This is a genomic window from Enterococcus viikkiensis (assembly GCF_005405345.1).
Lineage (GTDB): Bacteria > Bacillota > Bacilli > Lactobacillales > Enterococcaceae > Enterococcus_A > Enterococcus_A viikkiensis.
The window spans coordinates 57,672-115,342 of sequence record NZ_BJDW01000002.1 but is presented as its reverse complement, the minus strand read 5'-3'; the positions used below and the strand labels follow the sequence as shown (position 1 = coordinate 115,342).

Here is a 57,671-nt window from a genome sequence, read left to right as displayed (position 1 = left end):
TCGCGGAACGCAAAAAGCGTTGGCAATGACTACCGATTGTAACGCACGTTACTTATATTTAAATCCAGAAATTGGCGGACAAATTGCGGTAGCAGAAGCCGCTCGAAATATTGTCGCCTCTGGTGGTCAGCCATTAGCGATTACTGACTGCTTGAACTATGGCTCACCAGAAAAGCCAGAGGGATTCTGGGAATTATGGACATCAGCGGACGGCATTTCTGAAGCCTGTCGAACATTGAATACACCAGTTATCTCTGGCAATGTTTCGATGTATAACGAAACCAATGGCAAAGCAATTTATCCGACACCGATGATTGGAATGGTTGGCTTGATCGAAGACTTGAGTCATATTACGACGCAAGAATTTAAACAAGCTGGTGATTTGATTTATGTTGTTGGTGAAACTAGCAATGATTTCAACGGCAGTGAGTTACAAAAAATGCAAAAAGGATTGATTGAAGGTCAATTAATGGACTTTGACTTAACGATGGAAAAAGCCAATCAAGATTATGTTCTTTCTGCAATCAAAGCAGGCTTGATTGCCAGTGCCCATGATTGTGCGGAAGGTGGACTAGCGGTAGCCATCGCTGAATCGGCTTTTACGAATCAATTAGGGGTGGAAGCAACCGTTGCGATGCCCGTTGAAAATCTTTTTGCTGAGACGCAATCACGCTTTGTTTTAACCGTTAAACCAGAAAATCAAGCAGAATTTGAAGCGCTAGCGGGAAACAAAGCAGTCATAATCGGGACGGTTACTGATTCTGGCGAGATTCATTTAACTGCAGAAGGCGGCTCAATCAACGTAGCAACCAAACAGGCACAAGAATTATGGGAGGAAGCCATTCCATGTCTAATGAAGTAAGAAGTTTAAATGAAGAATGTGGCGTTTTTGGTATCTGGGGTCACCCAGATGCCTCTCGCGTCACTTATTTTGGCCTGCATAGTTTACAGCATCGCGGGCAAGAAGGTGCTGGGATCGTCTGTAATGATGCGGGCAAATTAACCGGACATCGTGGTCTAGGTTTATTATCTGAAGTTTTTAAAGATGAACAGCAGTTGGATCAATTGACCGGTCAAGCAGCGATCGGTCACGTTCGTTATGCAACAGCTGGCAACAGCAGCGTGGATAACATTCAGCCTTTCTTATTTAATTTTTACGATGGTGCTTTTGCCTTGGCCCATAATGGTAATTTGACGAATGCCAAAAGTTTACGAAAAGAATTGGAACAAAACGGCGCGATCTTCCATTCCAATTCAGATACGGAGATCTTAATGCACCTGATTCGCCGTAGCCATAAAGCAACGCTTTGTGAGCGAATGAAAGAAGCTTTGAATACCGTCAAAGGTGGTTTTGCCTATTTGATGTTAACGGAAGATTCAATGGTTGCAGCTCTCGATCCTAATGGTTTTCGCCCATTGTCAATCGGACAAATGGTCAATGGCGCTTATGTCGTCGCTTCAGAAACTTGTGCGCTGGAAGTCGTGGGGGCAAGCTTTATCCAAGATGTTAATCCCGGAGAAATCATTACGATCGACGACGATGGACTAAGAGTGGAACAATTCACGCAAGCTACGCAGCACGCGATTTGCTCAATGGAATATATCTATTTTGCTCGTCCGGATTCTAATATTGCCGGCGTCAATGTCCATAGCGCCCGCAAAAATATGGGACGTATTTTAGCGAAAGAATCGGCGATCGAAGCTGACATGGTAGTCGGCGTGCCAAATTCTTCATTATCAGCAGCCAGCGGTTATGCCGAAGAATCAGGAATTCCTTATGAGATGGGCTTGGTAAAAAACCAATATGTTGCTCGAACCTTTATCCAACCTACACAAGAATTACGTGAACAAGGGGTGCGAATGAAACTGTCCGCCGTTCGTGGCGTAGTTGAAGGCAAACGGGTGATCATGGTAGACGATTCTATTGTTCGGGGAACCACTAGCCGTCGCATTGTCAAACTTTTGAAAGAAGCAGGTGCAAAGGAAGTTCATGTTCGAATCGCTTCACCGCCATTACGCTATCCTTGTTTCTACGGAATTGATATTCAAACACGGAAGGAATTGATTGCCGCGAATCACTCCATTGAAGAAATAAGAGAAATGATTGGGGCCGATTCTTTGTCCTTTTTAAGCGAAGTCGGCCTGATCAATGCAATCGGATTAAAATTTGACGCACCTTATTCAGGGCTATGTATGGCGTACTTTAATGGTGATTATCCAACACCGTTATACGATTACGAAGCACATTATCAAGCAACTTTGAAAGAAAAAACCTCGTTTTATTAAAATAAAAATGACTGCACAAAAATGAATAAGGATGCCAGTTTGCCAGTTCCACTTATTAATTAGCAAAGTTAGTGGAATGGTATACGGCATGAAGATCAAACTCATTTTTCGCTTTTAAGAAAAATGAATACTTTAATATGAATAAGGATGCCAGTTCCACTTATTAATTAGCAAAGCTAGTGGAATGGTATACGGCATGAAGATCAAACTCATTTTTCGCTTTGGAGAAAAATGAATACTTTAATATGAATAAGGAGCGAATCGTGTGGGAAATGCATATTCTAAGGCTGGCGTGGATGTTGAGGCTGGTTATGAAGTGGTTGAACGTATCAAAAAGCATGTAAAAAGAACGGAACGCTTAGGCGTGATGGGGGCAATCGGCGGATTTGGCGGCTGCTTTGATTTAAGTTCGTTTCAATTAAAAGAGCCGGTGTTAGTTTCTGGAACTGATGGCGTAGGCACGAAATTAATGGTGGCGATCCAAGCGGACAAACATGACACGATTGGAATCGACTGTGTGGCGATGTGCGTCAATGACATTGTCGCCCAAGGTGCAGAGCCCCTTTACTTCTTAGATTATATCGCCACAGGCAAAAATATTCCGGCTCGCTTGGAACAAGTGGTGGCTGGTGTGGCAGAAGGTTGCGTCCAAGCGGGGGCAGCCTTGATTGGTGGCGAGACGGCTGAAATGCCGGGTATGTATGGTAAAAATGATTATGATTTAGCCGGCTTCACTGTTGGAATCGCAGAAAAAAGTCAAATGATCACTGGTGAAAAAATCAACACCGGCGATCTCTTGGTAGGGTTGCCTTCGTCAGGCATTCATTCTAACGGCTATTCGCTCGTTCGTAAAATATTCTTTGAAACAAATAGCTTCTCAATCAAAGAAAAATTACCGGAATTGAGTCAAGAACTGGGTGAGGAATTGTTGATGCCGACACGAATCTATGTGGATGCGGTCTTGCCACTGATCAAAAAGAAATTAGTTAATGGGATCGCTCATGTAACTGGTGGCGGTTTTGTAGAAAATTTGCCACGGATGTTGCCGGATAACCTAGCTTGTGAAATCGAATTAGGAACATGGCCAATCTTGCCGATTTTTGACGCGTTAGCAAAATACGGGGAACTCCCAGAAAAAGAAATGTACGAAATTTTCAATATGGGGATCGGTATGGTTTTAGCGGTTGCCTCAGAAAAATTAGAGGAATTACAAGCTGATTTGACTGCTCGTGATGAAGAGGCCTTTGTGATTGGTAAAGTCATTGAAAAGAAAGCCGAACCGATCATTTTTAAAGGAGCAAAGGCATGAAGGTCGCTGTCTTAGCATCAGGGAACGGCTCGAATTTTGAAGTGATTGCTCAAGCATTCAAAGATCAAAAAATCGATGGGGACCTGGTTTTACTATTTTCGGATCATCGCGATGCGTATGTTTTAGAGCGGGGGAAAAAATTTAATATTCCTTGTGAGAGTTTTGAACTTAAAGAATTCGCTGACAAGCAGAGCTATGAGGCAGCGTTGTTGAAATTACTGAAGGATTACGACGTCGGATTGGTAGTTTTGGCAGGGTATATGCGGATCGTAGAAAAAGAATTGCTCGCTGCGTTTCCGCAAGCGATTATTAACATCCATCCGGCTCTGCTGCCTAATTTTCCTGGATTGCATGGAATCAAAGACGCTTATGAAGCGGGTGTATCTGAAACAGGAGTAACGATTCATTACGTCGATGATGGTGTCGATACCGGACCAATCATCGCACAAAGTAAAGTAGCCGTGGCTGCAAGTGATACTTTGAAGAGCTTGGAAGAAAAAATTCATCAAGCGGAACATCATCTTTATCCGCAAGTCTTAGCGGAAATTGTAAAGGAGAATCATGATGAAAAGAGCATTAATTAGTGTTTCAGATAAAACAGGGGTTATTGAGTTTACTAAAGGATTGGTTCAAGCTGGAATCGAGATCGTTTCCACCGGCGGAACGAAAAAAGCTTTAGACGAGGCGGGAATTCCAACCTTGAGTATTGATGAAGTGACAGGATTTCCTGAAATGATGGATGGCCGTGTAAAGACACTGCACCCAAAAATTCACGGCGGGTTATTAGGCCGACGCGACGTAGCTAGCCATCTGGATGCTATGAAGACTCATGATATCCAACCGATTGATTTTGTTTGTGTGAACTTGTATCCTTTCAAGGAAACAATTTTAAAACCTGAAGTCACAGAAGCCGATGCGATTGAAAATATTGATATCGGCGGACCAAGTATGCTGCGTTCAGCGGCGAAAAACTTCAACGCTGTAACGGTGGTTGTTGATCCAAAAGATTATCCTCGTATATTAGACGAGTTAAAGGAGCAAGGGGAAACAAGTTTAGCGACACGGAAAAGGTTAGCTGGGAAAGTTTTTCGCCACACGGCAGCCTATGACGCGCTCATTGCAGAATATTTGACCCAGCAAGCGGAAGAAACAGAACCAGAAAAATTAACGCTGACCTATGAACTGAAACAAACGTTGCGTTATGGTGAAAATAGTCACCAGCAAGCGGCTTTTTATCAAAACGCTTTGCCTGTTCCTTATTCTATTGCAAATGCGCATCAGCTTCACGGCAAAGAACTTTCTTATAATAACATCAAGGATGCCGATGCGGCGATTCGCATCGCCCGCGAATTCAGTGAACCAACGGTAGTCGCCTTGAAGCATATGAACCCTTGCGGCATCGGCAGCGGTAAAACGATTCTTGAAGCGTATCAATTTGCTTATGAAGCAGATCCGACTTCAATTTTTGGCGGGATTTTAGTGGCAAATCGTGAAGTTGATTTGGCGACAGCGGAAGAAATGCATAAATTGTTCTTAGAAATCATTATTGCTCCAAGTTTTAGTCAACAAGCCTTCGCTGTTTTGTCTGGTAAGAAAAATCTTCGTTTGATGACTCTCGATTTTTCTGATCAAACAGCAGGGCAGCAGGAGATTGTTTCTGTTTTAGGCGGATTACTGATTCAAGATCAGGATGTAATCGAAGAAGACCCAGAAAACTGGGAAGTCGTGACCGATCGTAAACCAACTGCCGAAGAATTAGCAGCGCTAGCTTTTGCTTGGAAAGCGGTGAAACACGTGAAATCAAATGCGATCGTGATAGCCAATGCACACCAAACCGTCGGTGTCGGTGCGGGTCAAATGAATCGTGTCGGTTCAGTCAAAATCGCCTTGGAAGAAGCGAAAGGTCGAATGGCTGGCGCTGTGCTAGCTGGTGATGCCTACTTCCCAATGAATGATAGTGTTGAGTATGCGGCGCAGCATGGAATCAAGGCCATCGTTCAGCCAGGCGGCAGCATTCGTGATAAAGACTCTATCGAAATGGCGAACAAATACGGTGTTGCGATGGTTTTCACTGCCGTGCGTCATTTCAGACACTAGGAGGAGTTTATGAAGATATTAATAATCGGCAGCGGTGGAAGAGAGCATGCGATCGCCAAAAAAATAATGGACAGTCCGAAAGTAACAGAGGTTTTTTGTGCGAAAGGTAACCCGGGAATGTCACGTGATGGAATTCAAGTCGTTGATATTGCGGAGGATAATCATGCAGCGTTGATTGACTTTGCAAAAGAGAATACAATTGACTGGACGTTTGTCGGACCGGAAATTCCATTGTTAAATGGGATCGTCGATGATTTTCAGCAGGCCGGGTTAGCAATTTTTGGACCGAATCAAGCGGCTGCGATGATCGAAGGCTCGAAGGAATTCGCGAAGAGACTAATGGTGGACAATCAAATTCCTACTGCTGATTACGCCGCTTTCACAGATTATCAAGCGGCATGTGATTATGTCACAGAAAAAGGTGCGCCGATTGTCATCAAAGCAGATGGCTTAGCCGCTGGCAAAGGTGTGACAGTGGCGATGACATTGAAAGAAGCACTGCAAGCGTTGAAGGAAATGATGACCGATCATCGTTTTGGTGAGAGCGGCGACAAAGTTGTGGTAGAGGAATTTTTAGCAGGCGAAGAATTTTCGTTAATGGCCTTTGTCAAAAATGAAAAAGTCTATCCAATGGTGATTGCTCAGGACCATAAACGTGCTTACGACAATGATGAAGGGCCAAATACTGGTGGCATGGGTGCTTATTCGCCTGTACCACAAATTTCGGAGGCAATGGTTGAAAAAGCTATATCAGAAATTCTGCAACCGGCAGCTAACGGAATGATGAAAAATGGCACGCCTTTTACTGGGATTCTTTATGCTGGTCTGATTGCGACGGCAATAGGTCCGAAAGTCATTGAATTTAATGCACGCTTTGGTGATCCTGAAACACAAGTCGTTTTACCTCGTTTGACGAGCGATTTGGCTCAAATTATCAACGATTTGTTAAAAAATCAAGAACCGGAATTAACTTGGAGCGATCAAGCTTCGGTCGGTGTGGTCTTAGCAGCGGAAGGCTATCCTAATGACTATCAAAAAGGGATGACGCTGCCAGATTTTAACGATCAGGTTACTGTCTACTACGCAGGTGTCACACAAGGAACAGAACAAATGGAATCTTCCGGTGGGCGTGTTCTAGTCGTGGAAGCTGAAGCTGGTACGATTCAAGAAGCTCAAGCGCAAGTGTATCAAGCACTATCAAAAGCGGAAGCAGCTGGTTACTTTTACCGCAGTGATATTGGCTCTAAAGCGAATTAAGAATTTTTTAGACGGTCAACTGACCGTCTTTTTTTGTGAGTTAGCCTCAGTAAATGGAAGGAAAAGGACAGGCAATTAGAATTGAGATTAAAAAAATGACACCCCATATTAAAAGTGGTAGACTTAAGGTGAAAAAAAGATTAAAAATATGTGTAATTTTAAAGAGAAAAATAATCTAACAGGACAGTTGTTAAGATTAAGTCCATTTTTAGTATCGAAAGAGGCGAGAACCATGGAAAGTAAACAGTCTGATCCAGAGCACGAGAAAAAAGAATTGCAAACGATTTTATCTGGGCTCCCAAATTCTCAGTATTTGAAAATTTTATTAGCGCAAGTCATGCGGCATTATGATCCCAAGATCACTTATATTTTTCAAAAAAAATCTGGTTGGCAATTAATGATCGAGCAATATGACGGTCTGCTTTGTCGAATCATCATCCATAAAGACTATTTTTCTGTAATTACTCCGTTTCCAGATTTTGGGATCACTTATTTGACCCCCATGGTGAAAGTGATGTCCTCGGAATTCAGAGAAAAGTTTGAAGAGGTATCGAAAAAAACAAAACAGATCGAAATGAAAGTGACTAATGAAGAGGAGATGGAAGATGTTATCTTTTTAATTAGTCTTCAAGCGAAAAAATTAAGGAAATCCGAAAGTTAAAAAGTTAATGTTCGTGTTTTTTGAATTATTTTAAAAATAATCTTGCTTTTTAGTTGAAAATGTTGTAAATTACATAGGACGATAGAGCCCTATGTTTTTTTATCTCAAACACTGGAGGCCAGTATGAAAGTATTTGATTATGAAGATATTCAGTTGATTCCGAATAAATGTGTGGTAAACAGCCGCTCAGAATGTGATACAACGGTCCAATTAGGAAAATTTAGTTTTAGGATGCCGGTTGTCCCAGCCAATATGCAAACAATCGTTGATGAAAACATCGCGGAGTTTTTAGCTGAGAATGGTTATTTCTATATTATGCACCGTTTTTACGAAGAAGAGCGCATTCCTTTTATTAAAAAAATGCAAGCTCGCGGTTTATTCACATCGATCAGTGTAGGTGTGAAGGGCTATGAATATGATTTTGTTAAGCAGTTAGCAGAAGAGAAATTGAATCCTGATTTTATTACGATCGATATTGCTCACGGACATTCAGATCCGGTCATCAATATGATTAAGCATATAAAAAAATATTTACCGGAAACATTTGTGATTGCTGGTAACGTTGGAACGCCTGAAGCTGTTCGGGAATTAGAAAATGCTGGTGCTGATGCAACGAAAGTTGGGATTGGACCAGGTAAAGTTTGCATCACGAAGATCAAAACCGGTTTTGGAACAGGCGGCTGGCAGTTAGCGGCTTTGAGTTGGTGTGCAAAAGCGGCTCGCAAACCGATTATTGCGGACGGCGGAATCCGTACCCATGGTGATATCGCGAAATCTGTTCGGTTCGGTGCAACGATGGTGATGATTGGTTCATTATTTGCCGGACATGAAGAATCACCTGGTGAAACGAAAGTTGAAGATGGCGTAGTTTACAAAGAATATTTCGGAAGTGCTTCAGAATTCCAAAAAGGCGAAAAGAAAAACGTTGAGGGAAAGAAAATTTGGATTCCTTATAAAGGTTCTTTGGAAGATACCTTGGTAGAAATGCAGCAGGATTTACAATCAGCCATTTCTTACGCTGGCGGAAAAGACTTGGAAGCTATTCAAAAAGTGGATTACGTTGTCGTTAAAAATTCAATTTTTAATGGTGATACCATCTAAATAGGACATGTTTAAGAACCTAAGACCTTCAGGGGTTTAGGTTCTTTTTTTGTAACCGACCTTTTCTGAAAAAAATCAAATGAGTAGATTGACAGTTGTGAATGATTGGGTTAGCGTTAGATCATCCAATAGTAAATGAGGGTTTAAAGATGTGGCAGTTAACAAAAAAAAGTACATTACCGCTTTACCAGCAGATTATGGAGCAAATCATTGATTATATTCAAAACGGGACACTGTTGCCGGGAGATAAGCTACCACCCGAAAGAAAACTAGCAGAACTTTATCAAATCAATCGTTCTACAGTGGTGCACGCTTTGGATGAATTGGTTAGTTTAGGCTGGGTGATTCGAAGGCAAGGCAGTGGTACATTGGTGAATGAAGGGAATTGGGGGCGTAGTACGACACCAAGGGTAGATTGGCGTCGTTTGTTTACGCAAGAGGCTTATCCAACCGAGCCTTATGTAGAAGAAGTTCATCGATTATTGAAGGATTCAGCGGCCTTGGATCTTTATTCAGGCGAACTGCCTTTGAATCTGATACCAGATTTTCGTTTTCCTTCTTATACATGGGAAGATTTATTGTTAGAAGAACGAAAGCAAAGTCCCTTGGGTTATGGACCGTTACAGCAAGTTATTTGTCAGCGAATAAAAATGGAACAGAAAATTGACGTTTCTACCGATCAAGTGTTGATTACTTCCGGTGCACAACAAGCGATGTTTCTTTTGCTACAAGTGATGTTGCAAAATGGGGATAGTGTCGCGATTGAAGATCCCTCATTCTTATATTCGTTGCCGATTTTTGCTAGCGCTGGTGTGCGTCTTTATGGCGTGGAAATGGATCTGGAAGGAATGCGAATCGATAAATTGGAGCAGTTGATTTTGACCAAAAAAATCAAAATGATTATTGTCAATCCCACCTTCCAAAATCCCACAGGTTCAACTATGTCCGCCAAAAGAAGACAAGAATTGATTCTCTTAAGCCAAAAATATCAGCTACCAATCATTGAAGATGAAGTCTTTAGTGAATTGAACTTCGGACCGATTCCTCCGTCTTTGAAGGAAATGTCTCCTCATCAAGTGATTCATCTCGGTTCGTTGTCGAAGATTTTTGGTTCTTCGATTAAAATCGGCTGGATTGTGGCGGATAAGGATTTAATTCAACGTTTATCCGAGGCAAAACAGATGATGGACTTTTCAATCAGTGTCTTCCCCCAAGTCATCGCTCATACTGCGTTGAATGATTCTAAGTTCAAAGCAAATCAAGAACTATTAGTAGCAGAATTAAAAGAACGAGGAACAGCTTTTACATTCGATGCCCAGCAGATTGTGGAAGATTGGTCCATCTCGACTATTGATGGAGGCTTGTATGTTTATTTAACATGGCAGCATCAAAAGCTCAGCCGAAAAGACTGGAGTATTTTTTTACGAGAAAAACTTTTAGTCGCACCCTCATTTCTATTTAGTAATGATACAATGGCTATGCGGGTTAATTACACACGCTTGACGAAGCAGAATCGGAAACAGTTTTTTAAAAAACTCCAAGTCATCTCAAAGCAATTAAGGAGGAACTAAATGAAGGCATTAGACGTGTTAAACAATCATCGGACGTATCGGAATTTTGATGAAGAGTATCCATTGTCAGACGAAGAATTGCAACAGATTTTACAGGCTAGTTGCCAGGCTTCAAGCTGGATGAATGGTCAAATGTACAGCATCATTGTAGTGAAGGATAAAGAGATCCGGAAGCAATTGGTTGAACTGAATCCAGGTAATCCCCATATGTTGAAAAGCTCAGTCTTTTTAGTTTTTGTTGCTGATTTGAAGCGAACAAAAAAAGTCGCCGAACATTATCAAGTGGAGTATCCAATTGATCAAGGCATTGATCCATTGATCACCGCTATTACAGATACGGCTTTAGCGTTGGAAAACGCAGTGGTTGCAACTGAAGCTCTGGGGTTAGGCAGTGTCATTGTTGGATCGATTCGAAAAGACATCGCTGAGGTAAGTAAATTATTAAATTTGCCGGATTATACTTTTCCGGTTGCAGGTTTGAGTATCGGAAGGCCCAGTGTCGAGATGCGGGTCAAGCCTCGATTACCCAAAGAAGCGGTTGTTCATTATGACACGTATAAAGATTATGACTATCAATTGATTGAAGACTATGATGAAACGATGGAAAACTTTGCTGAAGCACGTGAAACTAAGCTTTGGAGTAAAAAATTTGCTGATTATTTTGGTCAAACTCCCAATCAAAAAATGGATGAGTTTCTGAAAATAAACAAATTTTTTCAAGATTGAGTTTGACACAAATAAATAACTGATTTATAGTGGATATGAAATTAAAATAATTGTTAGGTGAGGCTCCTATACGGACACAGGCTACTGCCCAAAAATGTCGAGAGACGCCAATGGGTAGAACAGGAATCATCGTGAAGGTGATTCATAACGTAGCTGACAGATTCTGTCTACGCCCTATAGTGCTAAAGCTCGACGATGAACATGAATGAACTTTTCGCGCGTGCTCATTTTCGAGTACGCGCTTTTTTTTGCGGGTTCCACCATCTTGCAAAGCGTGCTTAGCGGAATCGCCAGGAAACGGCAAGGCAAAGTTTCACCGAAATAACTGAAAGGATGTGAGGAAGATGGAACATGATCATGAGGATAGTCGACCGAAATATACGCCCAGTAGTAGGACGACAGTATTCGTCCTGAAATTTAGGAGGAACCATTATGATGAACAAAAAAAACCTTCTTGCTCGCAAGAACAACAAAGACCAAGAATTAAAAAAATTAGCGATTCTTTCTGATCGTGACCTTTTCTTAAACTTGCGTACATCATTGCAAGGATTATCTGAAGAAGATGCCCAAAGCCGATTGGAAGAATACGGCCCTAATGAAGTCTCGGCCCAAAAACCGACGCCAGCTATTTTATTATTTTTACAAGCCTTTAATGATCCTTTCGTTTACGTTTTGGCCTCGTTAGCGATCGTTTCGGTGCTGACTCGCGATTTTGAAGCAGCGGTGGTCATGACGACAATGATCCTTGCTAGCGTACTGATTACTTTTATTCAAGAATATCGTTCACAAAAAGCGAGCATTGAATTAAAAGAAATGATTGAAAATACAGCGGCGATTACCCGGAATGGTGAAACCAAAGAAATTCCAATGGATGAAGTGGTACCGGGAGATATTTTGACATTAGCGACTGGGGATATGATCCCGGCAGACGCAGTCTTAATTTGGACGAAAGACTTATTCGTGAATCAATCTTCATTAACCGGTGAATCCATGCCGGTGGAAAAATTTGTTCCCAAAGAAGCGGCGATTGCTGATGAAATGACCGCGTTAGATTTGACGAATCTTGTTTTTATGGGGACCGATGTGTTAAGCGGTCAAGGAAAAGCAATTATTTTAAAAACGGGACAGCAAACTTTCTTTGGCGATATTGCCAAAAATGCGACTTCTAAACGGGGCAAGACTTCCTTTGATATTGGCTTGAACCGTGTGAGTAAATTATTACTTCGGATGGTCATGGTACTCTTTCCATTAGTCTTCTTGATTAATGGTTTAACTAAGGGAGATTGGAGCAGCGCTTTCTTCTTTGCCATTGCAGTTGCTGTTGGTTTGACACCAGAAATGCTGCCAATGATCGTCAGCTCCAATTTAGCAAAAGGAGCATTAACCTTGTCTAAACATAAAGTAATCGTAAAAGAGCTGGCTTCGATTCAAAATTTAGGCAGCATGGATGTTTTATGTACCGACAAAACCGGAACGATCACGGAAGATCGAGTGGTGTTAGTACAGCATCTGGATCCGCTAGGTAATGAGAATGAACAAGTGTTAGATTATGCCTTTATGAATTCGACGTATCAAACAGGCTGGAAAAATTTGATGGATATTGCCGTCATCAATTATTTTGAAGAGCAAGACCGCCAACTGCCTTTCCAAAGTATTCAAAAAATCGATGAAATCCCTTTTGATTTTTCTCGTCGTCGGTTGACCGTAGTGATGAAAACCGATCAACATCAATTGATGATTACTAAAGGGGCCGTTGAAGAAATGGCGGCTATTTGCAAATATGTCGAGATTAATGGCGAGACGTTAACATTAACATCAGAGATTCGTCAGCAATTACAAGCAGTCAATGAGAAAATGAACCGTCAAGGAATGCGAGTCATTACGGTAGCGGTTCGTCGGGATGCCCATGAAGAAGCCATCTATTCTACCGATGATGAAAAAGAGATGACGTTAATCGGCTTTATGGGCTTCCTAGATCCTGCTAAAGCTTCTGCTAAGCCAGCGATCAACTCTTTGCAACAACATGGTGTAGCTGTAAAAGTTCTGACTGGTGATAATGCCATCGTGGCACAAAAAGTTTGTCAAGATGTGGGGATTCCAGCTAAAAATTATGTATTAGGCAATCAAGTCGATGAGATGTCAGAAGAAGAACTGTATCAAGCAGCTGAAACAACGAATTTATTTGCCAAATTAAATCCAATGCAAAAATCGCGAATCATCGAAGCGTTGCAAAGCAAAGGCCATACGGTTGGTTTTATGGGTGATGGGATTAATGATGCGCCAGCGCTTCGCAAAGCCGATGTGGGAATTTCCGTTGATACTGCCGCTGATATTACCAAAGATGCCAGTTCGATTATCTTGTTAGAAAAAAGCTTGAGTGTCTTGGAATACGGTGTAATCGAAGGTCGTCGTGTATTCAGTAATATGATGAAATACATCAAGATTACTATCAGCTCCAATTTTGGGAATGTTTTCTCCATTTTAGTAGCCAGCGCCTTCTTACCATTTTTACCAATGCTGTCCCTACAATTGCTATTGCAAAACTTGATCTACGATATCGCACAATTGACGATCCCTTGGGATAACGTAGATGAAGAAGAACTTCACGCACCAACGAAATGGGAAACTAAAGGCCTGCTAAAATTTACCTTATGCATTGGCCCCATCAGTTCCATTTTTGATATTGTAACCTTTTTTGTCATGTGGTTTGTTTTTGGTGCGACAACAGTTGCTCAGCAAAATCTCTTTCAAACTGGCTGGTTCATGGTTGGTTTGACTACGCAAGCATTAGTTGTTTTGATGGTACGCACAAGAAAAATTCCTTTCCTACAAAGTCGTCCAGCGCCACAAGTTTTTATCAGCCTTTTATTGGCGGTTGTTGTAGGGATCTTAGTAGTAGTCACCCCTATAGCGGAACAATTTGACTTTGTTCATTTACCTACAACTTATTGGTTCTGGTATATCGGGATCGTGGTTGCTTACATGCTAGCGACCCAATTCGGTAAAGTTTTATATATCAAGGTCGCGAAAGAATGGATCTGAAATGTAACAGAGTGGCGAACGTCGTCACTCTGTTTCTTTTTTTGTGAAAAAAGGGAATAATCTTTTTTGAGCGTTTTTTTATTCACAAAGTTTTGAAAAGACAAAGAGCCCATTTTTCCACAACAGACCATAGTCATGGGGGAATTCGTTTAGTTAGTCATTCTCACTAAAAAAGCGTAGGAAACCCGATGATAAAAGCAACTGCAGGCAGTTTCACAAGGATAAAAAGTGAAACGCTTCAAAAAGTTCAGATTATCAGAGCAAGTTTGTTGTCAATTGAATATAAAAATGCTACTTTAAAGAAGGAAGGGCAATGGCAATAATACAGATTAGCTTGCTGTTGCACAACGAAATAGATTTAATTTATGAAGAGAGGAAAGTGTGACACCATGGCAGAAAAAGAGTTAACGATTGATTTTGAAGCCTTACTTAAAGATGTAAACGCGGATTTCCCCGTGTACCAAACACTAGATGAAGAGGGGAAGGTTATAAACGAAAACCTCGTTCCTGATTTGTCTGATGATGAACTTGTTGAATTAATGACTTCAATGGTTTGGTCTCGGGTCTTGGACCAACGTTCAACTGCATTGAACCGTCAAGGGCGTTTAGGATTCTTCGCGCCGACTGCTGGACAAGAAGCCAGCCAATTGGCTAGTCATTTTGCTTTTGAAAAGGAAGATGTCTTATTACCAGGATATCGGGATGTTCCCCAATTAATCAAACACGGGTTACCATTAGCGGAGGCCTTCTTATGGTCGCGAGGCCATGTTGCTGGAAATAATTATCCAGCCGACTTAAAAGCGTTACCACCACAAATTATCATCGGTGCGCAATATGTCCAAGCTGCAGGTGTTGCTTTAGGGTTAAAAAAACGCGACAGTAAAAATGTTGTCTTCACCTATACTGGTGACGGGGGTTCATCACAAGGAGACTTCTATGAAGCAATCAACTTTGCAGGTGCTTATCATGCAAACGCTGTATTTTATATTCAAAACAATGGCTTTGCCATTTCAACGCCACGGGAAAAACAATCAGCGGCTAAAACGTTAGCACAAAAAGCTGTAGCAGCCGGAATTCCCGGAATTCAAGTTGACGGAATGGACCCATTAGCGGTTTATTATGTTTCGAAAAAGGCTCGTGAATGGGCGGCTAGCGGAAATGGTCCTGTGTTGATTGAAACTTTGACTTACCGTTATGGACCACATACGTTATCTGGTGATGATCCAACGCGTTACCGCACAAAAGAAATGGATGACGAATGGACGAAGAAAGATCCATTGGTTCGTTTCCGTAAGTATTTAACAGAAAAGGGCTTATGGTCTGAAGAAAAAGAAGAACAAGTAATTGAAGCTACGAAAGAAGAAATCAAACAGGCAATCACAGATGCTGACCGTGTACCAAAACAAAAGGTTTCTGATTTCTTGAAAAATATGTATGAAGTACAACCACAAAACATCAAAGAACAAATTGAATTCTATGAAGCGAAGGAGTCGAAATAATCATGGCACAAAAAACAATGATCCAAGCAATCACAGATGCCTTAGCTCTGATGCTTGAAAAAGACAAAGAAGTTTTAGTTTTCGGTGAAGATGTCGGTAAAAACGGTGGGGTTTTCCGTGCGACTGAAGGTCTTCAAGAAAAATTTGGCGAAGATCAAGTGTTCGATACTCCATTGGCAGAATCAGGAATTGCCGGACTTGGATTTGGTTTAGCTTTACAAGGCTTCCGTCCGGTACCAGAAATCCAGTTCTTTGGTTTTGTTTTCGAAGCGATGGATGAAATCGTTGGACAAATGGCGCGTACTCGTTATCGTATGGGTGGCACACGTAATTTGCCAATCACGATTCGTGCCCCATTTGGTGGCGGTGTTCATACACCAGAACTTCACTCAGACAATTTAGAAGGCTTAATGGCTCAATCACCCGGGTTGCGAGTAGTGATTCCTTCAAACCCTTATGATGCTAAAGGATTATTGATTGCATCAATTCGTAATAACGACCCAGTGGTCTTCTTAGAACACATGAAGCTTTATCGTTCGTTCCGTGAAGAAGTGCCAGAAGGAATCTACGAAGTGCCATTGGATAAGGCAGCCGTTACTAGAGAAGGTACAGATGTTTCAATCATTACTTATGGTGCGATGGTTCGTGAAGCAGTGAAAGCTGCGGACAATTTAGCAAAAGAAAATATTAACGTAGAAATTATCGATTTACGCACGGTGGCTCCATTAGATGTAGAGACGATTATCAAATCGGTTGAAAAAACAGGTCGTGTCGTAGTTGTTCAAGAAGCTCAAAAACAAGCAGGCGTCGGAGCACAAGTTGTTTCAGAAATCTCTGAACGTGCGGTTCTTTCATTAGAAGCGCCGGTTGGTCGTGTTTCAGCTCCAGATACTGTCTTCCCATTCGGACAAGCAGAAGGCATCTGGCTGCCAAACGCGGCAGATATTGAAGCCAAAGTAAAAGAAATCGTTGAATTTTAATTCCTACTCTACTTCTGTGCTTTTGCAGGGTTAAGTAGGTGGGTGTGTGTAAAAAAATTTCATTCGATAGTTACGAGCTAGTCTACTAAAAATAAATTAAAAACTAGCCGAATAATATACGTGACGAAAAAAATAGATCCGAAATATGAGATAGGAGCGAAAAGAACATGGCTTACCAATTTAAATTACCGGACATTGGTGAAGGAATCGCTGAAGGCGAGATCGTTAAATGGTTCGTCAAAGCCGGCGACACGATTAATGAAGACGATACTTTACTAGAAGTTCAAAATGACAAATCAGTGGAAGAAATTCCCTCTCCCGTAACCGGAACAATCAAAAAAATCATCGTAGACGAAGGAACGGTCGCAAATGTGGGTGACGTCTTAGTTGAAATCGACGCTCCCGGGCATGAAGATAATGAAGGCGATGAAGGAGTCGCTGCGGAATCACAAACACCGGAAGCCCCAGCAGCTGAACCAACTATTGAAAGTGGGAACAGTGGTAGTGGCGGCGGTGTCTTCCAATTTAAATTACCGGATATTGGTGAAGGAATTGCTGAAGGCGAGATCGTTAAATGGTTCGTCAAAGCTGGCGACACGATTGAAGAAGACGATACTTTATTAGAAGTCCAAAATGATAAATCAGTAGAAGAAATTCCCTCTCCTGTAACCGGAACAATCAAAAAAATCATCGTGGATGAAGGTACAGTCGCAAACGTTGGCGATGTTCTAGTTGAAATTGACGCACCAGGACACAATGACTCAGCGGCTTCAACTGACTCAGCGGCACCTGTGGAAGCACCTAAAACAGAGACCAAATCGGCTAGTTCAGTTGTTGAATCAAGTAATCCAGACAAACGAGTTTTGGCAATGCCTTCTGTGCGTCAATATGCCCGTGAAAAAGACGTGGATATTTCTCAAGTCACAGCAACTGGTAAAGGCGGACGCATTGTAAAAGAAGACATCGATGCATTTATTTCCGGTGGTGGACAAACGGCTCCAGCTAAAACAGCAGATTCTGTAGCCGAAACAGCAGCTCCAACTTCTGGGGCAGCACCTGCCAAAGCAGAAAAACCTGCGCAACCATTTACTTCAAACATGGGTGAAATGGAAACTCGTGAGAAGCTGACACCAACCCGTAAAGCAATTGCTAAAGCAATGGTTAATAGCAAACATACCGCTCCACATGTTACGTTACATGATGAAGTGGAAGTTTCTAAACTTTGGGATCATCGTAAGAAATTTAAACAAGTTGCATTGGATAACGGGACAAAATTAACTTTCTTGCCTTACGTGGTAAAAGCCTTGACTGCAACAGTTAAGAAATACCCAGTCTTGAATGCATCAATTGATGATGCAGCCCAAGAAATTGTATATAAAAATTATTACAATATCGGTATTGCAACCGATACGGATCATGGTTTGTATGTACCAAACGTGAAAAATGCTGACACTAAAGGCATGTTTAAAATCGCTGACGAAATCAATGAAAAAGCAGCGTTGGCTCATGACGGTAAATTAACCGGCGATGACATGCGTAATGGCACGATTACGATTTCAAATATTGGTTCTGTTGGTGGCGGCTGGTTTACACCAGTCATCAACTACCCTGAGGTTGCCATCTTGGGTGTTGGAACCATCGCGCAACAACCTATTGTCAATGATGAAGGCGAACTAGCGGTTGGCCGTGTAATGAAACTTTCATTAAGCTTCGACCATCGCATTGTTGATGGCGCGACAGCGCAAAAAGCTATGAACAATATCAAACGTTTATTAGCTGATCCAGAATTATTATTAATGGAAGGATGATAAGATCATGGTAGTAGGAGATTTTGCCATTGAATTAGATACAGTTGTAATCGGAGCGGGACCTGGCGGCTATGTGGCTGCCATCCGCGCCGCAGAAATGGGACAAAAGGTAGCAATCATCGAACGAGAATACATTGGCGGCGTTTGTTTAAATGTCGGCTGTGTTCCTTCTAAAGCCTTGATTTCTGCTGGACACCATTATCATGACGCGTTGGACTCTGAAATGTTCGGTGTCAGCAGCGAAAAGGTTACGCTTGATTTTGCCAAGACTCAGGACTGGAAAGAAAATGGCGTCGTGAATAAATTAACTTCAGGCGTTAAATTTTTATTGAAAAAACACAAAGTAGAGATCATCGAAGGAGAAGCTTTCTTTGTTGATGATAAAAATTTACGTGTGATTCATCCGGACTCTGCACAAACGTATTCGTTTAATAATGCAATTGTAGCCACGGGTTCGCGCCCCATCGAAATCCCTGGTTTTAAATTTGGTGGACGTATCTTGGATTCGACTGGAGGTTTAGCGTTAGAACAAGTCCCTGAAAAATTTGTCATTATTGGCGGCGGCGTCATTGGTGCTGAATTAGGTAGTGCGTATGCTAACTTAGGCGCTGAAGTGACAATTGTTGAAGGAACGCCACAAATTTTACCAACGTATGAAAAAGACATGGTTCAATTAGTCGAAAAAGATTTCAAGAATAAAGGAATCAAAGTGATTACTTCAGCAATGGCCCGTGAAGCAGTTGACAACGGCGACAGCGTAACGGTTCGTTACGAAGTGGATGGTAAAGAAGAAACAATCGACGCTGACTATGTAATGGTAACGGTTGGCCGTCGTCCAAACACAAACGACATGGGCTTAGAACAAGCAGGTGTTGAACTGACTGATCGTGGTTTGATTAAAGTAGACAAACAAGGTCGGACGAATGTATCAAGTATTTATGCAATCGGTGATATCGTACCAGGCGCAGCTTTGGCCCACAAAGCTAGCTACGAAGCAAAAATTGCTGCTGAAGCAATCTCAGGCAAAAAAGTTGCTGTAGATTATAAAGCGATGCCAGCCGTTGCCTTCACTGATCCAGAATTAGCTTCTGTTGGTATGACAATCAAAGAGGCTAAAGAAGCTGGGTTAGAAGCGAAAGCCTTTAAGTTCCCATTCTCTGGTAACGGTCGTGCGTTATCTCTAGGTAAGACAGAGGGCTTCATCCGCTTAGTGACGACGGTAGAGGATAATGTTATTATCGGTGCTCAAATTGCTGGTGTTGGTGCCAGTGATATGGTCTCTGAATTGGCCTTAGCGATTGAATCAGGTATGAATGCTGAAGATATCGCCTTGACGATTCATCCACATCCATCATTAGGTGAAATCGTAATGGATACTTCTGAATTGGCCTTAGGGTTACCAATCCATATTTAACCAAAGCATGAAAAAGACTGCAGGCGAAGTCCAGTTATTGGATGAGGCTTGTGGTCTTTTCTTTTATAATCCATTTTAAAAAGATTAATGTAGCTTAGACGTGTACTTATGGCCGAACTACTAGAGGATATGAAGTGTCGGAGTCGTGCAACCTGCACGACGATTTAGCCGCTTTTTTTGAACCGAATTCTTGTTACGAGTGTCACGATCAAACAAGGCATGACAGTCGGCAAAAATTTAATCGTTGGATCCAGCATTCTCGTTACGAAAAGCTTACTGAAAAGTGTGATCGTTGTCAGAAATCCTTGACGCGTGTTAAGTGAGATGACGCAACAAGATAAAATGGATGGCCTTTTACGCAAGAAATAATTTCTTAGATGGTTTTGAACAAACGCTAGTCCCATTCTATGGTAAACTAATTTTTGAAATGGAGTGGGAATCAATGGCAAATTACAGTTACCCAATTGACGAAGATTGGACACATGAAGAGATTACAGCAGTGATTCATTTTTTAAATCTAGTGGAAGAAGCAAATGAAAGCGGCACAGATAAAGAAAACTTTTTAAATGGCTATAAAAACTTTAAAACGGTCGTCAAAAGTATCGGTGAAGAAAAACGTATCGGCCGCGAGTTTGAAGCAGCCAGCGGTTATTCTATCTACCGAACGCTGCAACAGGCGAAAGCAGCCACAGCCAAGCGTTTTAAACTATAAAACGGACGTCAGGAGGATAATTACGGTGGAAAAAGAAATTATTAGTTGGATCTACGAGGCAGCGGAGCGAATCAAAGCTGGCTTGGGAGATGCTTTGAAGGTCGATCAAAAAAGTGGGCGGACGGATCTTGTGACGAACGTTGATAAAGAGACCCAAGCGTTTATCGTTCGTAAAATCACTGCCTTTGATCCGACTGCCAAAATTTTAGGTGAAGAAAATGGTCAGGATCAAACGTCAATCGATCAAGGGCGTGTCTTTGTGATTGATCCAATCGATGGGACGTTGAATTTTGTTATGCAACGAGAAAATTTCTGTATTATGATCGCGGTTTATGAAAATGGCGTGGGTCAATTAGGCTTTATCTATGACGTGATGCGAGATGAATTATTTTGGGGCGGACCAAAAGTCGGTAACGTTTTCTATAATAATGAAGAACTTTCTCCGCCGGAAAATCGCGCCTTAGACCAAGGCTTGATTGGGATGAATTTAGCACTTTATCGTAACAATAGTAATCATGCACAAGAGATCGGCAATCAAACCATGGGGGTACGTGTACTAGGCTGCGCCGGACTAGATCTGATTGCGATCTTAAAAGGGACTCAGATTGGTTATATTAGCATGCTAAGCCCTTGGGATTACGCGGCAGGAAGCATTATGATGAAACAGTTAGGCTTGCCATTTTCTGGCGCTGAAGGGCAGCCATTAAGCTTTCAAGGACGAGAGTTTTTTATTGGCGCAACATCAGCCGCAATGGAACAAATTCAAGCCTTTGATAAAGAAAAACATTAAGAAATCAATTTTTCTGAAAAAATGAAAATGTTTTACTAACACTCTCTCGGATTTTCTGCTATAATTGTCAATCGAGTGAGTCTCGCGTTACAAGAAAAGGAGCAATTAAATTGAACTACAGAGAAGATATTCGCAACGTGGCAATTATCGCCCACGTCGACCATGGTAAAACAACATTAGTTGATGAGATGTTAAAGCAATCTGATACCCTTGATAGCCATGTTCAGTTACAAGAACGGGCAATGGATTCAAATGCATTAGAAAAAGAACGTGGAATCACGATCTTAGCCAAAAATACGGCTGTAAACTATAAAGATTACAAAATCAATATCATGGACACTCCAGGGCATGCCGATTTCGGTGGTGAAGTGGAACGGATCATGAAAATGGTTGATGGTGTGTTATTAGTTGTCGATGCTTATGAAGGTACGATGCCGCAAACGCGTTTCGTATTGAAAAAAGCGTTGGAACAACATTTGACACCGATCGTAGTTGTAAATAAAATCGACAAACCTTCTGCTCGTCCAGAAGAAGTGGTTGATGAAGTCTTAGAATTATTTATCGAATTAGGTGCTGACGATGATCAATTAGATTTCCCAGTGATCTACGCTTCAGCAATCAACGGAACATCTAGTTTATCTGATGATCCAGCGGAACAAGAAGCAACAATGGCACCAATTTTTGACACAATCGTTGAAAAAATTCCTGCACCAGTTGATAACAGTGACGAACCATTACAATTCCAAGTATCATTGTTAGATTACAATGACTATGTTGGACGTATCGGGATCGGCCGTGTCTTCCGTGGAAAAATGAAAGTCGGCGACCAAGTCTCAGTTATGAAGCTTGACGGGTCAATTAAAAACTTCCGTGTAACAAAAATCTTTGGTTTCTTTGGCTTGCAACGTTTGGAAGTCCAAGAAGCAAAAGCCGGCGATTTGATCGCTGTTTCAGGGATGGAAGATATCTTTGTTGGTGAAACAGTTACACCAGTGGATCATCAAGACGCGTTGCCAATTCTGCACATTGATGAACCAACTTTACAAATGACTTTCTTGGTTAATAATTCACCATTTGCTGGTCGTGAAGGTAAATATGTCACTTCACGTAAGATCGAAGAACGTTTGATGTCAGAACTACACACCGACGTTTCTCTTCGTGTTGAAAATACAGATTCACCTGATGCTTGGACTGTTTCTGGTCGTGGCGAATTGCATTTGTCGATCTTGATCGAAAACATGCGTCGTGAAGGGTACGAATTACAAGTGTCTCGTCCAGAAGTAATTGAACGATTGGTTGACGGTGTGAGATGTGAACCGTTTGAACGTGTTCAAATCGATACACCAGAAGAATACATGGGTAGCGTGATCGAAGCGTTGGGTCAACGTAAAGCTGAAATGCAAGACATGATCCATTCTGGTAATGGTCAAATTCGTTTGGTCTTCTTAGCTCCAGCTCGTGGCTTGATCGGATTCACTACTGAATTCTTATCAATGACTCGTGGGTACGGTATTATGAATCATACTTTTGATCAATACTTGCCAAGAATTCAAGGTGTGATCGGCGGACGTCGTAACGGTGCGTTGGTTTCAGTTGATAATGGTAAAGCAACGATGTACTCAATCATGAGCGTTGAAGAACGTGGAACAGTCTTCGTTGAACCAGGTACAGAGATCTATGAAGGAATGATCGTTGGTGAAAATAGCCGTGATAAAGACTTAGGTGTCAATATTACAAAGGCTAAACAAATGACTAACGTTCGTTCAGCCAACAAAGACCAAACATCTGTCATCAAAAAACCACGGATCCTAACGTTGGAAGAATCATTAGAATTCTTGAATGACGATGAATTCTGTGAAATTACACCAGAAAGCATTCGTCTTCGTAAACAAATTCTAAATAAATCAGAACGTGAAAAAGCTGCTAAAAAAAGCAAAGTAGCCGCTGAATAATATTTTTTTAAGACTGCACTTAATTGTGCGGTCTTTTTTTGTGGATTCATGACCTAGGCGATCAAGAGGGAAAAATGTTATGTTTCATATTTTAAATTTGTTTCACAGCGGCAACTTCAAAAAAAACCGTTTTTCCGCGTTTTCAGCGGCAAATTTTCGTTTGTAACCTTAGCGTAATATTTTCTGAGCTGTGTAAAAGTCTAAAGCCGAACGAAGAGTTTAGAAAAAGCTAAGGCTCGCTGATTTTTCTCCTTTTTGAATTTTTTCTATGTTATAATGTGGAAATCAATGGATGCTAACAGAATGATTTTTTAAGTGCTTGTTTAAAAAAATATCCGCGGCACGAAAAAGGATTATTTAAGTCATCATGTTCATTTTTACTTAAAAAAAGTGAATGGATTAATAGAAACTAGGAGGAAAGCAAAATGGAAAATATTTCTTCTGATTTTGCCATTAAAATATTGCAAGAGGATGCCGATCGAATCAAATTATTGATTCGAAATCAAACAAACAGCCTTTGTATCTCTCAATGTAAAGCATTTGAGGAAGTTGTAGATACACAAATGTATGGCTTCTCACGACAAGTGTTCTTCGCCGAAAAGGTTGGTATCTTAGAGCGAGGAGAAGGTCAACGGATGCTTAGTGAATTAGAAGCAGAGTTGAATCGTTTATATACGGATTTGTACGAAACTCGTCAGGATATGACGGATGCCGGCTGGGAGGCTTAACTCTTGCCAACGAAGATAAAGAAGCGTCATTTTTTAGATTATAGTATTTTGATTCCTTATTTGATCCTGACTGTTATTGGTCTGATCTTTGTTTATAGTTCCACCTCTTATTTATTGATTACGAACGACGTCAATCCTACTAGCTTGGTGATGAACCAAGGAATTTTCTGGGTGTTGAGTTTGATCGCGATTAGCTTGATGTACAAGATGAAAACAGATGTGTTAAAAAGTCAGCAGTTAATCATCTTTGCGACGTATTTAATTTTTGCACTGTTGATTGTTGTCTTTTTTGTGGGTAAAGAAGTCAATGGAGCCAAAGGTTGGATTCGTATTGGTGCTTTCAGTATGCAACCTGCGGAATATTTAAAAATCATGGTCGTCTGGTATTTGTCCTATATCTTGTCGAAGCGACAAGAAACGATCCAAGACAATTTCATGACTGATATGAAGCGTCCGCTGATTTTAGTTTTCATCATGATCTTTTTAGTGGCTGTCCAACCGGATATGGGGAATGCGGCCATCATCACGTTGCTGGCATTGATTTTACTTTTAGCTAGTGGAGTTAACTGGTTCTATAGCTTAATTGTCGGCGGCGTGGGAATCGCGGGTAGTTTCTTAGTGATCGAGTTTCTGACGCATTTTGGCGGTAGTATCTTTCCGCAAAGACTGCAATATATTTATAGCCGTTTTGAGAGCTTTAAAGATCCTTTTAAGTACGAATTGGATCAAGGACATCAAATGGTCAATGGCTATTACGCCATGTTTAACGGCGGCTGGTTTGGTCGTGGCTTAGGAAATAGTATTGAGAAAAAAGGGTTTTTAAGTGAAGCTCATACCGACTTTATCTTTTCGATTGTAATGGAGGAAGTTGGCTTGATCGGCGCTTTAGTTATATTAGCAATTTTGATTTTTATGATCGCACGCATCTTTTTGGTTGGGATTCGTTCGAAGAAACCTTTCAATTCGTTGATTTGTATTGGAATTGGAAGTTTGTTGTTATTACAAGTTTTTATTAATCTTGGTGGTATTTTAGGAATTATTCCTTTGACTGGGATCACGTTCCCATTTTTAAGTCAGGGGGGAAATAGCTTACTTGTATTGTCAGTCGGCGTAGCTTTTGCATTGAATATCAGTGCGGATGAAAAACGGACGAAATTGGCGATTGAGTATGAATACTTGAAAAGTCAGGAGTGAAGTGAATGAAAAAGGTATTGGTAGCAAATAGAGGAGAAATCGCGACGCGGGTGTTTCGTGCCTGTAGCGAATTAAAGCTTAAAACGGTAGCGATTTTTGCGGAAGAGGATGCCTATTCCGTTCACCGTTTCAAATCAGATGAGGCCTATTTAGTCGGCAAAGGGAAAAAACCGATCGATGCTTATCTTGATATTGAAGATATTATTCGGGTAGCGAAAGAGGCAAAGGTAGACGCGATTCACCCCGGCTATGGTTTTTTATCAGAAAATCTAGAATTTGCGAAACGTTGTCGTGAAGAGGGTCTTATTTTTGTTGGGCCTGAGCTGCATCACTTAGATATTTTTGGCGATAAGATTAAAGCGAAAATGGCCGCATTAGAAGCAGGAATTCCGTCAATTCCTGGTTCTGACGGTCCAGTGGATACAATTGAAGGCGTCTTAGACTTCGCCGAATCACACGGCTATCCAATTATGATTAAAGCGGCATTAGGCGGCGGTGGACGCGGGATGCGGGTCGCTCATGATGAAAAGGAAGCTCGTGAAGGCTATGAGCGGGCGAAAAGTGAAGCGAAAGCGGCATTTGGTAATGATGAGATTTACGTTGAAAAATATGTTGCCAATCCGAAACATATAGAAGTTCAAATCTTAGGCGATACACATGGCAATGTCTTACATTTATTTGAACGGGATTGTTCTGTGCAACGCCGTCATCAAAAAGTCGTCGAAGTGGCGCCGTGTGTTTCGTTAAACGAGGAGCAACGTGAAAAAATTTGTCAAGCAGCAGTGCAATTGATGAAGCATGTGGGTTATGTCAATGCTGGGACGGTGGAATTCTTAGTTGAAGGGGATCATTTCTACTTTATCGAAGTCAATCCGCGAGTTCAGGTGGAACATACCATTACAGAGCTGATTACGGGTGTCGATATTGTGACGTCACAATTATTAATCGCACAAGGCAAAGATCTACACAAAGAGATCGGATTGCCTGAACAAGATAAGATTCAAATGTCGGGTGCTGCGATCCAATGCCGTGTAACGACAGAAGATCCGTTGAATGGCTTTATGCCAGATACCGGTAAAATCGATACGTATCGCTCACCGGGTGGTTTTGGCGTTCGTTTAGACGTAGGAAATGCCTATGCCGGAGCAACGGTAACGCCCTATTTTGATTCTTTATTGGTAAAAGTGTGTACCCATGCGCTGACTTTCGATCAAGCGATTGAAAAGATGCAACGTTGCCTGATTGAATTCCGTATTCGTGGAGTCAAGACGAATATTCCATTCATGCACAATGTAATCAGTCATCCCGTTTTCCAAAGTGGCGATGCCAAAACAACGTTTATTGATAACACGCCTGAATTATTTGACTTTCCTCGTGTTCGTGACCGTGGGAATAAAACGATGCGTTATATTTCAGAAATCACAGTCAATGGCTTCCCAGGGATCGAAAAACAAAATAAACGTTATTTTGAAACACCTCGAAAACCAAAAATTGAGAAGCGCGAACTTGTGACTGCTAAAAATATTTTAGATCAAAACGGCCCTGAAGCGGTTGCTAAATGGGTTAAAGAGCAAGAAAATGTATTGCTGACAGATACAACGTTCCGTGATGCGCATCAAAGCTTGTTAGCTACTCGGGTACGGACTCACGATCTATTGAACGTTGCCGAAGCTACTGGCGATGGCCTGCCAGAATTATTCTCTAGTGAAATGTGGGGCGGCGCTACTTTTGATGTGGCGTATCGTTTCTTAACCGAAGATCCTTGGAAACGTCTGAAACTTTTGAGAAAAGCCATGCCAAATACTTTATTACAAATGCTATTCCGTGGATCGAATGCTGTTGGCTATTCGAATTACCCAGATAATGTGTTGGAAGAATTCATTAAAGAGGCTGCACACAATGGGATCGATGTTTTCCGGATCTTTGATAGCTTGAACTGGATTCCTCAAATGGAAAAGAGTATCCAATACGTCCGAGATGCTGGAAAGCTTGCTGAAGGAACTATTTGTTACACAGGAGACATCCTAGATTCGAATCGGACAAAATACAATGTTCAATATTACAAAGATATGGCCCGAGAGCTGGAAGCTCTTGGAGCGCATATGATTGCGATTAAAGACATGGCCGGTTTATTGAAACCGCAAGCCGCTTTCCGTCTAATTAGTGAATTAAAAGAGACGACAGACTTACCGATCCACCTGCATACCCATGATACTGCCGGTAATGGTATTCTGACGCTCTCAGCAGCGGTTAAAGCCGGTGTAGATGTTGTCGATGTAGCGACCAGCGCAATGAGTGGGGCAACAAGTCAGCCAAGTATGAGCAGCTTGTATTATGCTTTACAATACGGTGATCGTACGCCTGACTTGAATTTGAAAAATGTTCGTCAGTTAAACCATTATTGGGAAGACGTTCGTCCTTACTACTCTAGTTTTGAAAATGGGATCATGGCAGCACAAACGGAAGTCTATGACCACGAGATGCCCGGCGGACAATACTCAAATCTCCAACAACAAGCTAAAGCAGTTGGCCTAGGTGAGAAATGGGATGAAATCAAGGAAATGTATCATACTGTCAACATGATGTTTGGCGATATCGTTAAAGTAACGCCTTCTTCCAAAGTTGTAGGAGATATGGCACTGTTCATGGTGCAAAATGATCTGACTGAACAAGCGATTTATGATCGGGGCGATGAATTAAGCTACCCTGAATCAGTTATCAGCTTCTTCCAAGGTGAACTAGGACAACCGGTTGGGGGCTTCCCTGAAAAACTGCAACAAATTATTTTGCAAGGTCGTCCAGCGATGCAGGAACGTCCTGGGAAATTTGCAGAACCGGTGAATTTTGAAAAAGTAAAACAAGAATTACAAGAATTGATCGGCTTTGAACCAAGTAAAACGGATGTCTTAAGCTACTTGATGTATCCACAAGTTTTCTTGGATTATCAAAAAACATATGCGCAATTTGCAGATGTTACACTGTTGGATACACCAACTTTCTTCAGCGGAATGCGCTTAGGTGAAACGATCAATGTTCAAATTGAAAAAGGTAAAGTCTTGATTATTCGCTTAGACGAAATTGGTGAAGCAGACATCGAAGGCAATCGGACACTATTCTTCAACTTAAATGGTCAACGTCGTGAGATTTCGGTTAAGGATGCCTCAATTAAGAGTGCTGTTCAAACCAAACGCAAGGTCGAACCAACGAACCGCGAACAAATTGGAGCGACCATGACGGGTTCTGTCTTGAAGGTTTTAGTTGCTAAGGGAGATCATGTCGAAAAAGGCCAACCACTTTTAATTACCGAAGCGATGAAGATGGAAACCTCCATCGATGCTCGTTTTGCGGGGCAAGTGTCACATCTATATGTCGAAGAAGGCGAAAGTATTAGCTCTGGCGATTTGTTGATTGAGGTAAAAGAAAAATAGGAGTGTTGCTGTGTGAAGAGAGTGATTGGTTTTCTAAGTATTTTGATAATTGTGTTGATTGGTTATTACTTACAGCCAGTACTCTTCCCTCCAGCGCCGGAAACAAAAAAAGTCGAGCATGATCAACGAATGGTTCGTCATAAAGCATTGAAGCATCAGACGATCGAAACAGAGGGCTATGCGGAATATGTGAAACAGCCAGTTGAAAAATTTGAAGCAAAATTTGGTCAGCCGACTAAAATAGAAGACAGCGGCTTCTTCTTTCAAACGCGTTATTATTCTTTGGATCAAGGAGTACTTGAGGTCAATGTCGAAGCTGGGAATGTCAGTGTGATTAAGGTAATGTCTCAAAATGGCGAACTGGAACCCTTTAAATTTGGCATGACCAATCGTCAATTATCGGAGCAAATCAATCTTTCGGCTGATTTTGCTTTGGATTACGATGAAGAACCCGTAGTAATCGAGCTAAGTGAAAATGATATGCGTTATCGACCGTTAATCGCATTTAAAAATGATACCTTCGCGATCCTTTTTTTTAATGGAGATAGCGACAAACTAATCGGTGCAGCTTATTTAGACATTGAAAACCTGTTACGCTTAATGCCCTATCAGATCAACAGTGGCAATCCATTGGCGAATCGGATCCAAGAGAGCAATTTAGATTGGAACGTGTTGAATCAGCAAAAGCAGACACGCTTGATCGAATCGATCAATCAATACCGCATGTTGCGTAAGTTGCCGGCATTTCAGACAAACAGCACTGCAATGACTGCTAGTAAAGACATGTTAAAAACGTTTTTAACGAGTCCGAAAAAAGTTCTAAGTCAAGAACGGATGGAAGAGTGGGAAACCGATCAAAGCGCACATTTGAGTAATTTATCTTTTGAATTAGCTCCAGCCGAATTGAAAAAATTGGCAAAAACTGAGGAAATTGATTATCTTGCCAGCTTGTTTTATTCACCGACTGTTGATCCGCTCTTTAGCTTGTTTAATTGGATCAGTCGAGATCGTTTAAACGAGTTGTACGATGAGCCTAATGCGAATAGCTTAGGCGTTGCAATTGATCAAGAGAGTGTGCTAGTCTTAATACAGGAACCAGAGAAAACAAAGGATAGTGAGTAACTTGATTATTAATGATGCATTTTTTCAATTAGAAGATCAGAATCAACGGCTAATTCAATGTATAGTGACAAGTAAAAGCTATAAAAATTATTTGCAGACAAAGCAAGCAATGGATGCTTGCCAGGATGTAGTGAAGTTGAAAAATGTTTTTCAACAGGAAAAGGAAAAGTTTGAGCAGATCGCGGCATACGGCGAATACGCGCCAGATTATCGTCAACAACAGCGAAAAGTTCGGCTGAGTAAGCGAGCATTGGATCTAAATGAAAAAGTCGCGAGTTATCGACTGGCGGAAACTGATTTCCAACAGTTATTAGACGAGATTGGGCAACGCTTAGCCCAGACGATTTCTTTAGAGATCAAAGTGGATGCAGGAAATCCTTTTTTTGAAACAGAGAATCGCAGTTGTAAGGGGAATTGTCATGGATAATACTGAATTTGTGATGCAAAAACGACGTGGAATCATTGTTTGGGTGTATTCACTTAAACAATTAAAAAATTTGAAACGTTTTGGCTTGATCCATTTCGTTTCACGTAAAATGAAGTATGTCGTGTTGTATGTGAATGAAGAATTGGTGGAAGAAACAGAAGAAAAGTTGCAAGGACTGCATTTTGTACGCCAAGTCGAACGTTCGTACCGACCAGATATCGAAATGAATTTCGCCGATCGAATTGGAACAAAGGCCGCTTATCAAGTAAAAGATGATGATGAGTTAGATGTCGTAGAAGCCAATACAAAGATTCGATTAGCAGAAACAGTCTAAGTAAGGTGAAAAATGTCTGATTTGTTCAAACATTTTTCATCTTTTTCTTTGATAATAGAGAGAACAAATTTTTAATGCGGAAAGAGGCAGGTAAATCATGCGAGTGGTTGCAGGTGAATTTGGCGGTCGCAAATTGAAAACTTTAGCAGGAAACAACACGCGGCCAACAACAGATAAAGTGAAAGGGGCAATCTTCAACATGATTGGGCCCTATTTTGATGGCGGGGTAGCATTAGATCTATTTTCTGGCAGTGGCTCGTTAGGGATCGAAGCTGTTTCACGAGGGATGGATCAAGCGGTGTTGGTGGAAAAAAATTTCCGTGCGATGGAGATTATACGGGAAAATGTGGCCATGACTAAAACAGCGGAGGCTTTTCAATTAATGAAAATGCCAGCCAATCAAGCTATCCAGCAATTAGCAGTCAGTGGTCTGAAATTTGATTTGGTAGTGTTAGACCCGCCCTATGCTAAGCAAGAGATCGTCAAGCAGATTGAGCTGTTGATCGAACATCAGCTGTTGAGTGAGAGTGTAACCGTCGTTTGCGAGACGGATAAAGAAGTTGTGCTGCCTGAGACGATCGGTCAGCTGAAGGAACGCAAACGGCAAGATTATGGGATTACTGCAGTAACGATTTATGATTGGGAGGTAGAGTAATGACGGAGAAGCGAATTGCTCTCTTTCCCGGGAGCTTTGACCCTTTGACGATGGGGCACTTAGATACGATCGAACGGGGTGCGAAATTATTTGATGAGTTAATCATAGGGGTTTTCGTGAATACGAGTAAGAAAAGCTACTTTACCCCAGAGGAGAAGCTGGCGGTAGTAAAGGAATCCGTTCAGCATCTTCCCAATGTCCGTGTGCTTGCCCAGGAAAGTGAGTTAACGGTCAACGCGGCGGAAAAGCTAGGTGCCAAGTTTTTGTTACGGGGCATCCGTAGTGTTAAAGATTATGAATACGAAAAAGAAATTGCCTTAATGAATCAGCATCTTGATTCGTCCTTAGAATCGGTCTTTTTGTTGGCGAATCCTAAGTATAGCCACATTAGTTCGTCGATTCTGAAGGAAGTCTGGACCTTTAATGGTGATATTAAAGAATACTTACCTGAAGCAGTTTATCGGGTGTTGGAAGAGAAGCGTGATCAATAGTGAAAAACAATAAATTAGTCAAACGTCTAGTCGTAATATTTTTAGCATTAGTAGTCATTGCCTGCATAATTGTGCCGATTCCATATTACATCGAGGAGCCGGGAGATACGATCAATTTGAAAGAATTGATCACTGTCAATGGAAAAGAAGATGAGCGTAAAGGCTCCTTCAGCCTGACTTCAGTAGGAATTCGTCGAGCGACGGTTTTTACAGCATTGAAATCAAAAGTTGAACCTTTCCATGAAATTATTTCTGCTAATGATTTAACCGGTGGGGCTAGCGATGCAGAATATATGCAGATCCAGAAATTCAATATGGAGACGTCACAAAATTTTGCCATCGAACAAGCGTTGAAATTGGCAGATAAACCTTATGAGATGATCTATAAAGGTGTATATGTGCTAGGGGTGGAAGACAATTCTAATTTTGCAGATAAGATTAGCGTTGGCGATACGGTTACGAAAGCAGATGGGAAAACCTTTACCAGCAGCGAAGAGTTCATGAACTATGTGAAGTCGCAAAAGGTCGGGCAAGAAATGAAAGTGACCTTTATTCATGACGGCAAAACCAAAGAAGCTACTGAAAAATTGATCAAGCTGCCGACGGATAAGAAGCCTGGTATTGGGATCACGTTGACAGATCATACTGAGATTAATTCACAGGATAAGGTCAAAATTGACGCTGGCAATATCGGTGGACCGTCTGCTGGTTTGATGTTCACGCTGGAAATCTACGAACAATTGATTGGAAAAGATCTACGTCATGGTGAGAAAATCGCCGGGACCGGTACGATTAACCCTGATGGAGAAGTTGGCCGGATTGGCGGGATTGATAAAAAAGTTGCTAGTGCTGCAGCCAGCAACAATAAAATTTTCTTTGCCCCCAACGACGAAATCACTAAAGAGATGAAAAAAGTGCAGCCAGGCATCAAGTCAAATTACGAAGAAGCCAAAGCAGCTGCTAAGAAGTTAGATACCGATATGAAGATTGTGCCAGTTAAAACAGTGCAGGACGCTTTGGATTATTTAGCTAAAATGAAATAACCTTTTTCACGAAAAAGTGTCAGACCAAAACAGTCTGACACTTTTTTTGCGTACGTTGATAAAAAGGAGGTCATCATGCAGCACTACTTAAAAAAGTATCCCTATTTGTTTGGCTTACCGATTGTTATTGGTGGATTAGTTGTGGCGTTCCTTTTTCTACGGGCACCGGCTGAGGAAACGACTGCTCCAGAATTATTTTCCACCACAGAACGGACACTTCAAGAAACAACCGCCACCACAGAACAGGAATGGTATGTGGATGTCAAAGGGGCCGTCAAAAAAACTGGAATGTACCGGATCACTCAAGGCATGCGCTTGATGGACGCGATCGATTTAGCTGGCGGATTCACCTCAGAGGCCGATCAGAATCAAGTGAATTTCTCAAAATTATTAACGGATCAGGAAATTATTTACGTGCCAAAGGTCGGTGAAGATATTTCGGTGATTGGTGAAGTATCTCAAGGGAAGAATAGCACAACGACGGCTTCAGGTGCAGCAGAGAAAATTAATATCAATACAGCAGATCTGACTGAATTGCAACAGCTAACAGGAATCGGTGAGAAGAAGGCAGTCGACATTATCAAATACCGTGAAGAAAATGGCAGTTTTCGTGCGGTAGAAGATTTAACAAAGGTCTCAGGAATTGGCGAAAAGACGCTTGAAAATTTGAAAGACTCGATTACAATATAAGGAAAGATAAAAAGAGAGGACGAACAATTTGACGAATGAAAGAATTCCATGGGACCAATATTTTATGGCACAGGCCGTTTTATTATCATTGAGAAGTACGTGTACACGACTGGAAGTAGGAGCGACGATTGTACGAGATAAACGCATCGTCGCTGGTGGCTATAATGGCTCGGTCAGCGGCGATGTCCACTGTATGGACGAGGGCTGCTATGTGGTTGATGGGCACTGCTTACGGACGATACACGCGGAGATGAATGCTCTTTTACAATGCGCGAAGCTAGGCATCCCGACGGATCAAGCGGAGGTCTATGTGACTCATTTTCCGTGCTTGGCGTGTACAAAAGCCTTATTGCAGGCCGGTATCAAAAAGATTCATTATTTAAAGGACTATCGTAATGATCCTTACGCAATCGAATTGATCCATCAAGTGGGTGCTAGTGCTCATCAAGTTCATTTGGAAAGTAAGTATTTTACAAAATTACAACTAGGAGAAGATGCTGCCACATCTCCTAAAAAATAAAACAGCTGAAAAACTATTTAATCCTACCGATTCTAGTTGCCATTTTAACAGCCAGTTTTGTCTATCAATTCAATGGCTGGCTGCTGATGCTATGGAGCCTTTTAGTCATCCGAATCTGCTGCATGAAAAACCGTGAGCTATTGCTGCTGGTTTTACTGTGCAGTTTTTTTGTAGTCGTTCGGACGTATTTTTATCTCTCCACATTGGAGGCTTCGCCGGGAAAAATAAACCAGCAAATCATGCAGGTCGAAGCAGACTCTCTGACGATTGACGGAAATTTTTTGACACTGAAAGGAAACTTGGACGGGAAAAACTATTTGGTTTATTATACACTGACTTCAGAAACTGAAAAAGAACAGTGGCGAGGACGAAAAATCGTGGATCAAGTTCTACTTAGCGGGGAAACGCAAAATTTTGAACCGGCGCGGAATTTGAATAGCTTCAATCAACAACACTATTATAAAAGTTTAGGGATTAGTCAACTATTATTGGCGGATTCGATTCTTCTAAGAAAACAAACGGGTTTTCATTTAAAAAATCTTCGTCAACAATTAATCCTAGCAATTGATTCTAAATACCCGCCTCGTCTAGCCAGCTATGTAAAAGCATTAGTGGTTGGCTACAAAGATTCAGAATTCGATGAATATGGCTCACTTTATCGAAAAATCGGTCTGCTGCATTTATTTACGCTATCAGGGTTACATATTCAGTTTTATTTAGGTGGTATTCATCTTGTGTTGAAGCGGCTGGGTTTGATTAGAGAGACTCGGCTTGTACTTTTAAGTATCAGTGGGGGGTTGCTAATCTTTTTGACAGGCGGAAGCTTTAGCACAATTAGAGCAGTAATGAGTTTCCTGATTGCTTTTTGCTGTCTGAAATTGCAATTAAAACTTTCTAAACTGGATCAGTGGAGTATTATGTTATTGGGATTGGTATTTTGTTTCCCGTTAGTTTTGTGGTCGGTAGGCGCGCAATTAAGCCTTTACTTTGCGCTAATTCTACTTTATCTAACAGATCTTAAACTGAAAGCTTGGCAGCACAGTCTGCTTTTTTCGCTGTGCTCCTTGCCATTATTGATATATAGCTTCAGTGAATGGGCGATCGCTGGCGGCTTGTTTACTTTATTATTATTCCCGCTTTTTGAGTGGGTGATCTTGCCTTGTTGCTTGGTGCTACTTATTGGTAGTTTTATTCCGCTGCCAAGCTTTTTTAGTCAGCTAGTGGCTTTCTTATTTCAATTAATAGAAAAAGTGCTGGAACTGCTTTCGATCCCGAATCTGACCATCGGAAAGCCAACGTTTCTGCTATTATTAGTGTTAATTGGATTGGTTTTAATCCGTTTTGATCGAATAAAGGCCGGCAAGAAACGCTATGGGCTATTGTTAGTCGCCAGCCTATTGATCGTTTCTATCGCTTATTCGGAAAAAGGGATTGTGGCATTTGTGGATGTCGGCCAAGGAGACAGCATTTTTATCAAGCTGCCCTTCAAGCAGGAGACGTTTTTGATCGACACAGGAGGCCGTTTGGCGTTTCAACAAGCGGCATGGCAGAGACGAAAGCCAAAACATAGTTCTGACTATCAGCTGTTACCTTTCTTGAAATCATTAGGTTGTGACCAAATCGATCACTTAATCGTTACTCATAATGATGCGGATCATATGGGTGAATTAAGTCATGTCCTTGACGAAATAAAAATAAAAAATCTCTATTTAGCCAAGGGCTCACAAATGGAATTACGGTCACTTTTAACAAAAGTCAAACAAACGAAGATTCATTTAGTCTCTCGTGGAGCGGTTATTGGAGAACGGTTAAAATTACATGTTCTATCACCAACGGTAAGTCAAGGAGCGAATGACGATTCCATTGTGACTTATTTTCAAGTCAATCAACAGAAATTTTTATTGACGGGAGATTTAGAAATGGCGGGCGAACAAAAATTACTAGAAAATTATCCTCATTTAAAAACCGATTTTTTGAAAGTTGGGCATCACGGCAGTAATACCTCAACGAGTCTGGCTTTTTTAACAACTTTAAGGCCAAAATACGGCATTATTTCTGCTGGTAAAAAGAACCGCTACGGTCATCCGACTGCGGAAACAATCAGTAAATTAAAAGAGCAGAACATCCGAATTTTCCGCACAGATCAAAACGGTATGGTCTATTACCAATGGTCAGGAATAACCCATCGCGGGGAAATGAAACAACTGATAGATTTTCCAGAATAATCGTGGTAGCATGGAAAAGCAGGTTTAGGTTAGCAAATTTTTTTGAATAGTATTTTTCGAAAATCGAATCACTGAGGATATGAGAACGATTAAAAATAGAATTTCTTTTTAACTTTAGATAGGAGTATTTAAATGACTACACAAGAGGCCCTCCAGCAAATCAAAAATGCCCCGCTGGCTCCGGTATACTTGATTACTGGTACCGAAGATTTTTTGATACAAGAAGTTCGTCAAGCGTTCTTCGATCGAATGAAGCAGGATAATTTAGAAGAATTAAATTTTATGTCCTTTGATATGGAAGAAAGTGGATTAGGTGCAGTGATTGATGAGGCTGAAACGTTGCCATTTTTTGGTGACTATCGCTTGATCTTCGTGGAGAATCCTTATTTTTTAACTGGTGAAAAGAAAAACAACACGCCAGAACAGGATACGGACGCCTTGCTGGAGTATCTAAAACACCCCTTAGAAACGTCAGTCGTAGTCTTTTGGGCCAGTTACAACAAGTTAGATGCCCGTAAAAAGATTACTAAAGCATTGAAAAAGACAACGGTGATCGATGCGGCACCTTTACAGGAAAAAGAGTTGCGAAACTTTTTACAGCGTTATATTAGTAATGAAAATATCAAGATTTCAAGAGAAGCTTTCGATCTATTTTTGCGTTTGACGGATTATGATCTATCAAAGGCTATGAATGAGGTAGAGAAATTAGTACTCTTAGCCGGTACTGGGGGAACGATTACCTTGCAACTAGTAGAGGACCTCGTCCCGAAAACGTTGGAGCACAATATTTTTGAACTAACCGAGCAGATTTTAAAAGGAGATACCGCTAAAGCGTATCAAACTTACGAAGAATTGCATCTTCAAGGAGAAGAAACAATCAAATTGACTGCCATCCTAATTGGACAGATCCGTCTGCTACTACAAACCAAAATTTTGCAAAAAATTGGTTATCAGCAAGCCAACATCGCGGAAACATTAGGGATTCATCCGTATCGCGTAAAACTGGCGATGCAGCAGGTAGCCAAATTTCCATTGAACTTATTAGTCTCGATGTATGATGATTTGGTGGAAAATGATTACGAAGTCAAAACTGGTCAAGCGGATAAGGAATTAAATTTTCAATTATTTATTCTAAAATCCACTGAGCAAATCAAAAAATAATTCACTAATTCAAACTAGCAAAGAAACGGGAAAATGGTTCCAGTCTTTGCTAGTTTTTTTGCGCTAGTAAAAAAATTGGATTGAATGGCCAATATATTTTTCTACATTTTAAAAATTAAAAAGCCTTATCTATGTTTAACAATTCACATTTTTGAGGTATGATATAGCGAGAGAGTGAAAAAAGTAAAGCGCTTTTTTGTAGATTGTTTCATTTGAAATAAGCAGAATAGATGAATAATTTTTGATCCAACTGACCATTATTTGTCTTTTTTGTCTTTATTTATATATATCATTTCAATTAAAGGAAGGATGAAGAAAATGACACTAGCAAAAATTGTTTACGCATCAAACACAGGAAATACTGAGGGGATTTCTGAAATTTTGGAGGATGCTTTTAAAGCCCACGACATTACCGTAGAGCGAGTAGAAGCGGATGATGCGGATGCAGATTTTTACGAAGATGCAGATATCTGTGTATTGGCGACGTATACAGACGGCGATGGGGAATTGCCTTTTGATTTAGAAGATTTACACGAAGAATTGCCTGATGAAGATTTGGCTGGCAAGGTTTACGGTGTTGTAGGCAGCGGTGATAGTGAACTGTATCCGGATTACTTCTGCCATGCTGCAGATGCTTTTGAAGAAGCCTTTGCTAAAACAGGCGCGAAAAAAGCGACTGAAACAGTGAAAATCGAAAATGAAGCGGACGATGATGACGAGGAAGTCTTGAACGCTTTCGTTAAAACGTTGATCGAAGCTGTAAAATAAGTTTTAACGAAAAAATGAGGTGAAGATTTGTTTAAGGTATTAGAGCGAAAAGAATTGGCACCTACGGAATTTGAGATTCTAGTCGATGCCCCTCGGATCGCTAAGAAGGCAAAGGCTGGACAATTTGTCATTCTGCGAATCGATGAGTACGGCGAACGGATTCCATTAACGGTTGTTGATACGGATACAGAAGCTGGCTGGGTTCGACTAATTTTTCAAGTAATCGGTAAAACGACCGCACAACTTGCCACCGTTAGAGCAGGCGAAGCATTAAGGTATATTGTTGGTCCTCTGGGTAAGGCGACCGACATCGAAAATTATGGAACCGTTCTCTTAGTTGGTGGAGGTGTTGGCATCGCTGCGCTATTTCCAATTGTTAAGGCACTGAAAGAAGCGGGCAACCGCGTCATTACTATCTTGGGAGCGAAAAATGCGGAATTACTGATCTTACAGGAGGATTGTGCCAAATATTCGGATGAACTCATCTTAATGACTGACGACGGCTCCATTGGGCAAAAAGGAGTAGTCACGAATGCGATGGAGGCTGTATTCAAACGGGAAGAAGTCGTGATGACTTGGGCGATCGGCCCTAGTATCATGATGAAGTTCTGTACGCTTACCGCGCAAAAATACAATACGCCGATCTATGTCTCTTTAAATCCAATCATGATTGACGGCACCGGCATGTGCGGCGGCTGCCGAGTGACAGTGGCGGATTCGATTAAGTTCGCTTGTGTGGATGGTCCTGAATTTTTAGGCGAAGAAGTTGACTGGGATGAATTTGTTAATCGCATGCAGCAATATCGACCTGAAGAACAGCTCTCTAACGAAAGATATGAAAAGCAGGTGAATGCCAATGGCTAAACGTAGTTATACCAAGACGCCAATGAAAGAGCAAGCACCTGAGATTCGCAAGCATAACTTCGATGAAGTGGCATTGGGTTACACGCTGGAAGAAGGACAGCTAGAAGCAAGCCGTTGTTTACAATGTAAAAATGCGCCTTGTATTGATAAATGTCCAGTCATGATCGATATCCCAGGCTTTATTCAAGCAATCGCAGAGGGTGATATGTCTCAAGCCTATGAAGTGCTAAGCCGTTACACCAACTTGCCGGCGATTTGTGGTCGGGTTTGCCCGCAAGAAAAGCAGTGCGAAATGGTTTGCCGGTTAGGCCGCTCTAAGAAGTTTGAACCAGTAGCAATCGGAAAATTGGAACGCTTGGTAGCCGATTGGGCGTTAGACCAGCCTTATGAAGCTCATGAAGTGGGGCAAAATAAGGGGCGGGTCGCAGTCATTGGTTCAGGTCCGTCTGGACTAACTACTGCTGGCGATTTGGCTAAATTAGGCTATGATGTGACGATCTATGAAGCGCTACATTCACCCGGTGGTGTTTTGACATACGGCATTCCAGAATTTCGCTTGCCAAAAAAAATTGTCAAACAAGAAATCGATCGAATTATCGCTCAAGGAGTTAATTTAGAAACAAATGTAGTTGTTGGGAAAACCATTACTATGAATGAAATTATCGAGGAATTTGACGCTTGTTACCTCTCTGTTGGAGCTGGGGCGCCAAGATTTCAAGGAATTAAAGGAACCTCATTGAACGGGGTCTATTCTTCTAGTGAATATTTGACGCGGGTCAACTTGATGCATGGCTATCAATTCCCTCAATACGATACGCCGGTCCAAAAATCAGAAAATGTTGTGGTAATCGGTGGCGGAAACGTCGCGATGGATGCGGCTAGATCAGCCAAACGATTAGGCGCGGAAAATGTATCGATCGTTTATCGTCGCTCATTAGAGGAATTGCCAGCCCGTGAAGAAGAATACCATCATTCAGTAGAAGAAGGAATCAATTACCATTGGTTGAGTAATCCGATTGAGTATCTGGATGACGGCAATGGTCGCCTGACTGCGGTAAAATGCATGCAAATGGAATTAGGCGAACCTGATGAATCTGGTCGTCGCCGTCCGATTGTGATTCCCGGAAGTGAATTTATTATTGAAGCAGATACCGCAATCGAAGCAATCGGTCAAGGTGCGAACAAAGTCTTATTAGACACTTTTCCAGAGTTAGCTTTGAACAAATGGGGCTATATCGACGCAGATGAAGAATCTTGTGAGACATCGATCCCAGGCGTTTTTGCAGGCGGAGATATCGTTACTGGAGCTGCGACAGTCATCTTGGCAATGGGTGCCGGTAAAATAGCAGCAAATGAAATCGATCAATATATTCAAAAAACAAAGCAGGAGCAATTGGTTTAAGCGAGGTGCAAATGATGAAAACGATGAAAACAATGGATGGAAATACTGCGGCAGCTCATATTTCTTACGCCTTCACCGAGGTTGCCGGAATCTATCCCATCACTCCTAGTTCGACGATGGCGGAAGTTGTCGATGAATGGGCAGAACAAGGACGTAAAAATATTTTCAATGAGACGGTCAAAGTCGTTGAAATGCAGTCAGAAGCTGGGGCTGCCGGAACCGTACACGGCTCATTAAAAACAGGTGTCTTAACAACCACGTATACCGCTTCACAGGGATTATTATTGATGATTCCGAATATGTTTAAGATTGCTGGCGAATTATTACCGACTGTTTTTCATGTAGCTGCGCGAGCGGTCTCTACCAATGCATTGAGTATTTTCGGCGATCATAGTGATGTAATGGCTGCTCGCCAGACAGGATTTTGTATGTTGGCTGAAGGGGGCGTTCAAGAAGTCATGGATCTATCCGCCGTGGCTCACTTAGCGAGTATTGAAGGTAAGCTACCTTTTCTGAATTTTTTTGACGGCTTTAGAACGAGTCATGAGCTGCAAAAAATCGAAGTACTTGATTATGAAGACTTGAAGGCAATGATGAACTGGGATGCCTTAGCGGAGTTCAGACGATTAGGAATGAATCCGAATCGTCCGAATGTTTCTGGAACGGCACAAAACCCTGATATTCATTTTCAACAAAGAGAAACAGTTAATCGTTACTACGATGAAATGCCTGCGATCGTTCAGAAATACATGAATAAGATCAATGATTTGCGAGGCACTGAGTATGATTTGACAAATTATTATGGAGATCCGGAAGCAACGGAAGTCATCATCGCAATGGGTTCAGCTTCGCCAACGATCCAACAAACTGTGGATTATTTAAATACGAATGGCCGCAAAGTCGGCTTTATCGATATCCATTTGTATCGTCCGTTCCCGGCAGAAAATCTATTAGCGAAATTGCCAGCAAGTGTTGAGAAAGTTGCTGTACTAGACCGGACCAAAGAACCTGGATCCGATGGGGAACCACTATTATTAGATGTACAGAGTGTCTTATATCGTCATTCGAATCGTCCAATTGTGATTGGTGGACGGTACGGAATCGCTTCAAAAGATGTGACACCAGACCAAATCGTAGGCGTGTTTAATCATTTAGTATTACCGATCAATGAGATGAAGCAACGCTTTACTATTGGGATCAATGATGATGTCACTCACTTGTCTTTACCAATGAGTGATATCCTAGATCTGACACCAGAATCAACCTTCCAAGCAAAATTTTTGGGACTCGGTTCTGATGGAACGGTGGGAGCCAATAAACAAGCCATCAAAATCATCGGAAATAACACTGATTATTATGCTCAGGCCTATTTCTCTTATGATTCCAAAAAATCGGGTGGATTGACAAATTCTCATTTACGTTTTGGGAAAGAACCGATTCTTTCGACGTATAACGTAGAGGCGGCTGATTTTATCGGCTGTCATAACAGCGCTTACATCCATCAATATGATTTGGTGAAGGGGCTAAAAGATGGCGGGACCTTCTTACTGAATACTGTTTGGGATGAAGAGAAAGTCCGGCAGTTATTGCCAAGCCGGATCAAACGCTATTTAGCAGAGCATCAGATTAATTTCTATACTATTAACGCGATGGAAATCGCTCAAAAAGCCGGGTTAGGTGGGCGAATCAATCAAGTCATGTCAACAGCTTTCTTTGAGCTGACAGATATCATGGATCACGAGACCTATTTGCCATTACTTAAGGGTGAAGTTGACGCTGCTTATGGTAAAAAGTCGAGAACCATCGTGGAGCGAAACTGGCAGGCGATTGATTTGACGGTTGCTGAGTTGAAAAAAATCGAGATCCCAGCTGAATGGGCAACGTTAGAAGTCAAGGAACAGATCAAAGAAACGGATCTGAGCAAGCCAGCTTATATCCGCAATATTCTAGAGCCCATCAATCGTCAAGAAGGCAATCAGCTTTCAGTTAATGACTTGATCGAAAACGGCATGTTAGGCGGTGTAATGCCTTCTGGCACAGCAGCCTACGAGAAGCGAGGGATCGCTTTAGAAGTGCCTGAATGGATTCCTGAGGCTTGTACGATGTGTAATGAATGCGCCTTTGTTTGTCCCCACGCGGCGATTCGACCATTCTTGGCGGATGACGAAGAGTTGGAGGATGCACCAGCAGGTTTTATTACACGCGATATGAAAGGGAAAAGTGGCCTAAAATATCGGATTCAAGTTTCTTTAGAAGATTGTACCGGATGCGGACTTTGTGCCGAAGTGTGTCCAGCAAAAGAAAAAGCGCTAGTCATGAAGTCTTACGAAGATCAAAAAGAGCAGGCAATCAACTGGGCTTTTGCTATGACATTACGGCAAAAAGAAAATCCTGCGAAGAAATTCTCAGTCTTAGGGTCACAGTTTGAGCAGCCACTGCTTGAATTCTCCGGTGCTTGTGCAGGCTGTGGTGAAACACCCTATGTTAAACTTTTAACCCAGCTTTATGGCGATCGCATGATGATTGCTAACACAACTGGTTGTTCTTCTATTTGGGGCGGTTCGTCGCCGGCTGCACCCTATACCGTCAATCAAAATGGCTGCGGTCCCGCTTGGAGTAACTCACTCTTTGAGGACAACGCTGAATATGGTCTAGGGATGCACGTGGCGAATATGACCAAACGAAATCGAGTAGCTAACAAAATCAAAACCATCTTGGACAAAGGCGTAGGGTCGGAGGATACTAAGGCTCAATTACAAGATTGGCTAGATCATATGCAAGAAGGCGAAGGCAGTCAGCAACGAGCCGCTAAGCTAAAAGCGACATTAAGTGGTGAAACGAATGAAGAGCTGCAGTCGATTTTAGCGGACAAGGATATGTTCGTAAAACCAAGTCAATGGATCATTGGCGGTGATGGTTGGGCATATGACATCGGCTTTAGTGGAATCGACCATGTACTGGCTTCCGGTGAGGATGTTAATATTTTAGTCATGGACAATGAGCTTTATGCCAACACGGGTGGACAGATGTCTAAAGCGACTCCTTCTGCTGCCATCGCAAAATTTGCGGCAGGTGGGAAGAAGACGAAGAAAAAAGACTTAGGCATGATTGCGATGACCTATCGTGATGTTTATGTGGCACAGGTTGCGATTGAGGCAAATCCGACCCAAGCGTTGAAGGCAATTCAAGAGGCTGAAGCTTACCCAGGGCCATCAATTATTATTGGTTACACGCCTTGTATTAATCATGGTCTTCGCGGTGGCATGAGCCAATCAATCAAAGAATCTAAAGAAGCCGTAGAATCCGGCTATTGGCAACTGTACCGTTTTGATCCAGTTCGAGCTCAAAAGGGCAAAGAACCAATGCGGATCGACTTTAAGAAAGCTGACTTCAGTAGGATGAACGACTTCCTTGAAGAGCAAACACGTTTTTCTGCTTTGCATAATATCAAGGAAAATGATGAAGTCGTTGAAGAAATGTTGAATCAAACAGTGGAAGATATGGAAGAGCGTTCTAAAAATTATAGTGAGTTAACAATAAAATAAGCAGTAAAGCCACCGAATTTTAGTTATTAAAATTCGGTGGCTTTTTTTAAGTGTAAGTGTAAATAAAAAAACCGATCAAAAGATCGGTTTTTATTATTTTGCTAATTTTTTAGAAAGACGTGCTTTATCACGGTTTGCCTTGTTTTTGTGGATCAAACCTTTTGATTCAGCCATATCGATAGCTTTAGCAGCTTCTTTATATAAGTCGTTCATATTTTCAGCACCTGCAGCAGCAGCTTCTTCAAATTTCTTAACGGTTGTACGCATTGCGCTCATTTGTGATGAGTTTTTAGCGTTAGCAGCTTCGCTAGTGCGGACACGTTTGATTGCAGATTCAATGTTTGGCATGGATTTCACCTCCGGATTTAGTCTTATACGGTTATAGCCGTACAATTCAACATTACTCATTATACATAAAGGAAGATTCCAATGCAATAAAATCGTGACAAGTTTTTTTCCTTAACAGAAAATTTACTGTTTGCTACAGGTATTCTTGCTAAAAATTAGCTGACGGCTTGATAAAGCGGGCAGGCTGTGCATTTTTCTGCTTTGTTGTGTGGACGTTCCTTCAATGGAATCAGCATTCTCAGTCCATTCAAGATAACTAAAATAGTGCTGCCTTCATGTCCGACGACTCCAAGCGGTAAGGTTAGAAACTGGAGAAAATTACTGGCGATCAAAAGAAGGATCACGCTAATTGAAAACAGAATATTTTGTCGGACGAGGCGCTTCATTTTCTTGGCCAGTCGATGACTGTACATCAATTTCGTCAAGTCATTCTTCATTAAAACCATATCAGAAACTTCCATCGCAACATCGGTTCCTTCACCCATTGCAATTCCAACGCTGGCAGTCGCAAGTGCAGGAGCATCATTGATTCCATCGCCCACCATCGCGTTGACTGGATAACTTTCTTGCTGTTGTTTGACTAGAGACGTTTTATCCGCAGGAAGTAGACCGCTATGAAAATCATTTAATCCAAGCTGTTGCGCTACAAAGCTGGCAGCTCCATGATTATCACCAGTCAACATCACCGTTTGAACTGCTTGTGCATCAAAGTAGGCGATGACTTCTTTCGTAAAAGGCTTAGGTAGATCCATTAGGGCGATTAAAGCGACTAATTTTCCATCGCTAGTAAGTGCAACAACTGTTTTCCCTTCATTATGCCATTGAGCAATTAAAGGTTGTTGCATTTGTTTTTCCGAAGGCTTTCCTAAGCACCAAGTCCGGTCAGCATAAACCGTTTCTAAGCCCTTACCAGCTTTCTCTTCCACCTGGAGGTCCAAGGTTTCTTCTTTTTCAAAAAACTTGGCAATGGCGATGGCTAATGGATGAGCTGATTGGCGTTCCATCGAATAGAAGATTCTCGGAATGACAGGATCAGTTGAAAAAGTTTGATAGTTAGTGACAAGCGGTTTCCCTTTGGTCAGCGTTCCTGTCTTATCAAAAGAGATCGCCTGTAGCTCGGCTAATTTTTCTAGTGTTTTTCCCGACTTAAAAAGAATCCCATGCTTCGCGCCATTGGAAATCGCGGCTAATGTCGCAGGTGTCGCAGAGGCGACCAAGGCACAAGGGGAGGCCACGACTAGGAGTACCATCCCACGATAGAAACTCTCAGTAAAGCTCCAGCCAAGTAAGAAATGGGTCACTAAGATCATCAATGGGACGGTGATTAAAACGATTTTAACGTAACTGTTTTCAATCTTTTCGATGAAAGTTGCAGTGGCACTTTGTTCTTTTTGGGCATTTTCCACTAGCCGTAAAATTTGTGAAACTAGAGTATCATTACTCATCTTTGTCACTGTTAAGGTGAACGCTTGTCCGACGTTGATCGTCCCGCCAAAAACATCATCCCCGGGATTTTTTTCGACAGGGACGGCTTCACCGGTGATTGCCGATTCATCAATCGAAGAAGCTGTTAAAATCTCCCCATCAATCGGTACGGCAGTGCCTTTAGGAACGAACACGCGATCATTCAGCTTTAATGTTTCAACAGGGACTGTAAGGTGTTCACCAGCGACAACTTTTAATGCTTCTTTTGGTGCCACATTCATTAGAGCGGTAATTTCTTTCATACTTTTATTAGTAGCATATTCCTCCAATGCACCACTGAGACAAAAGATAAAGGTCAGCATCGCACCTTCAAACCAATTGCCAATCAAGCAGGCGCCGATCGCTGCTAAGGCCATCAATAAATCGACATTTAAGCTTTTTTCATGAATGAGTTCTGAGATACCTTCAAAGGTTTGTTTCCACCCGCCGCTAATGATGGCTAGAACAAAGACGAGGGGGAAGATGGGAGACGCAAAGGCCATAAGCATTTTTCCACTGATTAAAAAGATCAGGCAAAACAAAGTTGAGAGAAAAGCATTTCGTTCTTGAGTATTCATAACTTTTCCTCCTTTCACCCTCATAGTATCACAGTCGATTATTCAAATGATAATGAAATTAGCTAATTGAGAACGAAAGTAATTATCATTTAGACTTGAGAATGACTATCATTAGTATATAATAGAAGAAAGCAAGCGATTACATAAGGAGAACGGAACAACGGAGAATGATCGCTTTTTATAATAATTATCGATTAGTATGAAAGTAGCAAAAAAAGAAAAGACCCGCAATTATGCGCGTCTTACATGGCGATCAGCCAGTAGCCGATCAAGATGATACCAAGAATAATTCGATACCAGCCAAAGGCGGTAAAATCATTTCTTTTAATATAATCCAATAAGAATTTGATAGCGATAATGGAGACGACAAATGCTGTGACCATACCGACTAATAACACGATCGTTTCAGAAGAGCCAAATGAATTTCCGTGAGAAATAAATTTGAAAATCTTCAAGCCGCTAGCACCAAACATGACGGGAATTCCTAAGAAGAAAGAAAATTCAGTTGCTACAAAACGAGAGCTGCCAATAATAATTGCCCCTAAAATTGTTGCACCAGAGCGAGAGGTTCCGGGAACCAAAGACAATAATTGAAATGCCCCTACGATCAATGCAGCTTTGTAAGTGAAGTCATTTAACGTAGTGACTTTTGGTTGTTTATGTTTGTTTTGTTTTTCAACAACGATAAACGCAATCCCATATACAATCAACATAATTGCCACAGGTAAAAACTTATGAAAATGAGCGTCTAAGAAGTCATCAGCTGGAATACCAATTACAGCTGCCGGGAGACAGGCGATGATGACCTTAAACCATAATGTCCAAGTATCTTTTTTTTCGGCTGAGGTCTTACTGGGGGCGAAGGGATTCAGCTTGCTGAAGTATAAAACGACGACTGCCAAAATCGCTCCTAGTTGAATCACGACGTTAAACATCTCAGTGAAGGCGGGGCTCATGTTCATTTTGATAAATTCGTCGGCTAAGATCAAATGACCGGTAGAAGAAATCGGTAGCCATTCTGTGATCCCTTCGACGATACCAAGAATAATGGCTTTAAAAATATTAGCAATAAGCATACGATACGTCCTTTCAGATTAGTAACATAAAATAGTATACCGTTTCGCTAATCAAAAAACCATCGAAAAAAAACTAAACTTTTTTAAAGAAGCCGTGACAGAAGCACTCACCTTTAAGCAATAAGCTATTGCTGGAGCGTTGTTTATTCAGAAAAGAGAAGCGGTGACAAAAATATTGTCACCGCTTCTACGCTTATTCGTCAATTTGATCAGAAATCTTTTTCCCGCGTTCCATGTAACTAATATCATTGATTGCACGGATCGAAAATTCACCATTCTCGTATCGCAGGCGATTAATACTGCCATTTAGCAGATTTGCTCGAACAGGTTGGTTTGAATCGATCAAGCTTAATAAGAAAGCAATCGTTAAACCATGAGATACGATTAAGACATTTCCACCGCCTTGTTTTTCACGTTGTTGGGCGATATCTTCAAAACCGTTCCAGACACGATCCCGTAATTTTTCGTAAGGTTCTGCCCAGTTTGCTGTGTCTGCTCCTTCCACTGCATTTGCGATTTCTTCAAAGCTGACATCGGTCGCAAATAAGTCATCTTCCGTTTTAAAGTTCAAAACACGAGGCAAGACGCCCCACATTTCTGCATCATAGGCGCCTTCTAAAGAACCAAAGCACCATTCACGAATTCTGGGATCCACATGGTAAGGAATATCTTTCCCGTCTGGATGTTCCCCTAAGAGAATTCGCATGGTTTCAATCGCCCGTCCGGAATCACTTGAATAGGCTTCTTCAAACTTCGTGTCTTGTAATCCAAGCCCCACGTAGTGGATACCATCGCGGCCGCTTTGGGTCAGCGGAGTGTCACACCAGCCTTGTACACGTGCTAATGTATTGAACATCGTTTTACCATGTCGTACAATGTAAAGATTTGTTTCTGCCATATTTAAAACCTCCAAAAAGTTGATTAATTAAAAAAAGGATTCGTGTCTATCTCTTGACCAATCGTCGTTGCCGGACCATGCCCGGGATAAGCTGGCAATTCGCGAGGTAAGGTAAAGAGATACGTTTTAACACTATATAGAAGCTGCTGTAGATCTCCCGTGTAAAGATCCGTGCGACCGATACTTCCTTTAAATAGAGCATCTCCCACGACGACAAAATTGTCAAAAATAAAGCTGACGCTACCGATAGAATGTCCCGGAGTCGGAACCACTTGAAAGGTCATGTCGCCAATTGTGTATTCTTTCAGCTCAAATTCAAATTCTGCTGGTTGAACAATCAAATCTGGCATATCATCATGTCGACCTAAACCTGATAGATTCAAGATAGGGTCACCTAACCATTTTTGTTCCAATGGACTGACATAGACCGGAATAGCATACAATTTTCGTAATTGTTCTACCGCTCCAATATGGTCATAATGGGTGTGGGTTAAAAGAATTGCCTGTGGTTTTTTACCGATACGTTCAATTTCTGCAGCTAAGCGATCTCCCTCAGCGCCTGGATCAACAATTAGTAAATTCTGCTCGTTATGGATCAAGTAACAATTTTCTTGCGCAATTCCCGTAACGAAGCCTTCGATTTGAATCATTATTTCCCTCCTAACTCATTCTCTATAGAAAATGAGCCTCAATTTCACATCAACTAGGGCTTCTCGTTTAGAGACCCAGACTGAATTTCATCTTTATTATACCTTAAAAGCAAAAAATATGTGGAATCCCTGAACGAATTTGACATTTAAGTAAGCATTGCGCCTTTTTCTTTCGTTAATAATAGTAAAGGGGGAATTTATTATGACAAATTGGATGAAAATGATTGAAGGAGAGCCAAACGTACTATTTGTTTTAGCCTTAATTTCATTAGCTATGCTGCTGGATTTGATCACCGGATTGATTGCTGCACGATTGACTAAACAACTCTCATCAAAAATTGGAATTAATGGGATTTTACGGAAGATCGCCAGTATTTTGTTACTGCTATTTTTCCTGCCAGTGGCAAGCTTGATCCCAATGAATGCGGGCAACGTCTTGCTTTACGCGTTTTATCTATCGTTTCTATTTATGGAAATGCATTCGATCTTTGAAAACTACGAAAAAATGGGAATTGCGACGGATCTTTTTCGCGACTTTCTGCAGCGTTTAATAGATAAGTCGGAGGACGAGTAACACTTGACGCCGTTTAGAAAATCTTCTATGGTTGAACAGCAAAAACTTTTAAAGGAAAACAAATGATAAAAAAAGATAAATGAGGTGAAGACATGACAGTCAAGAAAATAGCCATTCGAGAATTAGTTGAATTCATTCTACGCAGCGGCAGTATTGATGAAGGAAAAAACAGCAGCCACACACCTCAAGAGGGTGCTAGAATTCATCGCAAGTTGCAGAAAGAAGCTGGATCGAGCTATCAGAAAGAAGTCTGGCTGAAAAAGCCACTAACCATTGCCGGCATCGAGGTTCAAATTGAGGGCCGCGCAGATGGAATCTTTCTACAAGATGAGCTGACTTATATCGATGAGATAAAAACCTCAGAAACACCTATTGAAGATTTAGAAGAAGGGATCATTAATCTGTATTTTTATCAAGCAATGGTCTACGCCTATATCTTTAGCGAACAAGAGGAATTAAGTGAAATCGGGACGCGTTTGACTTATTTTCAGACGACGGAAGAAAAAATGACGCGACAAGAACGTCGTTTTAGCTTTCAAGAACTCTCAGATTTCTTTACTGATTTAGTCCAACGTTATGAGAATTGGCTCGTTTTTCAGATGGATTGGCGTGAAACGAGAAATCAATCGTTAAAAGAATTAGTATTTCCATTTGGGACCTATCGCAAAGGACAGCGCGAGTTAGCTGCCGCTGTTTACAAGACGATTCATGCACAACAAAAGCTTTTTGTTGAAGCACCGACTGGGACAGGTAAAACGATGTCGACCTTGTTTCCCACGTTCAAAGCGATGGGTGAAGAACTAGGTGAAAGGATCTTTTATTTGACCGCCAAAACAATCACCCGACAGGTCGCGGAAGAAACCGTGACTAAAATTACTCAAGAAGCCGCACGAATCAAAAGCGTAACTTTAACGGCGAAGGATAAGATTTGTTTTTTGACTGAACGAAATTGTACGCCGGAGCATTGCCCGTTTGCTAAGGGCTATTACGACCGCGTGAACGATGGTTTATGGGATATGTTGAATAACGATGATCACTATACTCGTCCAGTGATTGAAGACTATGCGCGCAAGCATGAGCTTTGTCCTTTTGAATTATCATTAGATGTTAGCCGCTTTTGTGATCTTGTCATAGGAGACTATAATTATCTCTTTGATCCAACTGTGTATTTACGCCGTTTTTTTGAAGAAGAAAATAAAACGAACTTGGTATTAGTGGATGAAGCTCATAATCTAGTCAATCGATCAAAAGAAATGTACTCTGCTAGTATCTCAAGAAACAATTTAGCGACTATTCAAAAAGATTTAAAAAGTTCTTTTAAAAAACTCAATAAAGCTTTTATAAAGGTCGATAACGAGTTTGAATTGATTTACCAAGCTCTTGCTGGCGAAGCCTATCTCCATCAACAAAGTGCGCCAGAAGGGTTGATTAAAAGTCTTTTTAAAGTTCAAGAATTGATTAAGGAATGGTTGGCGGAAAATCCCGAAGACCCCATGCAGCAACGAATGCTACCAGTTTATTTTGAGATTTTACGTTTTACGCGAATGAGTGAGTTCTATGACGATCATTACGAGACAACGGTAGAATATAAACAGTATGACTTGATTGTAAAGGAATATTGCATCGATCCTTCCTATTTTCTGGAACAGACCATGGACAAAGTTGGCAGTAGTATCCTATTCTCAGCAAGCTTTTCGCCATTAGATTATTATCAAGAAGTCTTAGGCGGAGGGGAAGAAAGTTTAACGTATCGTTTGCCTAGTCCGTTCCCAAGTGAAAATCGTTTAGTGCTAGTAGATGCAAGTATTCAAACGACTTATCAGAAACGAGTCCAAAATATTCCAAAAATTGCTGAGGCAGTTGAAGCACTGGTCAAAGCTAAAACCGGAAACTATTTAGTCTTTTTACCGTCTTTTCAGTTTCTTGATCAAGTAGCGGATTATTTTCATGAAAAATATCCAGAATACGCGATACAAATCCAAGGATCAAAATTAAATGAGCAGGAACGCGAAGAATTTCTAGCTGCGTTTGTAAATCAGCCCCAAAAAACGTTGATTGGCTTCTGTGTGCTAGGTGGAATCTTCTCTGAAGGAATTGATTTGGTGGGTGAAAAGCTTATTGGAACGGTTGTTGTTGGCGTGGGACTCCCGCAAATCAATCACGAACAAGAGTTAATCAAAGAATATTATGATGAGAAAAAGGACGAAGGATTCAGTTATGCCTACCAATTGCCTGGGATGAACAAAGTCATCCAAGCAGCCGGACGTGTGATCAGAACAATGAAGGATCAGGGAATCATTTTACTTTTGGATCAGCGATATACGAATCCTCATTATCAAAAATTATTACCGATTAGTTGGTGTGATCGTAAAGTAGTGTATGATGCGGAAGAATTAGGGAAAACAATCCAAGACTTTTGGGAAAGTACAGAATAAAAAAATAGGCTATGTTAGATTTTAATCTAACATAGCCTATTTTTTAGCGATAATTAGTAAATTGTAGATCAATCGGTAGGTCGATGTCTTTCACTAAAGCAATCACCTTCTGTAAATCGTCACGATTTTTTCCAGTGACCCTTAATTGATCTTCTTGAATTTGCGCTTTAACTTTGATTTTGCTGTTCTTGATAGCAGTCGTTAATTTTTTGGCGCTTTCCTTATCAATACCACTCACCAAATCAGCTTTCTGACGAGCATTGCCGCCAAGGGCATGCTCTGAATTGGAAAACTGAATATTTTTTAATGGAACCCCACGTTTGATCAATTTACTGAACAAGACTTCTTTGACTTGTTCGATCTTGTAATCGTCCTCTGCAGTAACGACTAATTGGTTGCCTTCTGTAGTAATGTCAAAGGTACTGCCCTTGAAGTCAAAACGATTCTTTAATTCTTTCAATGCGATTTGAACCCCATTTTTGACTTCTTCTTTGTTCAATTCTGATACGATATCAAAGCTTGCTTCTTTCGCCATCATTGTCCTCCTAAAACTTTTGAATCTTTTCCTCTAGTTTATCAAAAATTGATAAGAAAGCCATAATTATTCTCCAATAAGCGAATGAAAACGATTGATTATTCACATAGAGAACTGGTACTCTATTATGGGTTTGAATGAAGGAGGAATAGCTGATGCAAAATGTTATTAATTACACATCAAAAGATTTGGCAAAAAAAATTGTTGTCATTCTTTTTACAGGCTTAACAGGAGCTGTTGGGCTGAATTATTTTTTGATTCCAGCAAATGTTTTTTCAGCGGGGATGACAGGGATTGCTCAAATTTTAGAACATTTATTAACGAGCTTTGGCTTAACGATTGATACCGGGATCTTGATTTTCCTATTGAATGTTCCTGTATTTATTTTAGGCTTTATAAAATTAGGAAAATCGGCAATGATTTTAAGTTTTGCCAACGTAATCTCGATGTCCTTTTTTACCACCTTGATTCCAGTTGGACAAGTGACGGATAACGTCTTGATGAATGCTATTACTGGTGGGGTATTACTAGGAATTGGCGCAGGTTTTTCGTTGAAGTTAGGCTTTACAACTGGTGGTTTGGATATCGTTTCTTTACTTTTATCTAAAACAACCGGGCGCACCGTAGGCAATTATATGATGCTATTAAACGGTGTGATCGTCGTAGTCGCAGGTTTCTTCTTTACTTGGGAGAGTGCTCTTTACACCATCATCACGATTTTCACAATGAGTTCCGTAGTTGACTTTGTCCACACGAGTCACCAGAAGATGACAGCCTTCATTAGTACAAATAAAAGCAAGGAAATGTGTGAAGCGTTAAGTCGTGAACTGCTTCGAGGGTTGACAGTTATTCCTGCACGTGGTGGTTTTAGTTCAACGGAACGGGAGGTCATTATGATCGTTTTAACCCGCTATGAATTGTATACGTTAAAGCAAGTCGTGACGGATATTGATCCGAATTCATTTACCAATATTATGGCGACGGATTCTGTCGTGGGCTCTTTCTTGACCGAGGACGAACAGATCCAGATGAAAAAAATAAAGGTAGATCAATAAAGATTCTTAAATGAGAATGACTGGCCATCAATTCTCATTTACAAACTGAATAAGATGGAGTAAAATACGGGTGAACTCAAAAGGGAGTGGAGCGAATGGAAGAGAAAGCACCAAAATGGACCGAAGCAGAAGTTGCTGAAATTAAAGAAAATATTTTGACCGCTTTAGAGTCAGTTATTGACCCTGAGTTAGGTATCGATATCGTCAATCTTGGTTTGATTTATGAAGTTGATTTTGAACAGACTGGAAATACTATTATCAAAATGACCTTAACCACCATGGGCTGCCCATTGGCGGACATTTTAACGGATAATATTCAATCAGCATTGGCTGAAATTCCAGAAGTCAGCAACGTTGAAGTGAAACTTGTGTGGTATCCTGCATGGACAACCGATAAGATGAGCCGTTATGCGCGGATTGCTTTGGGAATTCGTTAAGAATCCATTGTTTACGTTTTTTTAGTGGTCAGTATAAATTGACTACAGTTATTTTACATAAAGTCCTCGCTTTAATTAGAGCAAGGGCTTTTTTTATTGATGTCGAAGAACTTTTTGTATAAGCTTTAATTAATCACTAAACAAGTTAGGCTAAACGCTTAGAAAGTTTTTTTAGCCAAGGACAGCGCATTGAATCATCTGTTTTTTAGCTAAAACTAAGTAAGGAGTTGAAAGCGGATAAAGACCAGTAAAAAATGGTATAGATTATTTTGGTGTTCATTAGTTCAATTATTAGGTGGCTTACTGTTTCTCTTTGTCTTCAAATCGCGATCCAGCGATCTGGTTGCACTTCTTTTCTTCATCGCAGCGTTAGTGACTGTTTCTCGAGGAATTAGCTTACGAAAGTCAGATAGTTGAAATAATTATGGGGAGGAACACGAGACTTGGAAAATTACACATTAGAAGAGTATCAAGCAGCGAAAAAATCTTTGGCTTCCACGCTGCATAAGATTGAACGGGCACTTGTTTCACTTGAAGAAAAACAAGCACAGGGTCAAAATAGACAGTCGCAAATTACATTGTCTAAAGAGCGAGTCAAAGCATTAAAACTGTCGTTAGTTCTGATTGAAAGAGAACTCAATAAACTGGCTTAAAGAACGGACACGGACTAACAAAAGTGGTTATTATCCTTATAGGTGATAACCGTGGGCGGTCCTGACCGCTTTTGACTCTGATGAATAAGAAGCCAATGGATAAAAACAAATAGAGACACAACGACTGCTGATGTCACGATCTCCTCGGTGAGATTGTGACATCAGCAGTCGTTGTTTTTTATGATATTGTTTGAAACAGTCCGCGAAGTCGCTCAGTACGTTTTCTAGTGGGCTCGTTTAAGCTGGCTAATTCGTCATGAACAACGTCATTGTCGGCTTCCTTCAAGGCCAACAAACGATAGAGCAAACGCAAATCTTGACGGCGCACTTTAGGAAAGTGCTGCAACAGGACTTGATTGAAATCAGCGTTCATTTGATTAAGACCAATTAGCGGATCTTTTTGAATCGTGTAGTTTGCTAAATAGTGATTCAGGTCCTTTAATGCGGCTGTCGCTTTTTCTGGAACAAAGCCGTTTGCCCAGGTGGCTGTCAGTAAAACAAAGCTATCGGCATCGGTTAATTCCGCCTGAAACGCTTGGATCGATGCGTTTAGAACATTTTCTTGCAGCTGTTCAAAGGCGTTTGGCTCATTTTTCTTAAGGCGTAAGAAATAATTGGTGAAACCATCACTATTTAACAGGTTCAGCTCAATTGCTTTGAACCAATTATAGTGATGTGAATTTAAATAATGATAGCTTTTTTCGTTTTTAGTAAGTGTAATCGCTTCTAAGTCTTCAATCGTTTTCATCATTTCCCTGCTTTCTTTTTGTTATTATACTACTTTTTACGTAAGCGAATCTTTTTGTCTCCTTTTTTGATTAAGCTATAATGAGAATAGGTCATATTTTGAGAGGATATTTTATGAATGAATTAATTAATACCTTTAATGAACGAAAGGGCGAATTGCTTTCAGCAGTTTTTGAACACTTGGCGATTTCGTTAAGTGCGTTGTTAATTGCGGTTGTCATCGCGATTCCATTAGCGATTTTGCTTAGTCAACGAAAGAAAATGGCTGAAGTGGTATTACAAATCACCAGTATCTTACAGACGATTCCTTCTTTGGCATTATTAGGACTGCTGATTCCCTTTGTTGGGATTGGTACGGTTCCAGCTCTAATTGCTTTGATCGTCTATGCGTTGTTGCCAATCTTCCAAAATACGTATATCGGATTGTCGGAAATTGATCCTTCGATTGAAGAAGCGGCAGATGCTTTTGGGATGTCACGAATGCGTAAGCTTTTGCGGGTGGAGTTGCCGATGGCCATGCCTGTTATTATTTCAGGGGTTCGTACAGCGTTAGTGTTGATTATCGGAACGGCTACCTTAGCCGCTTTGATTGGTGCCGGCGGCCTAGGGACCTTTATTTTACTCGGAATCGACCGCAATGATCCGAATTTGACATTGATCGGAGCTATTAGCTCGGCTTTATTAGCAATTATTTTTAGTACCTTGATTCGTTTCTTGCAACACCGTAGTGGAAAAGTTGCTTTAGCGGCTCTAGGTGTGATCTGTCTCGGCATTGGTGGGATTTTCTTGGCTCAAAGCAATCCAATGGGTGGGGAAACGGTCACGATTGCCGGCAAGTTAGGCTCTGAACCAGATATTTTGATTAATATGTATAAAGAGGTTATTAAAGATGAAGATTCGTCGATCAAAGTGGAATTGAAGCCGAACTTCGGGAAAACCAGTTTCTTATTTAGCGCAGTTGAGAATAATCAAATTGATATCTATCCAGAGTTTACCGGGACCGTCTTAGAGAGCTTGGTGAAAGTTCCAGATAATACTCCGGATAATCTTTCGCCAGAGAAAACCTACCAAGAAGCGAATAAACTATTAGGTGCACAATTCAATATGCGCTTACTAAAACCAATGGAATATGAAAATACCTATGCGTTAGCGATGAAGAAAGGTGAAGCAGAAAAGCGCGGCATCACTAAAATTTCTGATTTAGCGGCGCAACAGGATCAATTGAAAGCCGGTTTTACATTAGAATTTATTGACCGTGAAGACGGTTATCGTGGGATTCAAAAGAAATACAATGTGGAGCTAGGCTCTGTGCAAAGTATGGAACCCGCTTTAAGGTACCAGGCAATTAATACTGGAGATGTCGACGTGATCGATGCCTATTCAACGGACAGTGAGATCAAGCAATACGATCTAGTTACCTTGGAAGATGACATGCAGCTCTTTCCACCTTATCAAGGGGCACCGTTAATGAAAAAAGAGTTTGCGGATAAACATCCGAAGATTGTTAAAGCCTTGAATCGTTTGTCCGGTAAAATTACAGAAGATCAAATGGTGGAAATGAACTACTTAGTAAACGTGAAGAAGGAACAACCAGCAAAAGTTGCCCATGACTTTTTGGTGAAAGAGAAGATCATTGGGGAGGATAAATAGATGGAATCAATTATTGAATTTAAAAATGTCAGTAAAGAATTTGAAGGCAACGTGGTTCTAAAAGATTTGAACCTCTCAGTGAAAAAAGGAGAGATTTTCGTATTGGTTGGACCTTCCGGCAGCGGGAAAACGACTTCGTTAAAAATGATCAACGGCTTGATCGAGCCCACGGATGGCGATATTTATTTTAATGAAAAGCGAATCAAAGATTATGATATCCAAAAATTACGTTGGCAGACAGGGTATGTCTTGCAGCAGATCGCGTTATTTCCTACTATGACGGTGAAGGAAAACATTGACGTGATACCAGATATGTTAGGCTGGGACAAACAGCGTCGTAGTCAGCGGGTGGATGAATTGTTGAACGAAGTGGACTTAGATCCGGAACAATACCGCGATCGAATGCCTAGCGAGCTTTCGGGGGGGCAGCAACAACGAATTGGGATCATCCGGGCTTTGGCAGCTGAACCAGATATTATGTTAATGGACGAGCCTTTCAGTGCGTTAGATCCCATTTCAAGGGCTAGCCTGCAAGACTTGGTGATCAAATTGCATCAAAAGTTAGGGAATACAGTTGTCTTTGTCACGCATAATATGAAAGAAGCATTAAAAGTTGGAAACCGAATCGCTATCATGCATGAAGGTAAATTGATTCAGTGTGATACACCAGAAGAAATTCAAAAACACCCGAAAAATCAATTCGTGAAGGATTTCTTTGATGAAACCAATGATGAAGTGTACACCCAAACATTAGAAACACTTATTGGCG

At 41.1% G+C, this 57,671-nt stretch carries 50 protein-coding genes and 1 riboswitch (2 of these 51 cut by a window edge); of the genes, 43 read left to right on the top strand and 7 right to left on the bottom strand.

Annotated elements, in window-relative coordinates; all coding sequences use genetic code 11:
* From purL to nifJ, 36 genes are all read left to right on the top strand, one after another.
* A protein-coding gene (purL, locus tag FFM67_RS01895; RefSeq protein WP_137612985.1) for a phosphoribosylformylglycinamidine synthase subunit PurL crosses the window boundary here: on the top strand, positions 1-862 show its final stretch. Its footprint begins 1,358 nt before the window's first position; 862 of the gene's 2,220 nt are visible here — the last part of the coding sequence; its start codon lies beyond the left edge, outside the window; its stop codon occupies positions 860-862.
* Positions 847-2,286 carry an amidophosphoribosyltransferase gene (gene purF, locus FFM67_RS01890; RefSeq protein ID WP_137612984.1) on the top strand — a complete coding sequence of 480 codons (1,440 nt, stop codon included), beginning with the start codon at positions 847-849 and terminating at the stop codon, positions 2,284-2,286. The genes purL and purF overlap by 16 nt, the downstream gene beginning before the upstream one ends.
* Positions 2,287-2,551: 265 nt before the next feature.
* A complete protein-coding gene (purM, locus tag FFM67_RS01885) occupies positions 2,552-3,595 on the top strand; it encodes a phosphoribosylformylglycinamidine cyclo-ligase (protein WP_137612983.1) in 1,044 nt (347 codons plus the stop codon).
* Positions 3,592-4,179, top strand: a complete 588-nt coding sequence (purN, locus tag FFM67_RS01880; protein WP_137612982.1) for a phosphoribosylglycinamide formyltransferase — start codon at positions 3,592-3,594, stop codon at positions 4,177-4,179. Before purM ends, purN begins: the two co-directional genes overlap by 4 nt.
* Positions 4,160-5,692 (top strand): bifunctional phosphoribosylaminoimidazolecarboxamide formyltransferase/IMP cyclohydrolase, encoded by a 1,533-nt coding sequence (purH, locus tag FFM67_RS01875; RefSeq protein WP_137612981.1) that lies wholly within the window; start codon positions 4,160-4,162, stop codon positions 5,690-5,692. The genes purN and purH overlap by 20 nt, the downstream gene beginning before the upstream one ends.
* A 9-nt stretch (positions 5,693-5,701) precedes the next feature.
* A complete protein-coding gene (purD, locus tag FFM67_RS01870) occupies positions 5,702-6,949 on the top strand; it encodes a phosphoribosylamine--glycine ligase (RefSeq protein WP_137612980.1) in 1,248 nt (415 codons plus the stop codon).
* A gap of 232 nt (positions 6,950-7,181) precedes the next feature.
* Positions 7,182-7,610: a DUF3788 family protein gene (locus FFM67_RS01865; RefSeq protein ID WP_137612979.1), complete on the top strand. Its 429-nt coding sequence runs from the start codon at positions 7,182-7,184 to the stop codon at positions 7,608-7,610.
* 123 nt (positions 7,611-7,733) lie between these two features.
* Positions 7,734-8,711 carry a GMP reductase gene (gene guaC / locus FFM67_RS01860; RefSeq protein WP_137612978.1) on the top strand — a complete coding sequence of 326 codons (978 nt, stop codon included), beginning with the start codon at positions 7,734-7,736 and terminating at the stop codon, positions 8,709-8,711.
* A gap of 149 nt (positions 8,712-8,860) precedes the next feature.
* Positions 8,861-10,282, top strand: a complete 1,422-nt coding sequence (locus tag FFM67_RS01855; protein WP_137612977.1) for an aminotransferase-like domain-containing protein — start codon at positions 8,861-8,863, stop codon at positions 10,280-10,282.
* A complete protein-coding gene (locus tag FFM67_RS01850; protein WP_137612976.1) occupies positions 10,283-11,008 on the top strand; it encodes an NADPH-dependent oxidoreductase in 726 nt (241 codons plus the stop codon).
* 42 nt (positions 11,009-11,050) lie between these two features.
* A riboswitch (M-box (ykoK) riboswitch) is annotated at positions 11,051-11,215 on the top strand.
* Between the two features lie 228 nt (positions 11,216-11,443).
* Positions 11,444-14,050: a magnesium-translocating P-type ATPase gene (gene mgtA, locus FFM67_RS01845; protein ID WP_170177977.1), complete on the top strand. Its 2,607-nt coding sequence runs from the start codon at positions 11,444-11,446 to the stop codon at positions 14,048-14,050.
* A 188-nt stretch (positions 14,051-14,238) separates the two neighbouring features.
* Positions 14,239-14,373, top strand: coding sequence for a hypothetical protein (locus tag FFM67_RS12490; protein WP_281279088.1), 135 nt, complete (start codon positions 14,239-14,241; stop codon positions 14,371-14,373).
* Between the two features lie 66 nt (positions 14,374-14,439).
* Positions 14,440-15,549, top strand: coding sequence for a pyruvate dehydrogenase (acetyl-transferring) E1 component subunit alpha (pdhA, locus tag FFM67_RS01840; protein ID WP_137612974.1), 1,110 nt, complete (start codon positions 14,440-14,442; stop codon positions 15,547-15,549).
* 2 nt (positions 15,550-15,551) lie between these two features.
* On the top strand, positions 15,552-16,529 hold the full coding sequence (locus FFM67_RS01835) for an alpha-ketoacid dehydrogenase subunit beta (protein ID WP_137612973.1): 978 nt from the start codon (positions 15,552-15,554) through the stop codon (positions 16,527-16,529).
* Positions 16,530-16,696: 167 nt separating this feature from the next.
* A complete protein-coding gene (locus FFM67_RS01830) occupies positions 16,697-18,337 on the top strand; it encodes a dihydrolipoyllysine-residue acetyltransferase (RefSeq protein ID WP_137612972.1) in 1,641 nt (546 codons plus the stop codon).
* 7 nt (positions 18,338-18,344) lie between these two features.
* The gene (lpdA, locus tag FFM67_RS01825; RefSeq protein WP_137612971.1) at positions 18,345-19,751 is read left to right on the top strand and encodes a dihydrolipoyl dehydrogenase; all 1,407 of its coding nucleotides are present in this window, start codon (positions 18,345-18,347) and stop codon (positions 19,749-19,751) included.
* A gap of 442 nt (positions 19,752-20,193) precedes the next feature.
* Positions 20,194-20,463, top strand: coding sequence for a UPF0223 family protein (locus FFM67_RS01820; RefSeq protein ID WP_137612970.1), 270 nt, complete (start codon positions 20,194-20,196; stop codon positions 20,461-20,463).
* Between the two features lie 25 nt (positions 20,464-20,488).
* Positions 20,489-21,253 carry an inositol monophosphatase family protein gene (locus tag FFM67_RS01815; RefSeq protein WP_137612969.1) on the top strand — a complete coding sequence of 255 codons (765 nt, stop codon included), beginning with the start codon at positions 20,489-20,491 and terminating at the stop codon, positions 21,251-21,253.
* A gap of 110 nt (positions 21,254-21,363) precedes the next feature.
* The gene (gene typA / locus FFM67_RS01810) at positions 21,364-23,205 is read left to right on the top strand and encodes a translational GTPase TypA (protein WP_137612968.1); all 1,842 of its coding nucleotides are present in this window, start codon (positions 21,364-21,366) and stop codon (positions 23,203-23,205) included.
* Between the two features lie 425 nt (positions 23,206-23,630).
* Positions 23,631-23,933, top strand: a complete 303-nt coding sequence (locus tag FFM67_RS01805; RefSeq protein WP_137612967.1) for an Fpa/YlaN family protein — start codon at positions 23,631-23,633, stop codon at positions 23,931-23,933.
* Between the two features lie 3 nt (positions 23,934-23,936).
* Complete coding sequence (locus FFM67_RS01800) at positions 23,937-25,127, top strand: FtsW/RodA/SpoVE family cell cycle protein (protein WP_137612966.1); 1,191 nt, start codon at positions 23,937-23,939, stop codon at positions 25,125-25,127.
* Between the two features lie 5 nt (positions 25,128-25,132).
* A complete protein-coding gene (locus FFM67_RS01795) occupies positions 25,133-28,555 on the top strand; it encodes a pyruvate carboxylase (protein WP_137612965.1) in 3,423 nt (1,140 codons plus the stop codon).
* A gap of 12 nt (positions 28,556-28,567) precedes the next feature.
* Complete coding sequence (locus FFM67_RS01790; RefSeq protein ID WP_137612964.1) at positions 28,568-29,677, top strand: CAP-associated domain-containing protein; 1,110 nt, start codon at positions 28,568-28,570, stop codon at positions 29,675-29,677.
* Position 29,678: 1 nt separating this feature from the next.
* Positions 29,679-30,104: a YlbF/YmcA family competence regulator gene (locus FFM67_RS01785; protein ID WP_137612963.1), complete on the top strand. Its 426-nt coding sequence runs from the start codon at positions 29,679-29,681 to the stop codon at positions 30,102-30,104.
* Entirely contained in the window at positions 30,091-30,438 is a 348-nt protein-coding gene (locus FFM67_RS01780; RefSeq protein ID WP_174784454.1) for a YlbG family protein, read from the top strand. The genes FFM67_RS01785 and FFM67_RS01780 overlap by 14 nt, the downstream gene beginning before the upstream one ends.
* A gap of 97 nt (positions 30,439-30,535) precedes the next feature.
* Positions 30,536-31,093 (top strand): 16S rRNA (guanine(966)-N(2))-methyltransferase RsmD, encoded by a 558-nt coding sequence (gene rsmD / locus FFM67_RS01775; RefSeq protein ID WP_137612962.1) that lies wholly within the window; start codon positions 30,536-30,538, stop codon positions 31,091-31,093.
* Complete coding sequence (coaD, locus tag FFM67_RS01770; RefSeq protein WP_137612961.1) at positions 31,093-31,584, top strand: pantetheine-phosphate adenylyltransferase; 492 nt, start codon at positions 31,093-31,095, stop codon at positions 31,582-31,584. The genes rsmD and coaD overlap by 1 nt, the downstream gene beginning before the upstream one ends.
* Entirely contained in the window at positions 31,584-32,627 is a 1,044-nt protein-coding gene (locus FFM67_RS01765; RefSeq protein ID WP_137612960.1) for a SepM family pheromone-processing serine protease, read from the top strand. The genes coaD and FFM67_RS01765 overlap by 1 nt, the downstream gene beginning before the upstream one ends.
* Positions 32,628-32,702: 75 nt before the next feature.
* Entirely contained in the window at positions 32,703-33,317 is a 615-nt protein-coding gene (locus FFM67_RS01760) for a helix-hairpin-helix domain-containing protein (protein ID WP_137612959.1), read from the top strand.
* A 28-nt stretch (positions 33,318-33,345) separates the two neighbouring features.
* The gene (locus tag FFM67_RS01755; protein ID WP_137612958.1) at positions 33,346-33,837 is read left to right on the top strand and encodes a ComE operon protein 2; all 492 of its coding nucleotides are present in this window, start codon (positions 33,346-33,348) and stop codon (positions 33,835-33,837) included.
* Positions 33,838-33,923: 86 nt separating this feature from the next.
* A complete protein-coding gene (locus FFM67_RS01750; protein WP_137612957.1) occupies positions 33,924-36,062 on the top strand; it encodes a DNA internalization-related competence protein ComEC/Rec2 in 2,139 nt (712 codons plus the stop codon).
* A 132-nt stretch (positions 36,063-36,194) separates the two neighbouring features.
* Positions 36,195-37,223, top strand: a complete 1,029-nt coding sequence (gene holA, locus FFM67_RS01745; protein WP_137612956.1) for a DNA polymerase III subunit delta — start codon at positions 36,195-36,197, stop codon at positions 37,221-37,223.
* A gap of 318 nt (positions 37,224-37,541) precedes the next feature.
* Positions 37,542-37,991, top strand: a complete 450-nt coding sequence (locus FFM67_RS01740) for a flavodoxin (protein ID WP_137612955.1) — start codon at positions 37,542-37,544, stop codon at positions 37,989-37,991.
* A gap of 27 nt (positions 37,992-38,018) precedes the next feature.
* Positions 38,019-38,855 carry a sulfide/dihydroorotate dehydrogenase-like FAD/NAD-binding protein gene (locus tag FFM67_RS01735; protein WP_137612954.1) on the top strand — a complete coding sequence of 279 codons (837 nt, stop codon included), beginning with the start codon at positions 38,019-38,021 and terminating at the stop codon, positions 38,853-38,855.
* Positions 38,848-40,257, top strand: a complete 1,410-nt coding sequence (gltA, locus tag FFM67_RS01730) for an NADPH-dependent glutamate synthase (RefSeq protein WP_137612953.1) — start codon at positions 38,848-38,850, stop codon at positions 40,255-40,257. The genes FFM67_RS01735 and gltA overlap by 8 nt, the downstream gene beginning before the upstream one ends.
* Before the next feature lie 11 nt (positions 40,258-40,268).
* Entirely contained in the window at positions 40,269-43,802 is a 3,534-nt protein-coding gene (nifJ, locus tag FFM67_RS01725) for a pyruvate:ferredoxin (flavodoxin) oxidoreductase (protein WP_174784450.1), read from the top strand.
* Positions 43,803-43,895: 93 nt separating this feature from the next.
* Here nifJ and rpsT read toward each other — a convergent pair whose 3' ends face one another.
* The 5 genes from rpsT to FFM67_RS01700 form a co-directional block, all read right to left on the bottom strand.
* Positions 43,896-44,150, bottom strand: a complete 255-nt coding sequence (gene rpsT, locus FFM67_RS01720; protein ID WP_137612951.1) for a 30S ribosomal protein S20 — start codon at positions 44,148-44,150, stop codon at positions 43,896-43,898.
* A 155-nt stretch (positions 44,151-44,305) separates the two neighbouring features.
* A complete protein-coding gene (locus tag FFM67_RS01715) occupies positions 44,306-46,192 on the bottom strand; it encodes a heavy metal translocating P-type ATPase (RefSeq protein ID WP_174784449.1) in 1,887 nt (628 codons plus the stop codon).
* A 242-nt stretch (positions 46,193-46,434) separates the two neighbouring features.
* Positions 46,435-47,268, bottom strand: coding sequence for an undecaprenyl-diphosphate phosphatase (locus tag FFM67_RS01710; RefSeq protein WP_137612950.1), 834 nt, complete (start codon positions 47,266-47,268; stop codon positions 46,435-46,437).
* A 193-nt stretch (positions 47,269-47,461) separates the two neighbouring features.
* Positions 47,462-48,166, bottom strand: coding sequence for a histidine phosphatase family protein (locus tag FFM67_RS01705; protein WP_137612949.1), 705 nt, complete (start codon positions 48,164-48,166; stop codon positions 47,462-47,464).
* Between the two features lie 23 nt (positions 48,167-48,189).
* Positions 48,190-48,816, bottom strand: coding sequence for an MBL fold metallo-hydrolase (locus tag FFM67_RS01700; RefSeq protein ID WP_137612948.1), 627 nt, complete (start codon positions 48,814-48,816; stop codon positions 48,190-48,192).
* A gap of 202 nt (positions 48,817-49,018) precedes the next feature.
* On the opposite strand from FFM67_RS01700, the gene FFM67_RS01695 reads away from it, so the two are divergent.
* Together FFM67_RS01695 and FFM67_RS01690 are read left to right on the top strand one after the other, a co-directional pair.
* Complete coding sequence (locus FFM67_RS01695; RefSeq protein WP_170177972.1) at positions 49,019-49,390, top strand: phage holin family protein; 372 nt, start codon at positions 49,019-49,021, stop codon at positions 49,388-49,390.
* Positions 49,391-49,482: 92 nt separating this feature from the next.
* A complete protein-coding gene (locus tag FFM67_RS01690) occupies positions 49,483-51,825 on the top strand; it encodes an ATP-dependent DNA helicase (protein WP_137612947.1) in 2,343 nt (780 codons plus the stop codon).
* Positions 51,826-51,868: 43 nt separating this feature from the next.
* Here FFM67_RS01690 and FFM67_RS01685 read toward each other — a convergent pair whose 3' ends face one another.
* On the bottom strand, positions 51,869-52,360 hold the full coding sequence (locus FFM67_RS01685; RefSeq protein ID WP_137612946.1) for a YajQ family cyclic di-GMP-binding protein: 492 nt from the start codon (positions 52,358-52,360) through the stop codon (positions 51,869-51,871).
* Between the two features lie 155 nt (positions 52,361-52,515).
* On the opposite strand from FFM67_RS01685, the gene FFM67_RS01680 reads away from it, so the two are divergent.
* From FFM67_RS01680 to FFM67_RS01670, 3 genes are all read left to right on the top strand, one after another.
* Positions 52,516-53,415, top strand: coding sequence for a YitT family protein (locus tag FFM67_RS01680; RefSeq protein ID WP_137612945.1), 900 nt, complete (start codon positions 52,516-52,518; stop codon positions 53,413-53,415).
* 95 nt (positions 53,416-53,510) lie between these two features.
* Positions 53,511-53,852: a metal-sulfur cluster assembly factor gene (locus tag FFM67_RS01675; protein WP_137612944.1), complete on the top strand. Its 342-nt coding sequence runs from the start codon at positions 53,511-53,513 to the stop codon at positions 53,850-53,852.
* Positions 53,853-54,295: 443 nt separating this feature from the next.
* Positions 54,296-54,505, top strand: coding sequence for a hypothetical protein (locus FFM67_RS01670; RefSeq protein ID WP_137612943.1), 210 nt, complete (start codon positions 54,296-54,298; stop codon positions 54,503-54,505).
* Positions 54,506-54,683: 178 nt separating this feature from the next.
* Here the strand turns inward: FFM67_RS01670 and FFM67_RS01665 are convergent, their stop codons facing one another.
* Complete coding sequence (locus FFM67_RS01665) at positions 54,684-55,253, bottom strand: hypothetical protein (protein ID WP_137612942.1); 570 nt, start codon at positions 55,251-55,253, stop codon at positions 54,684-54,686.
* Between the two features lie 113 nt (positions 55,254-55,366).
* Between FFM67_RS01665 and FFM67_RS01660 the strand changes: the two genes are divergently transcribed.
* A complete protein-coding gene (locus tag FFM67_RS01660) occupies positions 55,367-56,902 on the top strand; it encodes an ABC transporter permease/substrate-binding protein (protein ID WP_137612941.1) in 1,536 nt (511 codons plus the stop codon).
* On the top strand, positions 56,903-57,671 hold the 5' portion of the coding sequence (locus FFM67_RS01655; protein WP_137612940.1) for an ABC transporter ATP-binding protein. The gene runs 185 nt beyond the window's last position; the window shows 769 of its 954 coding nt (coding positions 1-769); its start codon is at positions 56,903-56,905; its stop codon lies off the right edge, out of view.

What these genes read in the sequence shown, in the direction of transcription:
- purF (WP_137612984.1), top strand. Translation starts at nt 847, where the DNA reads ATGTCTAATGAAGTAAGAAGTTTAAATGAAGAATGTGGCGTTTTTGGT.
- purN (WP_137612982.1), top strand. Translation starts at nt 3,592, where the DNA reads ATGAAGGTCGCTGTCTTAGCATCAGGGAACGGCTCGAATTTTGAAGTG.
- purH (WP_137612981.1), top strand. Translation starts at nt 4,160, where the DNA reads ATGAAAAGAGCATTAATTAGTGTTTCAGATAAAACAGGGGTTATTGAG.
- purD (WP_137612980.1), top strand. Translation starts at nt 5,702, where the DNA reads ATGAAGATATTAATAATCGGCAGCGGTGGAAGAGAGCATGCGATCGCC.
- FFM67_RS01865 (WP_137612979.1), top strand. Translation starts at nt 7,182, where the DNA reads ATGGAAAGTAAACAGTCTGATCCAGAGCACGAGAAAAAAGAATTGCAA.
- guaC (WP_137612978.1), top strand. Translation starts at nt 7,734, where the DNA reads ATGAAAGTATTTGATTATGAAGATATTCAGTTGATTCCGAATAAATGT.
- FFM67_RS01855 (WP_137612977.1), top strand. Translation starts at nt 8,861, where the DNA reads ATGTGGCAGTTAACAAAAAAAAGTACATTACCGCTTTACCAGCAGATT.
- FFM67_RS01850 (WP_137612976.1), top strand. Translation starts at nt 10,283, where the DNA reads ATGAAGGCATTAGACGTGTTAAACAATCATCGGACGTATCGGAATTTT.
- mgtA (WP_170177977.1), top strand. Translation starts at nt 11,444, where the DNA reads ATGAACAAAAAAAACCTTCTTGCTCGCAAGAACAACAAAGACCAAGAA.
- FFM67_RS12490 (WP_281279088.1), top strand. Translation starts at nt 14,239, where the DNA reads ATGATAAAAGCAACTGCAGGCAGTTTCACAAGGATAAAAAGTGAAACG.
- pdhA (WP_137612974.1), top strand. Translation starts at nt 14,440, where the DNA reads ATGGCAGAAAAAGAGTTAACGATTGATTTTGAAGCCTTACTTAAAGAT.
- FFM67_RS01835 (WP_137612973.1), top strand. Translation starts at nt 15,552, where the DNA reads ATGGCACAAAAAACAATGATCCAAGCAATCACAGATGCCTTAGCTCTG.
- FFM67_RS01830 (WP_137612972.1), top strand. Translation starts at nt 16,697, where the DNA reads ATGGCTTACCAATTTAAATTACCGGACATTGGTGAAGGAATCGCTGAA.
- lpdA (WP_137612971.1), top strand. Translation starts at nt 18,345, where the DNA reads ATGGTAGTAGGAGATTTTGCCATTGAATTAGATACAGTTGTAATCGGA.
- FFM67_RS01820 (WP_137612970.1), top strand. Translation starts at nt 20,194, where the DNA reads ATGGCAAATTACAGTTACCCAATTGACGAAGATTGGACACATGAAGAG.
- FFM67_RS01805 (WP_137612967.1), top strand. Translation starts at nt 23,631, where the DNA reads ATGGAAAATATTTCTTCTGATTTTGCCATTAAAATATTGCAAGAGGAT.
- FFM67_RS01795 (WP_137612965.1), top strand. Translation starts at nt 25,133, where the DNA reads ATGAAAAAGGTATTGGTAGCAAATAGAGGAGAAATCGCGACGCGGGTG.
- rsmD (WP_137612962.1), top strand. Translation starts at nt 30,536, where the DNA reads ATGCGAGTGGTTGCAGGTGAATTTGGCGGTCGCAAATTGAAAACTTTA.
- coaD (WP_137612961.1), top strand. Translation starts at nt 31,093, where the DNA reads ATGACGGAGAAGCGAATTGCTCTCTTTCCCGGGAGCTTTGACCCTTTG.
- FFM67_RS01760 (WP_137612959.1), top strand. Translation starts at nt 32,703, where the DNA reads ATGCAGCACTACTTAAAAAAGTATCCCTATTTGTTTGGCTTACCGATT.
- FFM67_RS01750 (WP_137612957.1), top strand. Translation starts at nt 33,924, where the DNA reads ATGCTATGGAGCCTTTTAGTCATCCGAATCTGCTGCATGAAAAACCGT.
- holA (WP_137612956.1), top strand. Translation starts at nt 36,195, where the DNA reads ATGACTACACAAGAGGCCCTCCAGCAAATCAAAAATGCCCCGCTGGCT.
- FFM67_RS01740 (WP_137612955.1), top strand. Translation starts at nt 37,542, where the DNA reads ATGACACTAGCAAAAATTGTTTACGCATCAAACACAGGAAATACTGAG.
- gltA (WP_137612953.1), top strand. Translation starts at nt 38,848, where the DNA reads ATGGCTAAACGTAGTTATACCAAGACGCCAATGAAAGAGCAAGCACCT.
- nifJ (WP_174784450.1), top strand. Translation starts at nt 40,269, where the DNA reads ATGATGAAAACGATGAAAACAATGGATGGAAATACTGCGGCAGCTCAT.
- rpsT (WP_137612951.1), bottom strand. Translation starts at nt 44,150, where the DNA reads ATGCCAAACATTGAATCTGCAATCAAACGTGTCCGCACTAGCGAAGCT.
- FFM67_RS01715 (WP_174784449.1), bottom strand. Translation starts at nt 46,192, where the DNA reads ATGAATACTCAAGAACGAAATGCTTTTCTCTCAACTTTGTTTTGCCTG.
- FFM67_RS01710 (WP_137612950.1), bottom strand. Translation starts at nt 47,268, where the DNA reads ATGCTTATTGCTAATATTTTTAAAGCCATTATTCTTGGTATCGTCGAA.
- FFM67_RS01705 (WP_137612949.1), bottom strand. Translation starts at nt 48,166, where the DNA reads ATGGCAGAAACAAATCTTTACATTGTACGACATGGTAAAACGATGTTC.
- FFM67_RS01700 (WP_137612948.1), bottom strand. Translation starts at nt 48,816, where the DNA reads ATGATTCAAATCGAAGGCTTCGTTACGGGAATTGCGCAAGAAAATTGT.
- FFM67_RS01695 (WP_170177972.1), top strand. Translation starts at nt 49,019, where the DNA reads ATGACAAATTGGATGAAAATGATTGAAGGAGAGCCAAACGTACTATTT.
- FFM67_RS01690 (WP_137612947.1), top strand. Translation starts at nt 49,483, where the DNA reads ATGACAGTCAAGAAAATAGCCATTCGAGAATTAGTTGAATTCATTCTA.
- FFM67_RS01685 (WP_137612946.1), bottom strand. Translation starts at nt 52,360, where the DNA reads ATGGCGAAAGAAGCAAGCTTTGATATCGTATCAGAATTGAACAAAGAA.
- FFM67_RS01680 (WP_137612945.1), top strand. Translation starts at nt 52,516, where the DNA reads ATGCAAAATGTTATTAATTACACATCAAAAGATTTGGCAAAAAAAATT.
- FFM67_RS01675 (WP_137612944.1), top strand. Translation starts at nt 53,511, where the DNA reads ATGGAAGAGAAAGCACCAAAATGGACCGAAGCAGAAGTTGCTGAAATT.
- FFM67_RS01665 (WP_137612942.1), bottom strand. Translation starts at nt 55,253, where the DNA reads ATGAAAACGATTGAAGACTTAGAAGCGATTACACTTACTAAAAACGAA.
- FFM67_RS01660 (WP_137612941.1), top strand. Translation starts at nt 55,367, where the DNA reads ATGAATGAATTAATTAATACCTTTAATGAACGAAAGGGCGAATTGCTT.